The organism is Pseudomonas sp. (genome assembly GCF_017744435.1).
GTDB lineage: Bacteria > Pseudomonadota > Gammaproteobacteria > Pseudomonadales > Pseudomonadaceae > Aquipseudomonas.
Genome location: NZ_JAGIBG010000009.1, coordinates 56,097 through 113,300, shown reverse-complemented (window position 1 = coordinate 113,300; position 57,204 = coordinate 56,097). Strand labels below are relative to the sequence as shown.

Annotated in this window: 50 protein-coding genes and 1 riboswitch (2 of these 51 running past the window's edge); of the genes, 34 read left to right on the top strand and 16 right to left on the bottom strand. The window is 63.6% G+C overall.

Going from position 1 to position 57,204, the window contains the following annotated elements; translation table 11 throughout:
- Positions 1-2,362 carry the 5' portion of a trifunctional transcriptional regulator/proline dehydrogenase/L-glutamate gamma-semialdehyde dehydrogenase gene (gene putA / locus J7573_RS09170; protein ID WP_294333251.1) on the bottom strand. 1,592 nt of this gene lie to the left of the window's left edge, so the window shows 2,362 of its 3,954 coding nt (coding positions 1-2,362); the start codon lies at positions 2,360-2,362; its stop codon lies beyond the left edge, outside the window.
- Between the two features lie 358 nt (positions 2,363-2,720).
- Between putA and putP the strand changes: the two genes are divergently transcribed.
- A complete protein-coding gene (gene putP / locus J7573_RS09165; RefSeq protein WP_294333249.1) occupies positions 2,721-4,199 on the top strand; it encodes a sodium/proline symporter PutP in 1,479 nt (492 codons plus the stop codon).
- Positions 4,200-4,303: 104 nt separating this feature from the next.
- On the opposite strand, the gene J7573_RS09160 is transcribed toward putP, so the two are convergent.
- Positions 4,304-4,561 carry a hypothetical protein gene (locus J7573_RS09160; protein ID WP_294333246.1) on the bottom strand — a complete coding sequence of 86 codons (258 nt, stop codon included), beginning with the start codon at positions 4,559-4,561 and terminating at the stop codon, positions 4,304-4,306.
- A 177-nt stretch (positions 4,562-4,738) separates the two neighbouring features.
- Between J7573_RS09160 and rlmJ the strand changes: the two genes are divergently transcribed.
- The 7 genes from rlmJ (at position 4,739) to J7573_RS09125 (ending at position 13,302) form a co-directional block, all read left to right on the top strand.
- Positions 4,739-5,575 carry a 23S rRNA (adenine(2030)-N(6))-methyltransferase RlmJ gene (gene rlmJ / locus J7573_RS09155; protein ID WP_159412362.1) on the top strand — a complete coding sequence of 279 codons (837 nt, stop codon included), beginning with the start codon at positions 4,739-4,741 and terminating at the stop codon, positions 5,573-5,575.
- A 211-nt stretch (positions 5,576-5,786) separates the two neighbouring features.
- Entirely contained in the window at positions 5,787-7,544 is a 1,758-nt protein-coding gene (locus tag J7573_RS09150; RefSeq protein ID WP_028631880.1) for a carbamoyltransferase, read from the top strand.
- Positions 7,528-8,658, top strand: coding sequence for a glycosyltransferase (locus J7573_RS09145; RefSeq protein WP_294333233.1), 1,131 nt, complete (start codon positions 7,528-7,530; stop codon positions 8,656-8,658). Before J7573_RS09150 ends, J7573_RS09145 begins: the two co-directional genes overlap by 17 nt.
- Positions 8,658-9,554, top strand: a complete 897-nt coding sequence (locus J7573_RS09140; RefSeq protein ID WP_294333230.1) for an antimicrobial resistance protein Mig-14 — start codon at positions 8,658-8,660, stop codon at positions 9,552-9,554. Before J7573_RS09145 ends, J7573_RS09140 begins: the two co-directional genes overlap by 1 nt.
- The gene (locus J7573_RS09135) at positions 9,551-10,954 is read left to right on the top strand and encodes a PIG-L family deacetylase (protein WP_294333227.1); all 1,404 of its coding nucleotides are present in this window, start codon (positions 9,551-9,553) and stop codon (positions 10,952-10,954) included. Before J7573_RS09140 ends, J7573_RS09135 begins: the two co-directional genes overlap by 4 nt.
- Before the next feature lie 37 nt (positions 10,955-10,991).
- Positions 10,992-11,948 carry a glycosyltransferase gene (locus J7573_RS09130; protein ID WP_294333225.1) on the top strand — a complete coding sequence of 319 codons (957 nt, stop codon included), beginning with the start codon at positions 10,992-10,994 and terminating at the stop codon, positions 11,946-11,948.
- 262 nt (positions 11,949-12,210) lie between these two features.
- On the top strand, positions 12,211-13,302 hold the full coding sequence (locus J7573_RS09125; protein WP_294333223.1) for a glycosyltransferase: 1,092 nt from the start codon (positions 12,211-12,213) through the stop codon (positions 13,300-13,302).
- Positions 13,303-13,304: 2 nt separating this feature from the next.
- Here the strand turns inward: J7573_RS09125 and J7573_RS09120 are convergent, their stop codons facing one another.
- Entirely contained in the window at positions 13,305-13,910 is a 606-nt protein-coding gene (locus tag J7573_RS09120; RefSeq protein WP_294333276.1) for a toluene tolerance protein, read from the bottom strand.
- Between the two features lie 103 nt (positions 13,911-14,013).
- Here J7573_RS09120 and J7573_RS09115 point away from each other — a divergent pair, with 103 nt between their 5' ends.
- The 3 genes from J7573_RS09115 (at position 14,014) to hldE (ending at position 18,564) form a co-directional block, all read left to right on the top strand.
- Positions 14,014-15,189 (top strand): O-antigen ligase family protein, encoded by a 1,176-nt coding sequence (locus J7573_RS09115; RefSeq protein ID WP_294333273.1) that lies wholly within the window; start codon positions 14,014-14,016, stop codon positions 15,187-15,189.
- A gap of 15 nt (positions 15,190-15,204) precedes the next feature.
- Positions 15,205-17,013 carry a lipid A export permease/ATP-binding protein MsbA gene (gene msbA, locus J7573_RS09110; protein WP_294333221.1) on the top strand — a complete coding sequence of 603 codons (1,809 nt, stop codon included), beginning with the start codon at positions 15,205-15,207 and terminating at the stop codon, positions 17,011-17,013.
- Positions 17,014-17,142: 129 nt separating this feature from the next.
- Positions 17,143-18,564, top strand: coding sequence for a bifunctional D-glycero-beta-D-manno-heptose-7-phosphate kinase/D-glycero-beta-D-manno-heptose 1-phosphate adenylyltransferase HldE (gene hldE / locus J7573_RS09105; RefSeq protein WP_176509978.1), 1,422 nt, complete (start codon positions 17,143-17,145; stop codon positions 18,562-18,564).
- 118 nt (positions 18,565-18,682) lie between these two features.
- Here hldE and J7573_RS09100 read toward each other — a convergent pair whose 3' ends face one another.
- Genes J7573_RS09100 through J7573_RS09085 form a run of 4 tightly spaced genes read right to left on the bottom strand, consistent with a single transcriptional unit; the run spans position 18,683 to position 22,070 of the window.
- Entirely contained in the window at positions 18,683-19,651 is a 969-nt protein-coding gene (locus J7573_RS09100; RefSeq protein ID WP_085676736.1) for a metal ABC transporter ATPase, read from the bottom strand.
- Positions 19,652-19,706: 55 nt separating this feature from the next.
- Positions 19,707-20,519, bottom strand: a complete 813-nt coding sequence (locus J7573_RS09095) for an aldo/keto reductase (protein ID WP_294333209.1) — start codon at positions 20,517-20,519, stop codon at positions 19,707-19,709.
- On the bottom strand, positions 20,516-21,691 hold the full coding sequence (locus tag J7573_RS09090) for an FAD-dependent oxidoreductase (RefSeq protein ID WP_294333206.1): 1,176 nt from the start codon (positions 21,689-21,691) through the stop codon (positions 20,516-20,518). Before J7573_RS09090 ends, J7573_RS09095 begins: the two co-directional genes overlap by 4 nt.
- Positions 21,692-21,737: 46 nt before the next feature.
- Positions 21,738-22,070 (bottom strand): multidrug efflux SMR transporter, encoded by a 333-nt coding sequence (locus J7573_RS09085; RefSeq protein WP_054887895.1) that lies wholly within the window; start codon positions 22,068-22,070, stop codon positions 21,738-21,740.
- 87 nt (positions 22,071-22,157) lie between these two features.
- On the opposite strand from J7573_RS09085, the gene J7573_RS09080 reads away from it, so the two are divergent.
- Together J7573_RS09080 and waaA are read left to right on the top strand one after the other, a co-directional pair.
- A complete protein-coding gene (locus J7573_RS09080) occupies positions 22,158-23,048 on the top strand; it encodes a LysR family transcriptional regulator (RefSeq protein WP_294333203.1) in 891 nt (296 codons plus the stop codon).
- 11 nt (positions 23,049-23,059) lie between these two features.
- Entirely contained in the window at positions 23,060-24,331 is a 1,272-nt protein-coding gene (gene waaA / locus J7573_RS09075) for a lipid IV(A) 3-deoxy-D-manno-octulosonic acid transferase (RefSeq protein ID WP_294333200.1), read from the top strand.
- A 114-nt stretch (positions 24,332-24,445) separates the two neighbouring features.
- On the opposite strand, the gene J7573_RS09070 is transcribed toward waaA, so the two are convergent.
- Complete coding sequence (locus J7573_RS09070) at positions 24,446-25,882, bottom strand: TolC family outer membrane protein (protein WP_294333198.1); 1,437 nt, start codon at positions 25,880-25,882, stop codon at positions 24,446-24,448.
- A gap of 161 nt (positions 25,883-26,043) precedes the next feature.
- Positions 26,044-26,150, top strand: a riboswitch (TPP riboswitch).
- Positions 26,151-26,305: 155 nt separating this feature from the next.
- Here J7573_RS09070 and thiC point away from each other — a divergent pair.
- Positions 26,306-28,186 carry a phosphomethylpyrimidine synthase ThiC gene (gene thiC, locus J7573_RS09065; RefSeq protein ID WP_294333195.1) on the top strand — a complete coding sequence of 627 codons (1,881 nt, stop codon included), beginning with the start codon at positions 26,306-26,308 and terminating at the stop codon, positions 28,184-28,186.
- Positions 28,187-28,361: 175 nt separating this feature from the next.
- Positions 28,362-29,645, top strand: coding sequence for a putative hydroxymethylpyrimidine transporter CytX (gene cytX / locus J7573_RS09060; protein ID WP_294333193.1), 1,284 nt, complete (start codon positions 28,362-28,364; stop codon positions 29,643-29,645).
- Here the strand turns inward: cytX and J7573_RS09055 are convergent.
- Positions 29,614-30,360, bottom strand: coding sequence for an RsiV family protein (locus tag J7573_RS09055; RefSeq protein ID WP_294333191.1), 747 nt, complete (start codon positions 30,358-30,360; stop codon positions 29,614-29,616). The genes cytX and J7573_RS09055 overlap by 32 nt on opposite strands.
- 185 nt (positions 30,361-30,545) lie before the next feature.
- On the opposite strand from J7573_RS09055, the gene J7573_RS09050 reads away from it, so the two are divergent.
- The 9 genes from J7573_RS09050 to J7573_RS09010 all read left to right on the top strand — a co-directional run bounded on the left by J7573_RS09050 (position 30,546) and on the right by J7573_RS09010 (position 39,841).
- A complete protein-coding gene (locus tag J7573_RS09050) occupies positions 30,546-31,163 on the top strand; it encodes an NUDIX domain-containing protein (RefSeq protein ID WP_294333188.1) in 618 nt (205 codons plus the stop codon).
- The gene (locus J7573_RS09045) at positions 31,154-31,606 is read left to right on the top strand and encodes a DUF1249 domain-containing protein (protein ID WP_054887887.1); all 453 of its coding nucleotides are present in this window, start codon (positions 31,154-31,156) and stop codon (positions 31,604-31,606) included. The genes J7573_RS09050 and J7573_RS09045 overlap by 10 nt, the downstream gene beginning before the upstream one ends.
- 85 nt (positions 31,607-31,691) lie before the next feature.
- Positions 31,692-32,495 (top strand): 3',5'-cyclic-AMP phosphodiesterase, encoded by an 804-nt coding sequence (gene cpdA / locus J7573_RS09040; protein ID WP_294333183.1) that lies wholly within the window; start codon positions 31,692-31,694, stop codon positions 32,493-32,495.
- Between the two features lie 144 nt (positions 32,496-32,639).
- Positions 32,640-33,248 carry a YqiA/YcfP family alpha/beta fold hydrolase gene (locus tag J7573_RS09035; RefSeq protein WP_294333181.1) on the top strand — a complete coding sequence of 203 codons (609 nt, stop codon included), beginning with the start codon at positions 32,640-32,642 and terminating at the stop codon, positions 33,246-33,248.
- 35 nt (positions 33,249-33,283) lie between these two features.
- Positions 33,284-35,188 carry a DNA topoisomerase IV subunit B gene (parE, locus tag J7573_RS09030; RefSeq protein WP_294333176.1) on the top strand — a complete coding sequence of 635 codons (1,905 nt, stop codon included), beginning with the start codon at positions 33,284-33,286 and terminating at the stop codon, positions 35,186-35,188.
- Positions 35,185-36,171, top strand: a complete 987-nt coding sequence (locus J7573_RS09025; protein ID WP_294333174.1) for an esterase-like activity of phytase family protein — start codon at positions 35,185-35,187, stop codon at positions 36,169-36,171. The genes parE and J7573_RS09025 overlap by 4 nt, the downstream gene beginning before the upstream one ends.
- Positions 36,168-36,686, top strand: a complete 519-nt coding sequence (locus tag J7573_RS09020) for a TIGR02281 family clan AA aspartic protease (protein WP_294333171.1) — start codon at positions 36,168-36,170, stop codon at positions 36,684-36,686. Before J7573_RS09025 ends, J7573_RS09020 begins: the two co-directional genes overlap by 4 nt.
- A 10-nt stretch (positions 36,687-36,696) precedes the next feature.
- The gene (gene parC, locus J7573_RS09015; RefSeq protein ID WP_294333169.1) at positions 36,697-38,955 is read left to right on the top strand and encodes a DNA topoisomerase IV subunit A; all 2,259 of its coding nucleotides are present in this window, start codon (positions 36,697-36,699) and stop codon (positions 38,953-38,955) included.
- Positions 38,956-39,130: 175 nt separating this feature from the next.
- Complete coding sequence (locus tag J7573_RS09010; RefSeq protein WP_110633444.1) at positions 39,131-39,841, top strand: ABC-type transport auxiliary lipoprotein family protein; 711 nt, start codon at positions 39,131-39,133, stop codon at positions 39,839-39,841.
- 178 nt (positions 39,842-40,019) lie between these two features.
- Here J7573_RS09010 and J7573_RS09005 read toward each other — a convergent pair whose 3' ends face one another.
- Positions 40,020-41,483, bottom strand: coding sequence for an AhpA/YtjB family protein (locus J7573_RS09005; RefSeq protein WP_294333164.1), 1,464 nt, complete (start codon positions 41,481-41,483; stop codon positions 40,020-40,022).
- 135 nt (positions 41,484-41,618) lie between these two features.
- Here J7573_RS09005 and serB point away from each other — a divergent pair, with 135 nt between their 5' ends.
- A complete protein-coding gene (gene serB / locus J7573_RS09000; protein WP_294333161.1) occupies positions 41,619-42,833 on the top strand; it encodes a phosphoserine phosphatase SerB in 1,215 nt (404 codons plus the stop codon).
- 57 nt (positions 42,834-42,890) lie between these two features.
- Here serB and asd read toward each other — a convergent pair whose 3' ends face one another.
- The 3 genes from asd to J7573_RS08985 are packed head-to-tail and all read right to left on the bottom strand — an operon-like array spanning position 42,891 to position 46,158.
- On the bottom strand, positions 42,891-43,754 hold the full coding sequence (asd, locus tag J7573_RS08995) for an archaetidylserine decarboxylase (protein WP_103445908.1): 864 nt from the start codon (positions 43,752-43,754) through the stop codon (positions 42,891-42,893).
- 14 nt (positions 43,755-43,768) lie between these two features.
- Positions 43,769-44,578, bottom strand: coding sequence for a rhodanese-like domain-containing protein (locus tag J7573_RS08990; RefSeq protein ID WP_294333157.1), 810 nt, complete (start codon positions 44,576-44,578; stop codon positions 43,769-43,771).
- A 44-nt stretch (positions 44,579-44,622) separates the two neighbouring features.
- A complete protein-coding gene (locus J7573_RS08985) occupies positions 44,623-46,158 on the bottom strand; it encodes an HDOD domain-containing protein (RefSeq protein ID WP_294333154.1) in 1,536 nt (511 codons plus the stop codon).
- Between the two features lie 130 nt (positions 46,159-46,288).
- Between J7573_RS08985 and motA the strand changes: the two genes are divergently transcribed.
- Together motA and motB are read left to right on the top strand one after the other, a co-directional pair.
- Positions 46,289-47,140, top strand: coding sequence for a flagellar motor stator protein MotA (gene motA, locus J7573_RS08980; protein WP_103445905.1), 852 nt, complete (start codon positions 46,289-46,291; stop codon positions 47,138-47,140).
- A 3-nt stretch (positions 47,141-47,143) separates the two neighbouring features.
- Positions 47,144-48,178 carry a flagellar motor protein MotB gene (motB, locus tag J7573_RS08975; RefSeq protein ID WP_294333148.1) on the top strand — a complete coding sequence of 345 codons (1,035 nt, stop codon included), beginning with the start codon at positions 47,144-47,146 and terminating at the stop codon, positions 48,176-48,178.
- 33 nt (positions 48,179-48,211) lie between these two features.
- On the opposite strand, the gene J7573_RS08970 is transcribed toward motB, so the two are convergent.
- Together J7573_RS08970 and rsgA are read right to left on the bottom strand one after the other, a co-directional pair.
- Positions 48,212-48,784, bottom strand: coding sequence for a molecular chaperone Tir (locus J7573_RS08970; protein ID WP_363263471.1), 573 nt, complete (start codon positions 48,782-48,784; stop codon positions 48,212-48,214).
- Between the two features lie 21 nt (positions 48,785-48,805).
- Positions 48,806-49,837, bottom strand: a complete 1,032-nt coding sequence (gene rsgA, locus J7573_RS08965) for a small ribosomal subunit biogenesis GTPase RsgA (protein ID WP_294333146.1) — start codon at positions 49,835-49,837, stop codon at positions 48,806-48,808.
- Between the two features lie 141 nt (positions 49,838-49,978).
- Here rsgA and orn point away from each other — a divergent pair, with 141 nt between their 5' ends.
- Positions 49,979-50,521 carry an oligoribonuclease gene (gene orn / locus J7573_RS08960; RefSeq protein ID WP_054887871.1) on the top strand — a complete coding sequence of 181 codons (543 nt, stop codon included), beginning with the start codon at positions 49,979-49,981 and terminating at the stop codon, positions 50,519-50,521.
- 91 nt (positions 50,522-50,612) lie between these two features.
- Complete coding sequence (locus J7573_RS08955; RefSeq protein ID WP_103445901.1) at positions 50,613-51,224, top strand: trimeric intracellular cation channel family protein; 612 nt, start codon at positions 50,613-50,615, stop codon at positions 51,222-51,224.
- Positions 51,225-51,332: 108 nt separating this feature from the next.
- Here J7573_RS08955 and queG read toward each other — a convergent pair whose 3' ends face one another.
- On the bottom strand, positions 51,333-52,397 hold the full coding sequence (gene queG, locus J7573_RS08950) for a tRNA epoxyqueuosine(34) reductase QueG (RefSeq protein ID WP_294333138.1): 1,065 nt from the start codon (positions 52,395-52,397) through the stop codon (positions 51,333-51,335).
- A 64-nt stretch (positions 52,398-52,461) separates the two neighbouring features.
- Between queG and J7573_RS08945 the strand changes: the two genes are divergently transcribed.
- The 5 genes in view from J7573_RS08945 to miaA are tightly spaced (at most 11 nt apart) and all read left to right on the top strand, a layout consistent with a single transcriptional unit that may run on beyond the window.
- Positions 52,462-53,322 (top strand): NAD(P)H-hydrate dehydratase, encoded by an 861-nt coding sequence (locus tag J7573_RS08945; RefSeq protein ID WP_294333135.1) that lies wholly within the window; start codon positions 52,462-52,464, stop codon positions 53,320-53,322.
- Complete coding sequence (tsaE, locus tag J7573_RS08940) at positions 53,310-53,783, top strand: tRNA (adenosine(37)-N6)-threonylcarbamoyltransferase complex ATPase subunit type 1 TsaE (RefSeq protein WP_294333132.1); 474 nt, start codon at positions 53,310-53,312, stop codon at positions 53,781-53,783. Before J7573_RS08945 ends, tsaE begins: the two co-directional genes overlap by 13 nt.
- Before the next feature lie 11 nt (positions 53,784-53,794).
- Positions 53,795-55,225 (top strand): N-acetylmuramoyl-L-alanine amidase, encoded by a 1,431-nt coding sequence (locus tag J7573_RS08935; protein WP_294333130.1) that lies wholly within the window; start codon positions 53,795-53,797, stop codon positions 55,223-55,225.
- On the top strand, positions 55,222-57,111 hold the full coding sequence (gene mutL, locus J7573_RS08930) for a DNA mismatch repair endonuclease MutL (protein ID WP_294333128.1): 1,890 nt from the start codon (positions 55,222-55,224) through the stop codon (positions 57,109-57,111). Before J7573_RS08935 ends, mutL begins: the two co-directional genes overlap by 4 nt.
- Before the next feature lies 1 nt (position 57,112).
- On the top strand, positions 57,113-57,204 hold the start of the coding sequence (miaA, locus tag J7573_RS08925) for a tRNA (adenosine(37)-N6)-dimethylallyltransferase MiaA (protein ID WP_152958520.1). The gene runs 880 nt beyond the window's last position; the window shows 92 of its 972 coding nt (coding positions 1-92); the start codon lies at positions 57,113-57,115; its stop codon lies off the right edge, out of view.

The window sequence follows — 57,204 nt, the reverse complement described above, 5'->3', positions numbered from 1 at the left end:
CCACCTGGCCGGAGAAGATCGCCAGCGGGAAGTTCCACGGGCTGATGCACACCACCGGGCCCAGGGGGCGGTGGGCGTCGTTGCTGAAGTCGTTGCGTGCCTGCACCGCGTAGTAGCGCAGGAAGTCCACCGCTTCACGCACTTCGGCGATGGCGTTGGCGAAGGTCTTGCCAGCTTCGCGGATGAGCAGGCCCATCAGCGGCTGGATTTCGGCTTCCATCAGGTCGGCAGTGCGCTCAAGGATCGCGGCACGCTCGGCTGGCGGGGTGGCCTGCCAGATTGGCGCGGCGTTCAGTGCGCACTGGATGGCATTGTCGACGTCGGCGACAGAGGCTTCCTGCACGTGGCCGACCACGTCGCGGTGGTCCGCCGGGTTCAGTACCGGCACGGCTGCCGCTTCACTGGCGGCGCAGGCCAGCAGCGGGGTGGCTTTCCAGTCGTTGTTGGCCGTTGCCAGCATGGCGCAGGACAGCGACGCCAGGCGGTGTTCGTTGGCCATGTCGATACCGGCCGAGTTGGCCCGCTCGCTGCCATACAGGTCGCGAGGCAGTGGAATGCGTGGGTGTGGCAGGCCGATGCTGCCTTCCTGGGTGCCCATGCGCTCGATGCTGGAAACCGGGTCGGCGACCAGCTCCTGGATGGAAATCGAGTGGTCGGCGATGCGGTTGACGAACGAGGTGTTGGCGCCGTTTTCCAGCAGGCGGCGAACCAGGTAGGCCAGCAGGGTTTCGTGAGTGCCGACCGGCGCGTAAACGCGGCACGGACGGTTCAGCTTGCCTTCGGAAACCTTGCCCACCACTTGCTCGTACAGCGGCTCGCCCATGCCGTGCAGGCACTGGAATTCGTACTGGCCCGGGTAATAGTTCTGGCCGGCGATGTGGTAGATGGCCGACAAGGTGTGGGCGTTGTGGGTAGCGAACTGCGGGTAGATGGCTTCCGGCACGGCCAGCAGCTTGCGGGCACAGGCCACGTAGGACACGTCGGTGTACACCTTGCGGGTATACACCGGGTAGCCTTCCAGGCCTTCGACCTGGGCGCGCTTGATCTCGCTGTCCCAATAGGCGCCTTTCACCAGGCGGATCATCAGGCGGTGGCGGCTGCGCTTGGCCAGGTCGATGACGTAGTCGATCACGTAAGGGCAGCGCTTCTGGTAGGCCTGGATGACGAAGCCGATACCGTTCCAGCCCGCCAGGGCCGGCTCGAAGCACAGACGCTCGAGCAGGTCGAGGGACAGCTCCAGGCGGTCGGCCTCTTCGGCGTCGATGTTCAGGCCGATGTCATATTGCTTGGCCAGCAGGGTCAGCGACAGCAGGCGCGGGTACAGCTCCTCCATCACTCGCTCGTACTGGGCGCGGCTGTAGCGTGGGTGCAGGGCCGACAGCTTGATCGAGATGCCGGGGCCTTCATAGATGCCGCGGCCGTGGGAAGCCTTGCCGATCGAGTGGATCGCCTGCTCGTAGGAGGCGAGGTACTTCTGCGCGTCATGTTCGGTCAGTGCGGCTTCGCCGAGCATGTCGTAGGAATAACGGAAGCCTTTGGCTTCGAAGCGGCTGGCGTTGGCCAGTGCTTCGGCGATGGTTTCGCCGGTGACGAACTGCTCGCCCATCAGGCGCATGGCCATGTCGACGCCCTTGCGGATCATCGGCTCGCCACTCTTGCCGATGATGCGGGTGAGCGAGGAGGTGAGGCCGGCTTCGTTATGGGTGGAGACCAGCTTGCCGGTCAGCAGCAGGCCCCAGGTGGCGGCGTTGACGAACAGCGACGGGCTGTTGCCCAGGTGTGGCTGCCAATTGCCGTTGCTGATCTTGTCGCGGATCAGGGCGTCGCGGGTACCTTTGTCGGGGATGCGCAGCAGGGCTTCGGCCAGGCACATCAGTGCCACGCCTTCCTGGGACGACAGGGAAAACTCCTGCAGCAGGCCCTGGACGATGCCGGCACGGCCGCCAGCACTCTTCTGATTACGCAGTTTTTCGGCGATGCCAGCAGCCAGCTTGTTGGTGGCTTCGGCCAGTGGAGCGCTCAGGCGTGCCTGCTCCAGCAGCATCGGTACGACTTCCTGCTCGGGGCGGCGGTAGGCGGCGGTGATCGCCGAACGCAGTACCGACTGCGGCAGGATGCTCTCGGCAAATTCGAGGAAGCACTGGTGGGCGTGGTCTGGCTGGACTTCGCCAGCGTCGTCGGCCAGGTTGTTGGCGTGACCGTTGAGTTCGGTCAGGGTGGCGCCACCCTCGAGCTTCTCCAGGTAATTGAAGATCGCTTGCTTGATCAACCAGTGCGGCGTGCGGTCGATGGACTGCGCAGCTGCCTTGAGTCGCTCACGGGTCGGGTCGTCAAGTTTGACCCCAAGGGTGGTCGTCGCCAATTTCTTATCCTCATTATTGCCACGGTTGTGGCTTAAGCTGGCGCCAAGATTAGCTGTAGGTGATTTCGGGTGCAACCAGGTGCAACCCTAAATTTATGAAGAAAAGGTGCAACTCGTCTGGTGGCATTTCCTATAGCTCGAAAAGGAACTTTTACAGCGCGGTTTCTTATTAGAAACGAGGTTTTTGCTCCGAAATGAAGCAAAAAACAGGGTTTTTCTGAAAATGCACGTCTGGGTGCAACTGGCAAATGAAAAGTGGTTGCACCGACTTTGCGTTGTTGCATAGCATTCGCCGCCTGGGTGCAACCGTCGTGAAGAGGGTTGTGCATGAGATAAAAACAAACGCCAGGGCACACGCATGGGCAATCCACTAACGATCACCTTCGTGATCTACATCGCGGCAATGGTGCTGATCGGTTTCGCAGCCTATCGCTCCACCAAGAACCTTTCCGACTACATCCTCGGCGGTCGCAGCCTGGGTAGCGTGGTCACCGCACTCTCCGCCGGTGCTTCCGACATGAGCGGCTGGCTGCTGATGGGCCTGCCGGGTGCCATCTACTTCTCCGGCCTTTCCGAAGCCTGGATCGCCATCGGCCTGACCGTAGGCGCTTACCTGAACTGGCTGTTCGTCGCTGGCCGTCTGCGCGTGCAGACCGAGCACAACGGCGATGCGCTGACCCTGCCGGACTACTTCTCGAGCCGCTTCGAAGACCACAGCGGTTTGCTGCGGATCATCTCGGCGATCGTCATCCTGGTGTTCTTCACCATCTATTGCGCCTCTGGCATCGTCGCAGGTGCGCGCCTGTTCGAGAGCACCTTCGGCATGTCGTATGAAACCGCCCTGTGGGCCGGTGCTGCGGCAACCATCGCCTACACCTTCATCGGTGGTTTCCTGGCGGTCAGCTGGACTGACACCGTGCAGGCCTCGCTGATGATCTTCGCCCTGATCCTCACGCCGATCATCGTGCTGATCTCGACGGGTGGCTTCGACACCACCTTCCTGGCCATCGAGGCGCAGAACCCTGCGCACTTTGACATGTTCAAGGGTGCAACCTTCATCGGCATCATTTCGCTGATGGGCTGGGGGCTGGGATACTTCGGCCAGCCGCACATCCTGGCGCGCTTCATGGCCGCCGACTCGGTCAAGTCGATCGCCAAGGCGCGTCGCATCTCCATGACCTGGATGATCCTGTGCCTGGCCGGTACCTGCGCCGTGGGCTTCTTCGGTATCGCCTACTTCTCGGCGCACCCTGACCTGGCCGGCCCGGTCACCGAGAACCATGAGCGCGTGTTTATCGAACTGGCCAAGATCCTGTTCAACCCGTGGATCGCCGGTGTACTGCTGTCGGCCATCCTGGCGGCGGTGATGAGTACCCTGAGCTGCCAGCTGCTGGTCTGCTCCAGCGCTTTGACCGAAGACTTCTACAAGGCCTTCCTGCGCAAGAACGCTTCGCAGGGCGAGCTGGTGTGGGTCGGCCGCCTGATGGTGCTGGCCGTGGCCCTGATCGCCATTGCCATGGCGGCCAACCCGGAAAACCGTGTGCTGGGCCTGGTGGCCTACGCCTGGGCCGGTTTCGGTGCTGCGTTCGGCCCGGTGGTGCTGATTTCGGTGCTGTGGAAAGGCATGACCCGTAACGGCGCGCTGGCCGGTATCGTGGTGGGTGCGCTGACCGTGATCCTGTGGAAGAACTTCGACACCCTCGGCCTGTACGAAATCATCCCTGGCTTCCTGTTCGCCAGCATCGCCATCATTCTGGTGAGCAAGCTGGGCAGCCCGTCGCAGGTGATGGTGCAGCGTTTCGAGACTGCAGATGCGGCGTATCACGCTGACAAGTAACGCTTATGCCAGCAGCCGTGGTTGGCGCTGACATTGGCCCGTTAAACGCGAGCGGCCCGAACAATCTGATTGTTCGGGCCGCTTGCGTTTTTAGTGACGGCTGCTTACAGCGAGAACTTCAATCGGGTTGCTTCGAATGCGTTGGCTTCCCTTGGGCGGATCAGCGCCTCGTAAGCTCCGGGGGCATATTCGCCCAGCGTCATCGACCAGGTTGTGCCAGCCGAGCTTGGCACTGCCAGGTTGTCAACGCTGCCGTCGGGCTTCTTGATTTCAAGTATGGCGGTGTAGGGCGCATTGGCGATGCCGAGGTCGCCGTGCAGCAGGGGTGCCATGGTGTTGTCAAACTGGATGGAAGCTTTCATGTGAAGTGCTCCTTGGTGAGTGGAGGCACCATTGTTGGTTGTCGACCTGCGTGGAAGAACAAGGAATGGCTGCCTGTGAAGATGGCGGCTGCAATGGTTGGCTAGCCTTGAAAGTGACCGACATACCTGACTGCACCCGTCTTACGAGGTAAACTTGCCACCCCCGCAGGAGTTGCCATGAACTATCGTCACGCCTTCCATGCCGGCAACCACGCCGACGTCCTCAAACATATCGTGCTGACCCGCCTCATCGCCCTGATGTCGCGCAAGGAGCAGCCGTTCGCCTACATCGACACCCATGCCGGCCTCGGTCTGTACGACTTGCAAGGCGATCAGGCGACCCGCACCGGCGAGTACCTGGAAGGCGTCGCCCGCCTGTGGAACCGCGATGACCTGCCGGCGATGGCTGCGGACTACCTGCGCATCATCAAGCGCCTGAATGCCGATGGTGAGCTGCGCTACTACCCGGGTTCGCCCGAGCTGGCGCGTCGCCTGATGCGCCAGCAGGACCGTGCGCTGCTCAATGAGAAGCACCCGGAAGACGGTCCGCTGCTCAAAGAGAACATGAAGAAGGACCCGCGTGTGGTCGTGCACCTGGGCGAAGGCTGGCATGTGCCACGTGCCTTGCTGCCCGTGCAGGAAAAGCGCGCGATCATGCTGATCGACCCGCCGTTCGAGCAGGCTGACGAGCTCAAGCGCTGCACCAATTCGATGAAAGAGGCGATCGGCCGCATGCGCCAGACCGTCGCGGCCATCTGGTACCCGATCAAGGACCAGCGCTCGCTGACCCGCTTCTACCAGGACCTGACCAGCACCGGCGCGCCGAAACTGCTGCGGGTCGAGCTGTATGTGCATCATCAGGACAGCCCGCAGGGCCTCAATGGTTCGGGTTTGGCCATTGCCAACCCGCCGTGGGGGCTGGAAGAGGAGCTGCGCGAGCTGCTGCCGTGGCTGGCCAAGGAGCTGGCACAGACGGCTGGCAGCTTCCGCATGGACTGGCTGATCGCCGAGTAACCAGGCGCTACAAGTCCCTTGTGGGAGCGGGCTCGCCCGCGAACACCGGCAAAGCCGGTGCCATGTGCCGCGGCGCCTGCTTCGCGGGGTAGCCCGTTCCCACAGGTTAATGCAGTGTCTCCCTCATTGTTTGCGTTATAATCTCGCCCTTTAGCCGCCACCCGCCCATGAGGCCGCTGGCGCATCTCTACCGAATGAAGAGGCTAATCCCTTGGCATTGACGATTCTTGGCCTGTCCGGCGCCCTTAGCCATGACCCTTCCGCGGCCCTGTACATCGACGGCAAACTGATTGCCGCCGCCGAAGAAGAGCGCTTCGTGCGTGACAAGCATGCGAAGAACCGCATGCCCTACGAGTCGGCGAAATTCTGCCTGGAGCAAGCCGGCATCAAGCCGTCCGACGTTGACGTGGTGGCCATTCCGTTCGCCCCGATCAGCCTGTTCGGCAAGGCCCGCTGGCACTACGCCAAGCGTTACTGGTACGCCCCGGACCGCGCCCTCGACGCGATCCTGATGGGTAACCGTCGCTACAAGCGCTACCGCAAGAAGATCGTCTGGTGCCTGGAGCAGCTGGGCTTCGACCCGAAGAAGATCAAGATCGAACCGGTCGAGCATCACCTGGCCCACGCTTCCAGCGCCTACCACTGCTCGGGCTTCAAGGAAAAGACCGCGATCCTCGGCATCGACGGCAAGGGTGAGTACGCCACCACCTTCTTCGGTTATGGCGAAAACGGCAAGATCCACAAGATCAAGGAATTCTTCGATCCGGACTCGCTGGGTGGCCTGTACGGCGCGATCACCGAATTCCTCGGTTTCGAGATGCTCGACGGCGAGTTCAAGGTCATGGGCATGGCGCCGTACGGCGACGCCAGCAAATACGACTTCTCCCGCCTGGCCAGCTTCGAGAACGGCGAACTGGTGATCAACACCGAGTACGCCAACGTCATCGGCCTGCGTCGCCATAAAGAGAAGGGCAAGGGCTTCTACTTCTCACCGAAGCTGATCGAATGGCTGGGCCCCAAGCGCGAAGGCGACATCGCCGACGAGCCGTACATTCACTATGCGGCCAGCATGCAGGCGTTGTTCGAGAAGATCGCCCTGCAGATGATCGACCACTACCTGGGCGACACCCTGCGTGAAACCGGCAAGCTGGCCTTCGCTGGCGGCTGCGCGCTGAACGTCAAGCTCAACCAGAAGATCATCGCCCGTTCCGACGTCAAGGAACTGTTCGTCCAGCCGGCCTCCGGCGACGCCGGAACCGCTGTCGGTGCTGCGGCCTACGTTTCCCACGCCCGTGGCGTGCCGGTCGAGAAGATGGAACACGTCTACCTCGGCCCGTCGTACTCCAACGAAGACGTGATCGCCGCCTGCGCCCGTCACCCGAACGCGCCGAAGTGGCGCAAGCTCGACGACATGCCGCAGCGCATCGCCAAGATCATGGTCGAGGGCAACCCGGTGGCCTGGTTCCAGGGCCGCATGGAGTTTGGCCCGCGTGCCCTGGGTGGTCGTTCGATCATCGGCTGCCCGAGCGTGCCGGGCGTGGCCAACCGCATCAACGAGCAGATCAAGTTCCGCGAACGCTGGAGACCTTTCTGCCCGTCGATGCTCGACACGGTTGCTCCGCAGATGATCAAGGTCGACCACCCGGCACCGTTCATGACCTTCACCTTCGAAGTGGCTGAAGAGTGGAAGACCCGGGTGCCGGAAGTGGTCCACGAGGACGGTACCTCGCGTGCCCAGGTGCTCAAGCGCGAATACAACCCGCGCTACTACGACATGATGAAGGCGCTGGAAGACCTGACCGGCAACGGCGTGTCGCTGAACACCTCGCTGAACCGCCGTGGCGAGCCGATGATCTGCTCGCCGACCGATGCGCTGAACATGTTCTTCGGTTCGGACCTGCAGTACCTGATCATGGAAGACATCCTGGTCGTGAAGGACGGCGCAGCCGCCTATGACCAGCCGCTCTGAAACGCGGATCCTGCAGTTCTGCCATGGCTATGACGGGCCGTTCCTCGATTGTGCCCGTCAGTACGCCAGCCTGTTCCAGGGCAGCGGCTACAAGGTCACCACCGTGTTCCTCACCGGCGCCGCCGACCCGCAGGTTGCGGCAGGTTGCGCGTCGGACGAGGTGCTGTTTCTCGAATTCAGCTCCAAGGCCGTGCGTGGCCTGAAGCTCGGCGCAATTCGTGCCCTGCGGCGCATCGCGGCCGAACGCAATTTCAGCTTCTGCATCGCTCACCGTTTCAAGCCGATCTATGTCGCGCTGCTGGGTACCGGCTTGCCGGTGATCGGCGTGCACCATGCATTCGGCGACTATGAGCGCAAGGGCCGGCGTCTGTTCGCCAACCTGTTCAGCAAGCGCCTGAGCCTGCTGGGCGTGTCGGATGCGGTGCGTGACGACATGCGCCGCTGCCTGCCGCAGTGGCCGGCCGAGCGTATCCAGACGCTGTACAACCGTATCGATATCGACGCCCTGCAAGCTGCCCTGGTGCCCCGTGCCGAGGCCCGTGCGGCGTTGGGCCTGGATGCCCAGGCATGGCTGGTCGGCAATGTCGGTCGCCTGCACCCTGACAAGGATCAGGCAACCTTGCTGCGTGGCTTTGCCGAAGCGTTGCCCGGCCTGCCAGCCGGCGCACGCCTGGCAATCCTGGGCAAGGGCCGCCTGGAGGCGAAGCTCAAGGCTCAGGCTGCCGAGTTGGGCATTGCCGCGCAGGTGGACTTCCTTGGCCAGGTGCCGGATGCCCGTCGCTATTTTCAGGCCTTCGATGTGTTTGCCTTGAGCTCCGACCATGAGCCGTTCGGCATGGTCCTGCTCGAGGCCATGGTCGCCGGCGTGCCCGTGCTGGCCACGGCCTGCGGCGGTGCGCGTGAGGTGGTGGAGGGGGTTGGCGTGCTGTTCCCGCTGGCCGATGCCGGGCAACTGGCGCAAGGCCTCAAGCACATGGCCGCGCTGGATGAGCAGCAGCTTGAAGCCTGCGCCGCGCACATGCTGCGGCGGCTGCACGAGCGTTTCTCCGACCAGGCCGTGCGCGAGGCGTTCTGGCAGTTGCCACAGGTTCGTGCGCTGGTGGGGAAGGCTTGATGCTCAATCATATCCAGGCCTTCCGCGAGCGCGGTTGGCAGGCCATCGATGCGCCGACCTACGCGCAGGCGTGGGCACGTTTTGGCGGCAGCGTCGCGACGCACCCGTTGGTGGTCGAGCAACTGGCCGATCTGGCGCAGATTCCGGTGCGCTACCTGGGCTGGTACCAGGCGGGCGAACTCAAAGCCGCCATCCCGACCTGGGGGCGTCACCTGGCGTTGTCCAAGGACGTGCTCAAGCGTGCTGGCAAGAAGGCCCTGTTCGACCTTGGCAATGCCGAGCTCATCCTGCCGGCGGCGGCTGACGCCGGCGCACCATTGCGCCACGCCGCACGCTACCTGTCCGAGCTGAACCAGGGCCGTTTCAGCGGCCTCAAGGTACAGAAGGAGCAGCTGGCCATGGCCCGCACCCCCGAAGACCTGTCGAAGAAATTCCGCTACAACCAGCGCCGCGAATTGCGCCTGCTGGAAGAGGCGGGCGGGGTGGTGCGCCCGATCGGCGACTTCAGCGCGCAGCAGATTGCAGTCATGTACTGCGACCTGTTCCAGCGCCGCTGGGGCTTCCCGGCCACCGGTGCCGAGCGCATGGCCGATGTGCTGGAGCGCCTGCGCGAGCTGCTGATCGGCTCGGTGCTGATGCTCGACGACAAGCCCATCGCCATCCAGCTGGTGTATCGCGTCGAAGCGCCCGAGTGGATCAGCGTCGAATACATCAACGGCGGTGTCGACCCGGAAACCAAGGCCTTCAGCCCGGGTAGCGTGCTGAGCTTCCTCAATACCCAGGCGGCCTGGGAAGATGCCCGTGGCCGCAACAAGCCTCTGCGTTTCTCGTTCGGCCGTGCCGACCGTGAATACAAGGACCGCTGGTGCAACCCTGTGCCGGTGTTCCAGGCGTGAGTCGCAAGCAGCAGTTGCTCAAGCGCCATCGGCGCAACAAGCGCCTGGGCTTGCTCGCCAGCCTGGTCGTGCTGGTGGCGCTGGGTATCTTCACCTGGTGGTGGCTGCCGCTGTTGCTGCTGCCGCTGCTCTGGGCGGCTCACGAAGCCTGGTTCGCCGATCACCTGTTCTATGCGCCTGGCGAGGACTACGCCTACCGCTTCGGCGAGCTGAGCCATGAAGCGCCAGTTGTGCTGCGCGATGGGCTGCTCAAGGTGAACGCAGCATTGCAGGGTGATGAAACCCTGGTACTTGAAGTGCGGGTCAAAAGTGGTTGGCTGGGGCGCTTCTTCGATCCGCGGGTCGAGTTGCACGGTACCGAATGCACTGATCGGCAAACCTTCGAGCGCGGTGTTGATGGACTGCGTTTCCTCAACCTCACCGGGCTGGCTGAAGCTCTGCAGGCCGGCACGCTGCGCTTGCGGGGCAGGTATTGCCGATTGCTGGGTGAACCACGCCTGTGGATAACCCCTGGTGTCGAGCTTCAGCGCCGCCGCGTAATGGTTATCGCACCGCATGCCGATGATGCCGAGCTGGCGGCTTATGGCTTGTACAGCCAGGCCGACGAGACGTGGGTGGTGACCCTGACTGCAGGCGAGATCGAGGCCGAGCACTATCAGCAGATGGGCCTGGGCAAGTCGGAGGCCGCCCGCTTGAAGGGCCGCCTGCGCGCCTGGGACAGCATCGCCGTGCCACGTTGGGCTGGCGTACCTGAGTCGCGCTGCGTGCAGTTGGGGTATTTCTGCCTGCAACTGCCTGCCATGCAGGCCGCCCCTGATCAGCCTGCTGCGTCCCGCGAAGCGGACATGGCCGATATCCGCCCGTTCAGGCAGTTCAACCCGTTCCCGCTGCCGGCCGACCGCGATGGTGCACCAACCTGGCACAACCTGCTGGCCGACCTGCAGGCACTGCTGGAAATGGCCAGGCCTGAAGTGCTGGTCATGCCGCATCCGCAACTTGACCCGCACCCCGACCATGTCTGCGCCCAGGCGGCTGTCATGGAGGCCCTGCAGGGCTTGGCCTGGCAGCCGCAGACGCTGCTGTGCTACGCCAACCATCTGCATGACAACGACCGCTGGCCAATGGGCGACAGCGGCGATGGTGTGGCCTTGCCGCCGCAGCTGAGCGCCGACCAGGCCTGGGCGCCGTGCACGTTGCTGCTGGATGTTGCAACCCAGCGTGACAAGGCCATGGCCTTGGGCATGATGCACGACCTGCAGCCGGCGGCACCGTTCAAGCGCCGCCTGCGTCGCTGGCTGCAGCGCTGGCTGGCGGGGCGCCGCCCGTCGCCTTACGGGGAGAACGAGTTCTTCCGCAAGGCCGTGCGCCGGCATGAGTTGTTCTGGCGGCGTGAGCTGTAAACCCGACCGCGATGGCGCAGAGCGCCCAAGGAAAGCAATGAAAGTCCTATTTCTGGTACAGAAGGAACAGCGCGCGATCCTCGATCGCCTGTACGACGGCGTCGCGGCCAATTGCGAATGCGACCTGCGCTGGCTGACCAGCGAAGACCAGCGCAACCTGCGCCGTTACTTCAAGCGTGAAGTGCAGGTCGAGCGCTATGACCGCATCGTCTTCTTCCTGCGCTTCAAGCAAGAGATCCGCCAGGCGGCCTTCATCCGCACGGTGCCGAACCTGGTCATTCTCGAGCACGACGCCTACCAGAACTACATCCCTTGCAAGTACACCGGCAAGTTCAGCGCGCATTACCGCAAGCTGCCGTGGGCGCGCGTGATCAGCTCGGGCTACATGGTCAGCGAACGCCTGCGCCAGGAGGGCTTCGACGCGGTCTTCGTGCCCAAAGGCTACGATGAACAACTGCTGGCCGACCAGGGCCGTGAGCGCGATATCGAACTGGCCTTCGTCGGCAGCACCAACAGTGTCGCCTACAGCGGGCGCAAGGCGCTGCTGGACGAACTGGGGCAGGTCGAAAACCTGGTGGTGACCCGCACCAAGTCGGGCGAGGATTACTGCAATACGCTGAACCGTATTCAGTTTTTTGTCAGCGCCGACGTTGGCATGGGCGAGTACATGATCAAGAACTTCGAAGCCATGGCCTGTGGCTGTGTGCTGCTGGCTTACGATCAGGGCGAAGCCGAGAATCGCGCGCTGGGGCTGCAGGACATGGTCAACGTCGTGTTCTATGACAACATTCCGACGCTGCAGGCGAAGTTGCGCACCTTGCGCGAAAACCCTGCGCTGGCGCAGCAGATTGCTGAAAATGGTCGCGAACTGGCAGTGTCGCGTTTCAGTTTCGCTGCAGTGGGACGGAGCATCGTCGAGCATATGCGCCCGGCTCTCAGGCCTCAGCCGCCGCTGTCTGCATGGCAGCGCCTGCGCCTGAAGCTCGGCTTCTGATCATCATCTCCGATGACCGCGTTCGCTGAGGGTTTCATGGTGACTCCAGGCACTCACCCGTCTTGCCAGGGGCGTCCAAGGGGCAGCGGTACTGCCCAGCATTTCCAGCCTATGCTGGAGAGAGGGCGCCTTCCCGACGCCATGTCGGGTGAGGCTGGCAATGAGGCTGGTTATGGGCGCCCTTACCTGCATGGGAAATCCGACTCTTGTTAATTGAAGCTGCAGTCCCACCTGGCTTGCGCGGGAGAGGGGCGCTATCCCCATGAATATTGTCAACATGATGTGGGCAGGCGGTTCGCCGTACATGTCCATCCACAAGGTCCACCAACAGGTGCTGGCGCAGGCGGGGGCCGATGCCTCTATTAGTAACTGGTTGTTGCTAGGCGGTGAGTTGTGTCATGGCCGGGGTCCTACCCGCGTATGGCACATGTCGCCGCGTGTGTTGAAGGGCAGAAGCCTCTGGCGTCTATTGCTGCCCTGGCAGCGCCTGCGTCTGCGAAAAGCGCTGCAACAAGCCCGGGCTGATGTAATCCTGCTTGACGGCATCGGGGTTGCACGTCTGGTATTGCCGGTGTTGCAGCTAATCCCGGGAGTGCGGGTAAAAGTGCTGTTCCATGGCAGTACCCGGCTGAATGCCAGGGATGTGCATTTGTTGAGCCGGTTGCCTCCCGAGCGACTGAGCATCGCCGCAGTCTCGCAGACCTTGGCACGCTCGCTTGAGCAGGATATTGGCCGTCCTGTGCAGGCGCTGCGCATGGCATTCGACCCGCAGGCTTTCGCCAGGCCGCTGCTCATTCGTGAGCAGGCTCGCCAGGCGCTGGCATTGCCCCAAGCCTCTGGTCAGGTGCTTGGAGCAGTAGGGCGGCTGGTAGAAAGCAAAGGTTTCGAGATGCTCATCGAGGCATTCGCCAAGGGGGCAGTCAGCCGGCCGGACATGCGCCTGGCGATTGTCGGTGAAGGCCCTCTGCGCGCCAACTTGCAGGCGCGAATTGATGCCCTGGGGTTGGCTGGACGAGTGATGTTGTGCGGCCACCACGATGACTTGCAGGAACTCTACCGGGCGTTTGACTGGCTGCTGGTGCCGTCGCGGGCCGAGGGCCTGGGCCTTGTGGTGCAGGAAGCCGTGATGGCGGATCTGCCGGTGATCTGCAGCGACCTGCCCGTGTTTCATGAGCAGTTGCGAGAGGCGGGTTGCTACCTGCCGGTTGGCGACGTCGAAGCCTGGGCCCAGGCAATCGAACGCTGCGATGCCCCCGGCGCTCAGGCCATGGCCGCCCGTCAGCGCCAGGCGCTGGCACCCGAGGCGGCATGGCAGGCGTTCTGCGATGGGTCGCAGAAACTGCTGCGTGGCTGACGTCAGCGCGCCAGCAGAGCGGCCTCGAAGTCGGCGAGCGGGAATTGGTCACCCAGGTTTTCCCGCTCGATGTAACGCACCATGTGCTGAACATTGCGCCTGATCATCCGTGCAGACAGTGGCGGGCGCAGGAAGCGCATGTCTGCCACATCGATCAGTCCAAGGTGTCGATCAGGTGTTTCGACTACATTTCCCAGGTGCAGTGAGCGGAAGTACACGCCATTGCGATGCAGTCGGCGGATCAGTTCGATCAGCCGTGGCAGGTAGGTGGTCCAACTGAACCCGTCGTCGCGTGATAACTGCAGCAGTGTACGCCCTGGCAGCGGGCGGTATAGCACTGCTGTTCTGCCTGGCACATCCAGTTTGTGCTGGCTGATCACTTCGAGCGTGGGAATCCCGAGTTGCTGCAAGCGCGCGGCGTTGTCGACGAAGCGTTGCGAGTACGGTCGAAGCAACGCAGATGAAATTAGACGCTTCCTACGAAATACCTTGAGGAAATTTCCATCCCCAAGCAGGTAAACTTTGGCGCCATGGCTATCTGCCTCTAGCACCTGGGCTCCAAGTGTCAGCTGATCGAAGTCGACCTGGGAGAGGCGGGAGCACTGCATGTATAGGGCCTTGTCGTCTGGCAAGCAAAATGACTGGCAATAATGCCGAAAATAAAGCTGTTGCACCATGTCTGGTGTCATTTCGCGTTACCGGGGAGAATGGATGTTGTATCAGAAGAACTGGGCCAAGGCCTGGTTGGCCTTTGGATTGATCTGGTTCCTGGCGGCCATTGCCTTGGCTCCAAGCAACAAGCTGTATCAGCAAGGCATGATCTTGTTCATGTGGCTGCCTACTTTGGCAATGGCATGGTCGGCGAGACGAATTCTGCTTGATGCCTGGCGGCGTCAGCCCGCGCTTTGGGGGGCGTTGGCGTTGTTTTTGGCCTGGAGTGCGCTGAGTATGGCCTGGTCAAACAACGAAGAATATGCGCGTGAAGGCAAGCGGCTGCTTTACATTCTGGTGTTCTTGCTGGCGTTCCCAATTTTAGGGCAATTGGGGACGGCCCGTATTCGCCAGTTGTTACGGATAGGGTCTGCATTGCTGGCGGTTGCCGCACTGATCTCGATTGTCAGGTTCTATGGCCTCCAGGCCATACCGCTGGTTGCACGTCTGGAAGGTATCGGCGAGATCTCGCACCCGATTCTTGGCGCCTATGTGGTCGGCATAGCGGCTTTGCTGCTGCTGTACGATCTGCCGCGACAGCATGTCTTGCGCCTGGGGTGGTTGTTGGCACTGGCCTGCCTGGCCGCTTTTGTTGCCTTGAGCCAGAGCCGTGGCGCGGCGCTGGCACTGGTCATCCCCGTGATACTGGCACCCCTGTGGTTCCGTAACCGGCACAGCCAGCTCTTCGCGCTCCTCGCAATGGTGAGCACAGGGCTGGCCCTTTACGCCGTGTATGATCTGATCGCCGAACGCGGCTCGTCCTTCCGTCCTGAAATTTTCCGCTCGACGTTGCATATGATCAGTGAGCACCCATGGGGCGGGCTGGGGCTGGGCGCCTACTACAAGGTAGAGGCCGCCGGCCAGCTGTTTGATCACACCCACAACATGTTCACGCATGTTGCGGTAGAGCTCGGGTTGCCCGGGATGCTGCTGTGGATTGCCGTGTGGCTGTTCACCCTGGGGGAGATCGTTCGTGCCCGTCACACTGTCTTTGGCAAGATTCTGCTCTGCCTCTGGATCTACTCGACCCTGGCCATGCAGTTCGATGCTGCCAGTCTCACGGCGACGCCGCGGGCGGAATGGTTCGTCAGCTGGCTGCCAGTAGGCCTGGTCATGTTGTTGCCATGGATGCGTGCCGAAAATGATGCCTGTGGTAAAATTTCCGGTTCAACCTGAACAGCGAGCTCGATGATGGCCGAAACACCGCTACCGGCGGAGCACACCTCCAGCCTGAAGATCTACTTCCGGTTGCTGAGCTATGTGAAACCCTATGTCGGCATTTTCCTGCTGAGTATTGTCGGTTTCGTGATCTTTGCTTCGACCCAGCCCATGCTGGCCGGGATACTCAAGTATTTCGTCGATGGGCTGAGCAACCCGGAAGCGGTGTTGTTCCCCAATGTCCCCTACCTGCGCGACCTGCAGTTGCTGCAGGCGGTGCCGCTGCTGATCATCCTGATCGCGGCGTGGCAAGGCCTGGGTTCGTTCCTGGGCAACTACTTCCTGGCCAAGGTTTCCCTGTGCCTGGTGCATGACCTGCGCGTGGAGCTGTTCAACAAGCTGCTGGTGCTGCCCAATCGCTACTTCGACAACCACAACTCGGGCCACCTGATTTCGCGGATCACCTTCAACGTGACCATGGTCACCGGTGCCGCCACCGATGCGATCAAGGTCGTCATCCGTGAAGGCCTGACGGTGGTATTCCTGTTCGGCTACCTGCTGTGGATGAACTGGCACCTGACCCTGGTGATGGTCGCCATCCTGCCGGTGATCGCGGTGATGGTCAGCATTGCCAGCAAGAAATTCCGCAAGCAGAGCAAGAAAATCCAGTCCGCCATGGGCGACGTGACGCATGTCGCGTCCGAGACCATCCAGGGTTACCGGGTGGTCCGCAGCTTCGGCGGTGAAGCCTACGAGCAGCAGCGCTTCGGCAATGCCAGCCAGAGCAACACCGACAAGCAGCTGCACATGACCAAGACCGGTTCGCTGTACACGCCGCTGCTGCAGTTGGTGATCTACACCGCCATGGCGGCGTTGATGTTCCTGGTACTGTTCCTGCGCGGTGAGTCCACCGCCGGTGACCTGGTGGCCTACATCACGGCGGCGGGCCTGTTGCCCAAGCCGATCCGCCAGCTGTCGGAAGTCAGCTCGACCATCCAGAAGGGCCTGGCCGGTGCCGAGAGCATCTTCGAACAGTTGGACGAAGAGCCTGAGATCGATACCGGCACCGTCGAGAAGGACCGTGTTCAAGGCCGCCTCGAAGTGCGTAACCTGAGCTTCACCTACCCCGGTACCGAGCGCGAAGTGCTGAGCGATATCAGCTTCGTCGCCGAGCCTGGGCAGATGATTGCACTGGTCGGGCGCTCAGGCAGCGGCAAGTCGACCTTGGCGGCCCTGATCCCGCGCTTCTACCACCACGACCAGGGAGAGATCCTGCTCGATGGTGTGGAGATCGAGAACTATCGACTGCGCAACCTGCGCCGCCATGTTTCCCAGGTGACCCAGCATGTCACCCTGTTCAACGACACCGTCGCCAACAACATCGCCTATGGCGACCTGGCAGGCGCCCCGCGTGCCGATATCGAAGCGGCAGCCGCAGATGCCTATGCCAAGGAATTTGTCGACCGCCTGCCAAAAGGCTTCGATACCGAAGTCGGCGAGAACGGCGTGCTGCTCTCCGGTGGCCAGCGCCAGCGACTGGCGATTGCCCGGGCATTGCTGAAGAATGCGCCGCTGCTGATCCTCGACGAAGCCACTTCGGCGCTGGATACCGAGTCCGAGCGGCACATCCAGGCGGCACTGGATCACGTCATGCAAGGCCGCACCACGCTGGTGATCGCCCACCGCCTGTCGACCATCGAGAAGGCCGACCTGATTCTGGTGATGGATCAGGGCCGCCTGGTTGAGCGCGGTACGCATGCCGAACTGCTCGCGGCTAATGGCCATTATGCCCGCCTGCATGCCATGGGCCTGGATGAGCCGGCCAAGGCCGATATCACCTGACCCGCCTTGATCGGGGCCTTATCGGCCCCGATTGTCACGGGAATTTTCCAGGGTGTATCTGGCCGTAAAGCCATCGCCTACCCTGTGCTAATATCCTGCCCCTGTTCATTATTTCCATATGGGTTGCCCATGAAGTTGTCCATGCCGCGTTTCGATCAAGCCCCGGTACTGGTGGTCGGCGATGTCATGCTCGACCGCTACTGGCATGGCGGTACTTCGCGTATTTCGCCTGAAGCGCCAGTGCCGGTGGTCAAGGTCGATCAGATCGAGGATCGCCCCGGCGGCGCGGCCAACGTTGCCTTGAACATCGCCGCCCTTGGCGCGCCAGCCTCGCTGATCGGTGTCACCGGCCAGGACGAGGCCGCCGACAGCCTGGCCAACAGCCTGCAGGCCGCTGGTGTGCGTTCGGTGTTCCAGCGCATCGCGCACCAGCCGACCATCGTCAAGCTGCGGGTCATGAGCCGTCACCAGCAACTGCTGCGCATCGATTTCGAAGAGCCGTTCGCCACCGACCCGCTGTCACTGGGGGCGGAAGTCGACACATTGCTCGAAGGCGTCAAGGTCCTGGTCCTGTCCGACTACGGCAAGGGCGCGTTGAAGAACCACCAGAGCCTGATCCAGGCCGCTCGTGCCAAGGGCATCCCAGTGCTGGCCGATCCCAAGGGCAAGGATTTCTCCATCTACCGTGGCGCCAGCCTGATCACCCCGAACCTCAGCGAGTTCGAGACCATCGTCGGCCGCTGCGCCGATGAGGCCGAGCTGGTCGCCAAAGGTCTGCAATTGCTGCAGGACCTGGACCTTGGCGCACTGCTGGTGACCCGTGGCGAGCACGGCATGACCCTGCTGCGCATCGGCCAGCCGGCGCTGCACCTGCCAGCCCGGGCGCGCGAAGTGTTCGATGTGACCGGTGCCGGCGATACCGTGATCTCGACCCTGGCGGCTGCCATCGCCGCAGGCGAAGACCTGCCGCACGCCGTGGCCCTGGCCAACCTGGCTGCGGGCATCGTGGTCGGCAAGTTGGGTACCGCGGCCATCAGTGCCCCGGAACTGCGCCGGGCGATCCAGCGTGAGGAAGGCTCCGAGCGTGGCGTGCTGGGCCTGGAGCAACTGCTGCTGGCCATCGACGATGCGCGGGCGCACAAAGAAAAGATCGTCTTCACCAACGGCTGCTTCGATATCCTGCATGCCGGGCATGTCACCTACCTGGAGCAGGCGCGGGCACAGGGTGATCGCCTGATCGTCGCAGTCAACGATGACGCGTCGGTCAGCCGCCTGAAGGGGCCGGGCCGTCCGATCAACAGCGTTGACCGGCGCATGGCCGTGCTGGCCGGCCTGGGCGCGGTGGACTGGGTGATCAGCTTCCCTGAAGGCACCCCGGAAAACCTGCTGAGCCAGGTCAAGCCGGACGTGCTGGTGAAGGGCGGGGACTATGGTATCGACCAGGTCGTAGGTGCCGATATCGTCAAAGGCTATGGCGGCACCGTGAAGGTGCTGGGGCTGGTCGAAAACAGCTCGACCACAGCCATCGTCGAGAAGATCCGCAAGAACTGATCGATTGCTGGGGCTGCTTTGCAGCCCTTTCGCGACACAAGGCCGCTCCTACAGAGGTACGCGATTCCCTGTAGGAGCGGCCTTGTGTCGCGAAAGGGCCGCAACGCGGCCCCAAATGCTACTTATGAAGTGAAGTCCGGGCCCGTTCCAGCAGCGCTCGTGCCTTGTCGCCAAAGCGCTGCAGATGCGAGGCTGGCGCCACCTTACGCTCCACCAGCCCCTGCTGTTTCACCCAGTCCTTCCAGCGAATCCGCTCATCGGCCACTACCCAGCCTTCCTGCCGGGCAAAGCTCTCGGCCAGGTACAGCCCGCGGGTACTCGCCGGCACCAGCTCATCCTTCTTCAGCGTGTACAGCTCGGCCAACGGCTGCCCATCCTGTACCGGCATCAGGTACAGATCCGGTCGCTTGCGGTTGAGCCGCGCCACCAGTTGGTCGCCTTCAAGGCGCTCATCGACATGGAACAGGCTGAGCTTCTTGGCCTCCCTCGGCACCTGCAGGCGCATGTCGTAGATCAGCTGCAGCGAAGCCGTCGGCAAGTGCACATAGGCCCGTGGCCGTTCCAGCAACATCAGGTTGCCGCAGTGCACCGGGCGGGCAGCCCCCGACTCCGGCGTCAGCACGAAAGGCAAGGCTTCGCGGTAATGCAGTGCGGCGGCATAGGGGGCTGGCAGCCAGGTGTCGTTAAAGCGCCCGCTCAGCCAGCCTTCCGGGGTCTCCAGCAGGCATTCTTCAGCCACCTCCTGGACGGCGGTGTGCAGCGGCAGGTTGAGCTCCTGGGCGGGGACATAGCCGGAAATCAGTTTCAGGACCACGTCGCCGCGGTCCTGGCGGCGCTGCCTCACCAGCACCCAGTAGTCACGGTGCTGCCAATGCAAGGTCAGGCGCACGGAAACACCCAGGTTGGCCAGTTCGACCACGAAGCGCTGCTTGTCGGCCAGCTGGATCGCGCGCCGGCGCTGCTGGGTCTGAGCGAAGTTCAGGGGCATGCCGATGCTCTGGTAGACCAGGCCCTCGGCGGTGGCTTCGACATGCAGCGGCAGTGTCTTGAAGTTGCTCGGGTTCTTGCGGATCAGCGTACGCGCCACGAGGCTCCTCCTTGCGTCGGGTCAGTCTCCAGGCCCATCTTGGCTGGGTGACAACTCAATGCTGGCCCAGGATGCGGGCGACGGTGGCCACGTTGTGGGCCAGGTGCAATGGATTGATGGTGCCGACAATAGCACTGCTCACTCCCGGGTGGGCGAACAGCAACTCGAAGCTGGCTTGCACCGGATCGACCCCAGGGGCAAGGCAGATATGCCCGCTGGCCAATGCCTTCTTCACCAGAATGGCCTTGCCGTGTTCGGCAGCGTAGTCCAGCACCGGGCGTTCTGCCTGCTCATTGAGGTTGTAGGTGACCATGGCGCAATCGCCTTGCTCCAACGCTTTCAAGCCACCGGCGACGGTCTTGCCGGAAAGGCCATAGCCGAGAATCTTGCCCTCCTGCTTGAGGGCGGCCAGGGTCTGGTAGACCTCTTCCTGTTCGAGGATTGCCAGGTCATTGCCATCGGAATGCACCAGCACCAGTTCGATGCGGTCAGTTTCCAGGCGGCGCAGGCTGCGCTCCACCGAGCGGCGGGTGTGGGCGGCGCTGAAGTCGAAGCTGGACTGGCCGTCTTCGAATTCCTCACCCACCTTGCTGACAATCACCCATTCATTACGCTGGCCGCGCAGCAGCGGCCCCAGGCGCTCTTCGCTGCGGCCGTAGGCCGGGGCGGTGTCGATCAGGTTGATACCCAGTTCGCGGGCCTGGGTCAGCAGCAGGCGAGCTTCGTCATCGCCGGGGATGGTGAAGCCATTGGGGTATTTGACACCCTGGTCGCGGCCGAGTTTGACCGTGCCCAGGCCCAGCGGCGAGACCTTGAAACCGGTGCTGCCCAGCGGGCGGTGCAAGCCATGCAAGGTGGGCAAGGTCATGGCAGCAGTTGCTCCCAGGCCGGTACACCCAGGGCCGGGCGCGGCAGGCCGGAAAGGTCGGCCTGCGCGGTAGGGCGCACGCCATCGCGGTCGAGGCTGGCCAGTACCCGGTCACTGAAGTCCGGTGCCAGTGCCAGTTTGGTTGGCCAGCCCACCAGCAGGCGCTGCTGTTCGGCGAGGAAGGCGTTGTCGGGGCGGACCAGGCCGGACTGTGCGGGCTCGGCGCGATCGACGCGCAGGGTCGCCCAACGCACCTGGCTTTGATCGACCCATGGCAGCAGGCTGGCGATTTCCTTCTGCGCTGCGGCAATCTGCGCGGCAGGCTCGCGGGCCACGCCGTCGGCTTCGGCAATATCGCCGCCGAGGTACCAGACCCACTGGCCATCGGCCGCCGGGTGGGTGGTGACGGTCACGCGCGGTTTCGGCCCGGCGCCCAGGCAGTGCGCATAAAGCGGCTTGAGGTTTGGCCCTTTGGCCAGGACCATGTGCAACGGGCGGGTCTGCATGGCAGGTTGCTTGAGGCCCAAGGCATGCAGCAGGTCTTCGGTGCCAGCGCCGGCGCTGAGCACGATGCGCTGGGCGCGGATTTCGCGGCCGTCGACGCGCAGGCCGACCAGTTCGTCGCCCTCGCGCAGCGGTTCGATCTGTTCGCCGGCGAGCAGGCTGTCACCGGCCAGTTCGGCCAGGTTGGCCAGCAGGCTGGGTACATCGATCACCAGTTCCGCCAGGCGGTAGACCTTGCCCTTGAAGCCACGGTCTTGCAGGGCCGGTGGCAAGTGCTCGCCCTTTACCTGATCGACCCGGCCACGCACGGCCTTGCTGGCGAAGAAGCTGGTCAGGTTGCCGGCCAGGGTACCTGGTGACCACAGGTAGTGGGCATCGGAAAGCAGGCGGGTGCGGGTCAGGTCCAGTTCGCCGCTGCCATCGATCGCTTCGCGCCAGCGGCGCGGCATGTCGGCGATGGCTTCCGAGGCGCCGGTCAGGGCGCCGTGCAGGGCGTATTTGGTTCCACCATGGATGATGCCCTGGGACTTGATGGTCTGCTCGCCACCGAGGCTGGCGCGCTCCACCAGCACTGTCGAATAGCCCAGGCGACGCAGGCGGGCATTGAGCCAGAGACCTGCGACCCCGGCGCCGACGATCAGTACGTCAGTGGAAATGGCGGTTGGCATGGCGGTACCTCGAAGACTGGGACAGCTGGCAAGTATACAGGCTGCCTCAGTGCCCGGCAGTTTTGGAAAACAGCTGAATCACAACCACGCCACCCACGATCATGGCCATGCCCAGCATCGCCGGTACATCCAGCTTCTGCCCATAGACCACCAGCGCCGCCACGCTGATCAGCACGATGCCAAGGCCCGACCAGATCGCATAGGCGATGCCTACCGGAATGCTGCGCACCACCAGGGTCAGCATCCAGAACGCGATCCCGTAGCCGACCACCATCAGCAGCAACGGCAACGGCGTGCTCAGCCCCTTTACCGCCTTCATGGAGGCAGTGGCGATGACTTCGGCGCAGATGGCGATGGCGAGATAGGTATAGGCATTCATGACGGGATCCTCCGGTAACTGGCTCGGCATTCTAGCGATTGCCTGGATGCGGTAAAGTCATTACCTATCCGAGCTGGAGATAGGTTGATGGCCGAGCAATGGAACCTTGAACAACTGCGTACTTTCCTGCGGGTCGCCGAATTGCGCTCGTTTTCTGCCGTGGCCCGCGAACAGCGCAAGGCACAGTCGGCCATCAGCAATGCCATCGCCCTGCTTGAAACCGACCTCGGTGTCACGCTGTTCGAGCGCAGCAGCGGACGCCAGCCGAAACTGACTGAAAACGGTACGGCGTTGCTCGAAGATGCCCGTGAGCTCTTACGCCAGTGCGAACGCCTGGATGGTCGTGCCCTGGCCTTGATGCGCGGCCAGGAAGCCTTGTTGCGAGTGGCTCAGGACGAGGCGATGCCTTATCAGCCAGTGATCGACAGCCTCGACGAACTGGCTAGCCGTTACCCTTACCTGGAGGTGCAACTGGCCAGTGGCGCCCAGGGGGATGTGGCGCGCAAGCTGGCCGAGCGACGCGCCGACCTGGGCTTGTTCTTCCACCACGAAAGCATCCCGTCATCATTGGAGCGCCGAGCGTTGGGCAGTGTGGAAATGGTGACGGTCTGTGCAGTTGATCATCCGCTTGCACATGAAGGGCGGGTCACTCGCCAGCAGCTGGCCCGCCACCGGCAATTGCTGATCACCCCCCAGCAGAGCGGCTACCCAGGTGGCGAAGCGATCAGTCCGCAGGTCTGGCGTGCCGACAGCTTCTACGCCATGGCCGAACTGCTGATGCGCGGCCTGGGCTGGGCCTGGCTGCCGCGGCATGTGGTGCAATACCCGACCTATCAGGCGCACATGGTCGAGCTCGACAGCGAATGGCGACCGCCCGCGCTGGTGGCCGAACTGGCCTGGCGCCGCGATGAACCGCTGGGCCCGGCTGCGCAATGGCTGGCCGAGCGCTTTGCGGTGCACCTGCGCGCGATCGGGTAAACTCCGCGGCCATGAACAGAACACTCTATACCTTGCTGTTTCACCTGGGCCTGCCGCTGGTTGCGCTGCGCCTGTACCTGCGCGCGCGCAAGGCACCGGCCTACGGCCAGCGCATCGGCGAGCGCTTTGCCCGCAACCTGCCGGCCATGCGCCAGGGCGGGATCTGGGTGCATGCGGTGTCGGTCGGTGAAAGCATTGCCGCCGCACCGATGGTGCGTGCGCTGCTCAAGGCCTACCCGGACCTGCCGATCACAATCACCTGCATGACCCCGACCGGCTCCGAACGCATTCGCGCGATGTTCGCCGATGAGCCGCGCATTCAGCATTGCTATCTGCCCTACGACCTGCCATGGGCGGCCGGACGCTTCCTCGACCATGTGCGCCCGCGCCTGGGCATCATCATGGAAACCGAATTGTGGCCCAACCATATCCACCAATGCGCCAGGCGCGGCATTCCGGTGGCCCTGGCCAATGCCCGGCTGTCCGAGCGCTCGGCCCGTGGCTACGGGCGCTTTGCCAAGCTGACCCGGCCGATGCTGGGTGAAATGAGCCTGATCGCGGTGCAGACCGAAACCGAGGCTCGGCGCTTCCGTGACCTGGGTGCCCGCCCCGAGTGTGTAGAGGTGACCGGCTCGATCAAGTTCGACCTGAAGATCGATGAGCACTTGCAGCCCCGTGCCAAGGCATTGCGCGAACAGTGGGGCGCCGACCAGCGTCCGGTGTGGATCGCTGCCAGCACTCATGAGGGTGAGGATGCCTTGATCCTGCAGGCGCACCGGCAGCTGCTGCAGGTGCATGGTGATGCGCTGCTGATCCTGGTGCCGCGTCACCCTGAGCGGTTTGATGCCGTGCATGCTTTGTGTGCCGAGCAGTTCGCCACGGTGCGCCGTTCTGCCGGCACGCCGGTGGATGCGCGGACGCAGGTGCTGCTGGGCGACACCATGGGTGAGTTGCTGTTCCTCTATGCCCTGGCCGACATCGCCTTTGTCGGCGGCAGCCTGGTGGCCACGGGCGGTCATAACCCGCTGGAACCAGCGGCATTGGCATTGCCGGTGGTCATGGGGCCACATGTGTTCAACTTCCTTGAAATCAGCGCGATGTTGCGCGAAGCGGGGGCGTTGCAGCAGGTCGATGATACCGACGGGCTGGCCGAGGCGGTGCGTCGGTTGATCGAGTTGCCCCAGGATGCGCAGCGCATGGGCAAGGCGGGCAGGGCGGTGATGCAGGCCAACCAGGGCGCCTTGCAGCGCTTGCTGGATGGGCTGGGCAAGCTTCTCAGCTGACTTTTGTGTTGGCTTCTTCGCGGGTAAACCCACTCCCACAGGTACGGCGCAGATCCCAAACCCTGCACCATTCCTGTGGGAGCGGGTTTACCCGCGAAGCAGCCAACACCGGTCTCAAGGCCTGCGCTCGAAGTTCTTGGCAGCCGCTGCAGCCAGGTCCGGTGGCAGGAAGTCCTTGTCCGGGTTGTAGTCCGGCTTCAGGTACTGCTTGAGGTCCTGCAGGTCCTGCGGGCTCAAGGTCCCGGCCGCCTGCTTCAGGCTCAGGTTGTCGAGAATGTAGTCATAGCGGCTGTTGTTGTAGTCGCGCACCGAGGTGTACAGCTGGCGCTGGGCGTCGAGCACGTCGACGATGTTGCGGGTACCGACCTGGTAGCCGATCTCGGTGGCTTCCAGGGCACTCTGGTTGGAGATGATCGACTGCTTGCGCGCCTGTACCTGCTCCACATCGGTGTTTACCGCGCGGTGCAGGTTGCGGGTGTTCTCCACCACCTGGCGGCGCAGGCTTTCGCGTTGCTGTTCGCTTTGGCTCAGGCGCTGGTAGGCCTCGCGCACCTGCGAGCTGGTCAGGCCACCGCTGTAGATCGGGATGTTCAGCTGCAGGCCGACGGTGGTCTGCTCCACGTCACCGCTGTAATGCACATTGGGCAGTGCAGCCGAGTTGCTGAACCCAAGGTTGTCGTTGTCGCCTTTCTGGTACTGGGCCACCGCATCGAGGGTCGGGGCGTGGCCGGCCTTGCGCTGGCGCAGGGTTTCTTCGGCGGCGGCAACGGCGTGGTTGGTGGCCAGCAGGTTGAGGTTCTGGCGACCAGCGGTTTCCACCCAGGCCTTGGCGTCATTGGGGGTCGGCACCTTGACCGGCAGTGTGTGGACCACGCCCTGGATCGAGCTGTATTCGCGGTTGGTCAGGGTGATCAGGGCCTCGAAGGCATCCTGCACCTGGCGCTCGGCGACGATCCGGTTGGCCCGGGCGGTGTCGTAGCTGGCCTGGGACTGCAGCACGTCGGTCTTGTCGGAGAGGCCGACGTCGAAACGTTCGTTAGACTGGTCCAGCTGGCGCTTGAACGCCGCTTCCTCGGCTTTGGTCGCCGCCAGGTTGTCCTGGGCCCGCAGCACGGTGAAGTAATCCTGCGCAGTCTGCAGGATCAGATTCTGCTCGGTAGCCGACAGTTGCAGCGCTGCCTGCTCGTTGACTGCTTCGGCAGCCTGTAGCTGGAACCAGCGATCGGCGCGGAAGATCGGTTGCGAAAGGGTCGCGCTCCAGCTGTTGCCGCTGCGGTTGAAGGTCGTCGAAGGCTGGTCGAGCTTGGTGCGGGTATTCTGCATCTCGGCACCGGCCGAGAGGTTTGGCAGCAGGCCGGCGCGGGCCTGCGGCACCACTTCTTTCTGGGCGCCATAATCGGCACGGGCGGCAGCAAGATCGGCGTTGTTGTCGACCGCTTCCTGGTAAACACTGACCAGATCGGTCTTTACCGTCGTGGGCATGTCCGCTGCCCAGACCACTCCGTTGGACGCACAAGACACGGCTATCGCCAGTGAAAGTTTGCGCAGCATAGAGGCAATCCTTGTACGAAATTTAATTACTGAACTGTTGAGTATCGAGCGACGGGCCAGTGTAGTGCCATGCGCACCCGCCAACAATCACAGGTTGCGCCTTTCATCTCCCCTGCGTTTTACCCGCTTGGCTTTGCCGACCACTCCAGTCTAGACTGCGCATGTTCTTGTCGGGGTGCCTTGAAGCAAAGGCTGAGATCGCAGAGGTGCGGATCCCGTTGAACCTGATCAGGTTAGCGCCTGCGTAGGGAACAAGATTGCTCGCCTTCCCGGGGAGCCTCTTGTGCCAGGTCCGGGAATGTCGCAGCTGCATGCAGCTTCAGGCACCCCCATATCCGGCACTGCACCCGTCAACGGGTGCGTCCACGCCATTCAGGTTCACCCCGACATTCCACTGCTAGGAAGCCGTCTGGAGAGCCTGTGATGACCAAACAAGAAAAAACGATCAACCTCAGCGAATCGGCGCAAGTCGATCAGCAGTCCGTGCAACCGTTCCCGCGTTCGCGCAAGGTCTATGTCGAAGGCTCGCGCCCGGACATCCGCGTGCCCATGCGCGAAATCAGCCTGGACGACACCCCGACCGACTTCGGCGGCGAAAGCAATGCGCCGGTACTGGTCTACGACACCTCTGGCCCGTACACCGACCCCAACGTCATCATCGATGTGCGCAAGGGCCTGGCCGATGTCCGTTCGGCCTGGATCGACGCGCGCGGTGACACCGAGCGCCTGGACGGCCTGAGCTCCGACTTCGGCCAGCAGCGCCTGAACGATGCCGAACTGGCCAAGCTGCGCTTCGCCCACGTGCGCAACCCGCGCCGGGCCAAGGCTGGCGCCAACGTCTCGCAGATGCATTACGCCCGCCAGGGCATCATCACCGCCGAGATGGAATACGTGGCCATCCGCGAGAACATGAAGCTGCAGGAAGCACGCGCCGCGGGTCTGCTCGACGAGCAGCATGCCGGCCACAGCTTCGGTGCCAACATCCCGAAAGAAATCACCCCGGAATTCGTTCGCCAGGAAATCGCCCGTGGCCGCGCGATCATCCCGGCCAACATCAACCACCCGGAAGTGGAGCCGATGATCATCGGCCGCAACTTCCTGGTGAAGATCAACGGCAACATCGGCAACAGCGCCCTGGGCTCCTCGATCGAGGAAGAAGTGGCCAAGCTGACCTGGGGCATCCGCTGGGGCTCGGACACCGTGATGGACCTGTCCACCGGCAAGCACATCCACGAAACCCGCGAGTGGATCATCCGCAACTCGCCCGTGCCGATCGGTACCGTGCCGATTTACCAGGCACTGGAAAAGGTCAACGGCGTGGCCGAGGACCTGACCTGGGAGCTGTTCCGCGACACCTTGATCGAACAGGCCGAGCAGGGCGTCGACTACTTCACCATCCACGCCGGCGTGCTGCTGCGCTACGTGCCGCTGACCGCCAAGCGGGTCACCGGCATCGTCAGCCGCGGTGGCTCGATCATGGCCAAGTGGTGCCTGGCGCACCACAAAGAGAACTTCCTGTACACGCACTTCGACGAGATCTGCGAAATCATGAAGGCCTACGACGTCAGCTTCTCGCTGGGCGACGGCCTGCGCCCAGGCTCGATTGCCGACGCCAACGACGCCGCCCAGTTCGGTGAGCTGGAAACCCTCGGCGAGCTGACCAAGATCGCCTGGAAGCATGATGTGCAGTGCATGATCGAAGGCCCTGGCCACGTGCCGATGCAACTGATCAAGGAGAACATGGACAAGCAGCTGGAATGCTGCGACGAGGCGCCGTTCTACACCCTCGGCCCGCTGACCACCGACATCGCGCCGGGTTACGACCACATCACCTCCGGTATCGGTGCGGCGATGATCGGCTGGTTCGGTTGCGCCATGCTCTGCTACGTCACGCCCAAGGAGCACCTGGGCCTGCCGAACAAGGATGACGTCAAGACCGGCATCATCACCTACAAGATCGCCGCCCATGCTGCCGACCTTGCCAAGGGCCATCCGGGCGCACAGATCCGTGACAATGCCTTGTCCAAGGCACGCTTCGAATTCCGCTGGGAAGACCAGTTCAACCTGGGCCTGGACCCAGACACTGCGCGTGCCTACCACGACGAGACCCTGCCGAAGGAATCGGCCAAGGTCGCGCACTTCTGCTCGATGTGCGGGCCGAAGTTCTGCTCGATGAAGATCACCCAGGAAGTGCGTGAATACGCGGCCAAGATCGAGGCCGTGGACGTGACGGTCGAGCAAGGCATGCGCGAGCAGGCCGAACGGTTCCGCCAGGAAGGCAGCCAGCTGTACCACAAAGTCTGACTTTAAGGCTGATCCCTTGTAGGAGCGGCCTTGTGTCGCGAAAGGGCTGCGATGCGGCCCCAGATATCAGCTTCGCCGCTGAGTACGCTGGGGCCGCCTTGCGGCCCTTTCGCGACACAAGGCCACTCCTACAACGACCGTGTCCAATCAAGAATATTGCCGAGTGCCAACAAGCATGACCACCCCCAGCCCATTCTCCCCCGACCACCCGGTCCCCACCCACCAGCGCATCTTCGGCGCCCGCGACCTGTTCTCGCTGTGGTTCTCCCTCGGCATCGGCCTGATGGTCCTGCAGGTCGGCGCCATGCTGGCCCCTGGCCTTGGCCTGGCCGGCGCGGTCCTGGCCATCGCCCTTGGCACCGGTGTCGGTGTGCTGCTGCTCGGCGCTGCCGGAGTCATTGGCAGTGACACCGGTCTGTCGGCCATGGGCACCCTGAAGCTGAGCCTGGGTAGCCATGGCGCGCGCTTGCCGGCACTGCTCAACCTGCTGCAACTGGTAGGCTGGGGCGCATTCGAGATCATCGTCATGCGCGATGCTGCCAGCTTGTTGGGGGCACGGGCGTTCGGCGAAGACAGTGCCTGGAACAGCCCGATGCTCTGGACGCTGTGCTTCGGTGGCCTGGCCACCCTGCTGGCGGTGAGCGGGCCGTTGGCGTTCGTGCGCAAGGTGCTGCGTGCCTGGGGTATCTGGCTGCTGCTGGGTGCGTGCCTGTGGCTGACCTGGAACCTGTTCGCCAAGGCCGATCTGGCCGGGCTGTGGAACCGCGCCGGGGATGGTTCGATGTCGCTGGCCGTGGGCTTCGACATCGCCATCGCCATGCCGTTGTCATGGTTGCCGTTGATCGCCGACTACTCGCGTTTCGCCCGTAACGGCAAGCATGTATTCGGCGGAACCGTGCTGGGCTACTTCATTGGCAACACCTGGCTGATGAGCCTGGGCGTGGCGTACACCCTGGCCTTTGCCGCCAGCGGCGAGGTCAATGCGCTGCTGCTGGCCCTCGCGGGCGCTGGCATGGGCATCCCACTGCTGTTGATCCTGCTGGACGAGTCGGAAAAGGCCTTTGCCGATATTCACTCGGCCGCCGTTTCCACCGGCGTACTGCTGCCGCTGAAGGTCGAGCATCTGGCGCTGGTCATCGGCGTGCTGTGCACCCTGATCGCGCTGCTGGCTCCGCTGGCCCAGTACGAAAACTTCCTGCTATTGATCGGCTCGGTGTTCGCCCCGCTGTTCGGCGTGGTGCTGATGGACCACTACGTGATCCGTCGCCGTCGTCTGCCGACCCAGGTCGGTGGTTTGCACTGGCAGGCGCTGCTGGCCTGGGTGGTGGGGGTCGCGGCCTATCATGTGATCGCCGCCAAGGCGCCGGAGTTGGGGGCTACCCTGCCAGCACTGCTGCTGGCAGGTGGGCTGCATGGCCTGCTGAGTTTCAGCCGCGGCCGGGAAACAGCTCAGGCTTGAGCACGCCGTTCAGGCGTGGGTAAGGGATCTTCAGTTCAACGTGGCCCATGGAGTAGGGCGCGATGGCGTAGACCTCGTACTTCACCACCAGCGCGCCGTACGTCAGGGCGATGTGCGGCGAGCGCTTGAAGGGCCAGGTCTTGACGAACTCGGCGTCCTTGTCCATGCCCACGCTGATCAACCAGGCCTGGTGCGACGCTTCCACGGTCTTCCAGAAGGTCTCTTCCTGGCCTGGAACCAGCATGTCCTGCAGGGTCAGCACCTTGTCCAGCTTGCGCGAGTAGTTGATGAAGGCGCGCCCAGGCATGCCGTGGGCACCGCCGCTGTCGAGGTAACTGGACAGCTCGATGATCACCAGCCCGTCATGCTGCTCGCGTACCTTGGCTTGCAGGTAGCTGCTGTTGCGTTTGTCGGCACTGGCCAGGTATTGCTGCTCGTAGGCCTGCAGGGTGCTTGGCGCGGTGCCATGCTGATTGTCTTCGGTCAGCTGCAGCAGGCGCTTTTCGACGATGGCGTCGAGCTTGGGCTGGGCCGGGAAGTGGACGGTGTCGATGTTCACCAGCGGGCAGTCACTGGCGCTGCAGCCGGGTTTGACGTGCTCCCAGGCATCACGCTTGACCTCGAGCGGGGTCCGGTAATTGGGTGCGAACAGGCTCTGGCAGGCGCCCAGAGCGAGTGCCAGCACGGCCACGGAAGTCAGTTTGACAAGTGTCATGATGATCCTTGCAGAACAGGGAAAAGTCGGCCTTTGACCGTCTGCGCGGCCTTCAGTTCGCCACTAAGCTAACAGAGTGAAGGCGTGCTGTCCCGAGTGCGCGAACGGTTGCCGGAAAGGGGTGAAACGGGCAACCGTGCAGAGTAGGATGGCGCGATGCGGTAAATGAGGTCATGAGGATTTCCATGTCAGACACGTTGAATTCGGTGCCCAGGGCGGTCGAGATCGTCAAGCGGGCCAACTGCTTCAAGGGCTTCTACAAGCTCGACAAGGTGCAGCTGCGCCATGAACTGTTCGCGGGTGGCATGAGCCGTGAGATCAGTCGTGAGCTGTTCGTGCGTCACGATGCGGTCTGCGTGCTGCCTTACGACCCGCTGCGCGATGAGGTGGTGTTGATCGAGCAGTTCCGTGTCGGCGCCTTGGGCAAGGTCGAAAACCCCTGGCTGATCGAGATGGTCGCCGGGCTGATCGACAGGGAAGAAGAGCTGGAAAACGTCGCGCATCGTGAAGCCGAGGAAGAAGCCGGGCTGGCAATAGGCGCCTTGTGGCCAATTACCCGCTACTTCCCTTCGCCCGGTGGCAGCGATGAGTACGTGCACCTGTACCTGGGCCGCTGCACCAGTGAAGGCGCGGGTGGCCTGCATGGCCTGGAAGAAGAAAGCGAGGACATCCGTGTACGCGTGTGGTCGTTCGACGATGCAATGCAGGCAGTACGCGATGGTCAAATCTGCAACGCGGCAACCATCATCAGCCTGCAGTGGCTGGCGCTGAATAAAGATGAAGTTCGAGGTATGTGGAAGTGAACCTCTTGCGTGAGCGTTATCGGGTTGATCTGGCCGGGCTGCAAGCAGCCTGCGAGGCCAACTATGCCCGGCTCATGCGCCTGCTGCCCGATATGCGTACCACCCAGAGTTCGCGACGCATCGGCATGACCCAGGGCGACCAGATGCTCGGTGTGCTGGTGCTCGATGTGCTGCTGGCCTGCCCGTACACCACCACCTTGCGGGTGCGCCAGGAGCACAGCCTGCCCTGGCTGCCGGTGCCTCACCTGGAGGTGCAGGTGTATCACGATGCGCGCATGGCCGAAGTGATCAGCGCCGAGCATACCCGCCGCCTGCGCAGCATCTACCCGTACCCCAACGAGGCCATGCACCAGCCGGACGAGAAGGCACAGCTCAACCTGTTCCTCGGCGAATGGCTCAGCCATTGCCTGGCCTGCGGCCACGAACTGGCAAGTGTGCGCTGAAATGTGACCTGGGTCGGTTTCGAGTGTTTGCTCACAACCGTTCCAGCGCCATAATTCGTGCAGAATCCGTTCGAGGAGACGGCCGTTGCCGCACCCAGCCCCTTTCCCTGCGCCCGTGCATGTGGTGCAACTGACCGACGCCCATCTGTTCGCCAACCCGGCGGGCACCTTGCTGGGCCTCAATACCCGCGACAGCCTGCGCCATGTGGTGGCCCAGGTGCGTCGCGAGCAGCCGCGTGTCGACTTGCTGTTGTGCACCGGTGATCTGTCCCAGGATGGCAGTGTCGCTTCGTATGAAGCGTTTCGTGAGCTGACCGGCGAATGTGCCGTACCGACTCGCTGGTTGCCGGGCAACCATGATGAAGCCAAGCTCATGGCCGAGGTCGCGCCGGACCTGGTGCAGTCGGTGACCGACATCGGCAGCTGGCGCGTGGTCATGCTGAACACGGCGGTGCCGGGCGCTACCCATGGGCTGCTCGAACCGGACCAGTTGTCGATTCTCGATGATGCCTTGGCCTCGGCCGGCGAGCGCCATTGCCTGGTGTGCTGTCACCATCAGCCGGTGGATATCGGTTGCGCCTGGATCGCCCCGATCGGTCTGCGCAATGCCGATGAGCTGCTGCAGCGGTTGCGCGGTTATCCACAGGTGAAGGCGTTGCTCTGGGGGCACATTCACCAGGAGTGGGACGAGCTGCGCGATGGCTTGCGCCTGCTGGCCACGCCGTCGACCTGCATCCAGTTCGCGGCAGGCAGCGAGGACTTCAAGGTCAGCGAAGAGCTGCCGGGGTATCGCTGGTTGCGCCTGCATGCCGATGGGCAGCTGCAGACTGGGGTAGAGCGGGCCACTGATTTTGAAGTGAAGCTCGACTTCAATAGCGCGGGATATTGAAGAGCCTGGGTCGCGCAGCGGCCCCAGCTCTTGAAGAATTTGTTGCTAAATCCCTGCCGCGGCGCCAAATCCCGGCGAACGCGCTACACTGCGCGTCCCTGCGCCCGCTCGATTGGGCGCGAAGCCACAGATTCCGGGGGCAGCATGTCGGGTTCCATCCTCTATATCCATGGCTTCAACAGCTCGCCGTTTTCCACCAAGGCGCGCCAGCTCGAGGCTGTCATGCAGCAATTGGGCCTGTCGCAGCAGCTGCGCGTCCCGGACTTGCACCACCATCCACGCCAGGCCATGGCCCAGCTCGAAGCCGCCATCGCCGAGCTCGGGGCGCCCCTGCTGGTCGGCAGTTCGCTCGGCGGCTACTATGCCACCCATCTGGCCGAGCGCCATGGGCTGAAAGCCTTGCTGGTCAACCCGGCAGTCACCCCTCACAAGCGCTTCGACGGTTATCTGGGGGCCCAGCGCAACCACTACACTGGCGAGACTTGGGAGCTGACCCTGGACCATGTGCAGGCCCTGGCCGAACTGGAAGTGCCGGCGCCGGCCGACCCAGGCCGCTATCAAGTGTGGCTGCAGACCGCCGATGAAACCCTGGACTATCGCCACGCCGAGCAGTATTACCGAGGTTGCGCCCTGCGCATCCAGGCCGGTGGCGACCACAGCTTCCAGGGCTTTGCCGAGCAGCTGCCAGGCCTGCTGGCCTTCGCCGGCATTGCCCGGCAGCAGTATGCGGCGCTCGATTTTTCTGTACTTTGATCTTTTTGCATTCACCAGACTGACGACGAGAACCCATGGCCAATCCCAGCGCTAGCGCCTATAACGCAGACGCCATCGAAGTCCTCTCCGGCCTCGACCCGGTGCGTAAACGCCCGGGCATGTACACCGATACCAGCCGGCCTAACCACCTGGCTCAGGAAGTCATCGACAACAGTGTCGACGAAGCCCTGGCCGGCCACGCCCGCTCGGTGCAGGTCATCCTCCACGCCGACCACTCGCTGGAAGTCAGCGACGATGGCCGTGGCATGCCGGTGGATATCCATCCCGAAGAGGGCGTGTCGGGCGTCGAACTGATCCTCACCAAGCTGCACGCCGGCGGCAAGTTCTCCAACAAGAACTACCAGTTCTCCGGCGGCCTGCACGGCGTGGGCATTTCGGTGGTCAACGCCCTGTCGACCCAGGTGCGCGTACGCGTCAAGCGCGACGGCAACGAGTACCAGATGACCTTCGCCGATGGCTTCAAGGCCAGCGAGCTGGAGGTGGTCGGCACGGTCGGCAAGCGCAACACCGGTACCAGCGTGTACTTCAGCCCGGACCCGAAGTATTTCGATTCGCCGAAGTTTTCCATCAGCCGCCTCAAGCACGTGCTCAAGGCCAAGGCCGTACTGTGCCCGGGCCTGTTGGTCAGTTTCGAGGACAAGGCCAGCGGCGAGAAGGTCGAATGGCACTACGAAGATGGCCTGCGTTCCTACCTGGTTGACTCGGTAAGCGAGTTCCAGCGCCTGCCCGACGAACCGTTCTGCGGCAGCCTGGCGGGTAACAAGGAGGCTGTCGACTGGGCCCTGCTGTGGCTGCCCGAAGGCGGTGACAGCGTTCAGGAAAGCTACGTCAACCTGATCCCCACCGCCCAGGGCGGTACCCACGTCAACGGCCTGCGCCAGGGCCTGCTCGATGCCATGCGCGAATTCTGCGAGTTCCGCAACCTGTTGCCGCGCGGCGTCAAGCTGGCGCCGGAAGACGTCTGGGAACGCATCACTTTCGTCCTTTCGATGAAGATGCAAGAACCCCAGTTCTCCGGCCAGACCAAGGAGCGCCTGTCGTCCCGCGAGGCCGCCGCGTTCGTTTCCGGTGTGGTCAAGGACGCCTTCAGCCTGTGGCTCAACGCCCACCCCGAGCTGGGCATGCAGCTGGCGGAACTGGCCATCAGCAACGCTGGTCGTCGCCTCAAGGCGAGCAAGAAGGTCGAGCGCAAGCGCATTACCCAGGGCCCGGCGTTGCCAGGCAAACTGGCTGATTGCGCCGGGCAGGACCCAATGCGCGCCGAACTGTTCCTGGTCGAGGGTGACTCCGCCGGTGGTTCGGCCAAGCAGGCCCGCGACAAGGAATTCCAGGCCATCCTGCCGCTGCGCGGCAAGATCCTCAACACCTGGGAAGTGGACGGCGGCGAAGTCCTGGCCAGCCAGGAAGTGCACAACATCGCCGTGGCCATCGGTGTCGACCCGGGCGCGGCCGACCTGTCGCAGCTGCGCTACGGCAAGATCTGCATCCTCGCCGACGCCGACTCCGACGGTTTGCACATTGCCACGTTGCTCTGCGCACTGTTCGTCCAGCACTTCCGACCGCTGGTCGAGGCCGGCCATGTCTACGTTGCCATGCCGCCGCTGTACCGCATCGACCTGGGCAAGGAAATCTACTACGCCCTCGACGAAGCCGAGCGTGACGGTATCCTCGACCGGCTGGTGGCCGAGAAGAAGCGTGGCAAACCGCAGGTCACCCGATTCAAGGGCCTGGGCGAGATGAACCCACCGCAACTGCGCGAAACCACCATGGACCCGAACACCCGGCGCCTGGTCCAGCTGACCCTGGACGACGTGCAGGGCACCACCGAGATCATGGACATGCTGCTGGCCAAGAAGCGCGCCGGCGACCGCAAGAACTGGCTGGAAACCAAAGGCAACCTGGCTGAGGTACTGGTTTGATTCGTCTGCTGGTCGCGGCCTGCCTGGCGCTGATTGCCCTGCCGAGCCTGGCCGGCAACTGGCCAGAACTGAAGCTGGCCTCCGAGCACCCGATCGAGGGCATGCGCGGCGGCAACCTGTCCGGCTTGGTCGAGTGCCGGGGCGGGCTCTGGGGTGTTTCCGATCGTGATGACGACCGCATTTACCGCTTCGACCAGCAGGACGCCGTCTGGCGCGCCCAGCCGCTGACCTTCACGCCACCCCCCGTGCCTGAGAGCGGCCTGCCGTGGGGGTTGAAGTCGCGTAACTGGGCGGCCTCCTACGTGCGCGGTGGCGAGCTGGATTACGAAGGCATCACCTGCGACAAGGCAGGCAATCTCTACCTGGTCAGCGAGGCCCATGCGGCGGTGCTGCAGTTGCCTGCCGGGGGTGAGCCGGAGTGGCTGAAGATTGACCCGGCGATGGTGCGTCAGGCCCGTGCCAGTGGCATGCTGCTCAACTTCAATGCCTTGTTCGAAGGCCTGGCCATCAACCCGGAAGGTGATCGCCTGTGGCTGGCAGCCGAGCGCGAGCGGCGCGGCCTGGTGGCCATCGAGCGCCAGCAGTCGGTGTGGACCTGCGGGCGCAGCTGCGTGTTGCTGAGCGAAGCCGGGGTCGAGATGCAGCCACCACAGATGCCCAACCCCCGGGCGCTGTCGCGCGACTTTGCCGACCTCGCCTGGTTCGAGGGCAAGCTGTTCACCCTCGAACGCAACGCCTACCGCGTGTGCCGGCGTGATGCCACCAGTGGCAAGGTCGAGCAGTGCTGGTCGTTCGCCGCCGAGGCACTGGTGCCGGAGCGCCGCTACGACCAGCCGTACGGCCTGGCCGAAGCGCTGGTGATCGATGCCAAGGGCGCCTGGATCGGCCTGGACAACAACAACGGTGATCGCGCCGATGGCGAAAGCCGGCCGATCGTCTGGCGCTTCGAAGCGCCGCAGGGCGGCTGGAGCGCTACGCCATGAGCCAGCCACCGGGCAAGCGCGCCGGCAAGGTCCTGATGATCGTCGCCTGGGTGGCGGGTCTGTTCCTGGCCACGCGTTACTTCGGGCACTGGGAAGACCACGAGCGCAACCCGAACACCCAGGTGCAATCGTCCCATGGTGACGGTTTCATCGAAGTGCGCCTGCTGAGCAATGGCCAGGGGCACTTCGTGCTGGACGGCGCGATCAACGGCCAGGTGGTGCATTTCATGCTCGACACCGGCGCCACCGATGTGGCGATCCCGGAGTCACTGGCCAAGGACCTGAACCTGCAGCGCGGCATCCCGGTGATGCTGAGCACCGCCAACGGCCGCACCGAAGGCTACCGCACCCGGTTGGATACCCTGCAGTTGGGTGATATCCACCTGCAGAATGTGCGCGCCCTGGTGGTGCCGGGCCTGGACGGGCAGACCGTGCTGCTGGGCATGAGCGCCCTGAAACAACTTGAATTTACCCAGCGCGGCGGCACCATGCTGCTGCGCCAGAACCTGAAATGACGAGGCCCGCATGAGCGACTCACTGGAACTCAGCCTGGACGGCGTCGAACGCCGCTCGCTGGCTGACTTCACCGAACAGGCCTACCTCAACTATTCCATGTACGTGATCATGGACCGGGCCTTGCCGCACATCGGCGACGGCCTGAAGCCGGTGCAGCGACGCATCGTCTACGCCATGAGCGAGTTGGGGCTCGATGCCGACGCCAAGCACAAGAAGTCCGCCCGTACCGTCGGCGACGTGCTCGGCAAGTTCCACCCCCACGGCGATTCGGCCTGCTATGAAGCCATGGTGCTGATGGCGCAGCCGTTCAGCTACCGCTATACCCTGGTCGACGGCCAGGGCAACTGGGGTGCGCCAGACGATCCGAAGTCGTTCGCCGCGATGCGTTACACCGAGGCACGTCTGTCGCGCTATTCGGAAGTGCTGCTCAGCGAAGTGGGCCAGGGCACCGTCGACTGGGTGCCGAACTTCGACGGCACGCTGGAGGAGCCAGCGGTACTGCCGGCGCGTCTGCCGAACATCCTGCTCAACGGCACCACCGGTATCGCCGTGGGCATGGCCACCGACGTGCCGCCACACAACCTGCGTGAAGTGGCCAGCGCCTGCGTGCGCCTGCTCGACGAGCCCAAGGCCACCATCGAGCAACTGTGCGAGCACATCCAGGGCCCGGACTACCCGACCGAAGCTGAAATCGTCACCCCGCGTGCCGAAATCCAGAAGATCTACGAAAGCGGCCGCGGTTCGATCCGCATGCGCGCCGTGTACCGCGTCGAGGACGGCGACATCGTCGTCACCGCGCTGCCGCACCAGGTCTCCGGGGCCAAGGTGCTGGAGCAGATCGCCGCCCAGATGCAGGCCAAGAAGCTGCCGATGGTCGCCGACCTGCGTGACGAGTCGGACCACGAGAACCCGTGCCGCATCGTCATCATCCCGCGCTCCAACCGCGTGGATGCCGACGAACTGATGCAGCACCTGTTCGCCACTACCGACCTTGAAAGCAGCTACCGGGTCAACGTCAACATCATCGGCCTCGACGGCCGCCCGCAGCTGAAGAACCTGCGTGCGCTGCTGCTGGAGTGGCTGGAGTTCCGCACCAACACCGTTCGCCGCCGCCTGCAGCACCGCCTGGACAAGGTCGAGAAGCGCCTGCACCTGTTGGAAGGCTTGCTCACCGCGTTCCTCAACCTGGATGAAGTGATCCACATCATCCGTACTGAAGAGCACCCCAAGCAGGCCCTGATCGAGCGCTTCCAGCTCACCGAGATCCAGGCCGACTACATCCTCGAGACCCGCCTGCGTCAGCTGGCGCGCCTGGAAGAGATGAAGATCCGTGGCGAGCAGGACGAACTGCTCAAGGAGCAGGCCAAGCTGCAGGCCCTGCTGGGCAGCGACGCCAAGCTGCGCAAGCTGGTGCGCAGCGAGCTGATCAAGGACGCGGAAACCTATGGCGACGACCGCCGCTCGCCAATCGTCGAGCGCGCCGAAGCCAAGGCCCTGTCGGAAAACGAACTGATGCCGACCGAGCCGGTCACCGTGGTGTTGTCGGAAAAGGGCTGGGTGCGCTGCGCCAAGGGCCACGACATCGACGCCACCGGCCTGTCCTACAAGGCCGGCGATGGCTTCAAGGCCGCTGCTGCAGGCCGTTCCAACCAGTTTGCCGTGTTGATCGACTCCACCGGGCGCAGTTATTCGGTGGCCGCACATACCCTGCCATCGGCGCGGGGCCAGGGCGAACCGCTGACCGGCCGCCTGACGCCACCGCCAGGGGCGACCTTCGAGTGCGTGCTGCTGCCAGACGATGATGCACTGTACGTGGTGGCCTCGGACGCCGGTTACGGCTTCGTGGTCAAGGGCGAGGACCTGCAGGCCAAGAACAAGGCCGGCAAAGGCCTGCTCAGCTTGCCAAACGGTGCCAAGGTCATGACCCCGCGGCCGGTGGCCGACCGCGAGCAGGACTGGCTGGCGGCGGTGACCACCGAAGGCCGCCTGCTGGTGTTCAAGGTTTCCGACCTGCCACAGCTGGGTAAAGGCAAGGGCAACAAGATCATCGGTGTGCCCGGTGATCGGGTCGCCAGTCGTGAAGAATTTGTCACCGATCTGGCGGTGGTTGCCGAGGGTGCAACCCTTGTATTGCAAGCCGGCAAGCGTACCCTGTCTCTTAAGCCAGACGACTTGGAGCACTACAAGGGCGAACGTGGCCGACGTGGCAGCAAGCTGCCACGCGGCTTCCAGCGCGTCGACGGGTTGCAGGTAGAACTGCCGGCATAATCCGACGAAATGTCTGGAACGGCAATTTCAGCGCCGTTCCAGGCAGAAATGCTGGAGTCGGGCCGATATTTCGCGGATGATAGTGCCCCTGCGGTGCCGGCGTGGCCGTGTGCCCGATTGAATCTCTATCAGTATCACTGCGGTTTGCCTGGTGGCGACCGCCTGGATGGGTTGAATGAAATTCCTGCGCCTTCCATTTGCGCTGTTGATGACGGGTTTGCTGGGACTGAGCGGATGCAGCATGCATCAGCCGGTTGCCCTGTACCAACTCGACAGCGGTGATCCTGGCCAGCCTTCACAGAGTGCGGGCATGGCCGTGGTGCTCGGCCCGGTGTCGGTAGCCGATTACCTGCAGCGTGAAACCTTCTTGCAGCGTCAAGCCGATGGTAGCCTGAGTTCGGCGACCGACGGTCGTTGGGCCGGCAGCCTGTCAGCGGATATCGATCAGTTGCTGGTGCGCCAGCTGGCCTGGCGCCTGGATAGCCAGCGCGTGGTGCTGGCCCCGGCCAGCACTGGCTTCACTCCGGACGTGCAGGTGCTGCTGTCGATCACGCGCCTGGACTCGGGCAAGAACCAGCCAGCGATTCTCGATGCGCAATGGCGCCTGCTCGACCGTCGTGGTCATGTACGTGACAACCGTATCGTTCACCTCGAGCAGCCGCACGAGGGCAGCGAGTCGTCCCAGGTTCAGGCCCAGGGCCAGTTGCTGCAGAAGCTCGCCGAACAGTTGAGCACGGCGGTCAAGCCGCTGGCCAATCAGCCTGCGGTTGCCGAAGAAGCACCGAAGAAGCAGGCAGCGCCGGTACAGGTCAAGAAAGAACCCGGGAAGTCGAAGATCCCGATGGCTTCGCCGATTCGCACCGATATGGAAGTCTATCGGTTCTGATCGAACCGCCAGCCACAAAAAAGCCCGCATGCTCGCGGGCTTTTTTGTGGGTGTGCGTATTGTGCTGTTTGTGCCGGCCTCTTCGCGGGCTTGCCCGCTCCCACAGGTATTTCACAGGCTTTGAGGTCGGTGAAGAACCTGTGGGAGCGGGCGAGCCCGCGAAGAAGCCGGCCCGGTATCAGGCCCGGCGCTCGTGCATCCGCGCCAACTGACGCTCCAGCATCGACGGGTAAGGCTCCATCAACCGCTCTACGCAGCAAGCCCCTTCAGGGCTGGCAATCGGGCGGATACGTGCGCGTTTGCGGATCAGCTCGTCATCACTGATCTGCCGCTCCACCAACAGCAGGTTGCGGCTGTGTTGCGACAGTGCCAGCGCGTCCTGGGCCTTTTCGGCCATCAGCAGGTCGACCTGTTCCAGCCCTTGCAGGTCATCACCCAGGGCCAGGCCCAGCTGCAATTGCAGGGTGATGCCACTGTCGGCCACTTCGATCTGCAGGGCATGGCCCAGCGCACGCAGCAGCTCGCCACAGCAGATGGCGTTGGTCAGGTAATCCTCACCGCAGTCGCGGCTGTGGAACAGCACCAGCGTGCTGCCATCGTTGAGCGTGTGGATGTCGCCTTCATACAGCGAGGCCGCCTGCTCCAGGCAGCCACGATAGCGCTCCAGCAGCTCGGTCAGGCGCGTGCGCGGCAGGCGACGCAGTTGCTCCTGGGAACCCAGTTGAACGGCCAGCACGGCGGTGTTCTGCGGCTCGTCGGGCTCGACCACGGCAGGCTTGGCCGCCGGTTGTTCCTCCTCGTCCAGCAACCCGGCGAAAGCCGCGTCGTCATCCTCGTCCGCCTGGACCACGGCCTTGGCGCGCTGAGCGGGCTTGGCCGGGACTTCGTCGTGCAGGTCGTCGAACTCGTCTTCGTCCTCTTCTTCCTCCGGTTCCGGCTCGGGCGGAGGTGGCGGCGCCAGGCGCGCATGAAGCTGGCGAGCGATGTCGCCGATCTCGTCCTGGCGGTCGATGGCCGGGGTGTAAGGGTGCGGGTCACGCAGCCACACTCGCAGCTGCAGCAGCGGCAGGGTGATGTGGCGACCTTGGCGCAGGCTCAGGCTCAGCGCCAGGGCCAGCAGAATGGCGGCGAGGATGCCCATGCTCTGCAGGCTGATCAGCATCGGCTGCTGGAACTGGCTCATGTCCAGGCTGATGCGCAGCTGACCGGCGGTCACGTCCTGGAACGTGATCTTGGTCTGGTACAGGCCTTCGGCTTCACCCAGCAGGCTGTTGCGCGGGCGCTGGCCAGCCTCGGCGAGGATGCGGTTATCCACGCTGTAGATGGCCGCATGGGCCACCAGCGGGTTCTTCACCAGGTTGCCCAGCAGCACGTTGAGGCTGAGGATGTCGTTGGACACCAGCAGCTCGGTCGCCGAGGTGGCGGTCTGGGTGGTCAGGCTCTGGCCGAGGGCGTCGGCCTGCTCGTGCATGGCCTGCTTGAACTGCAGGCCCATCACGCAGGCATAGATCACCAGCGCCAGCGCCACCAGGAAAATGTTGGTGGTGGCGATGCGTAGTGCTAGGGGCACGCGACGTTGGCGCAGGGCTCGGAAGATCATGATGAAGAAGTTGTCGGTTTTGACGGGCATGGGCCGGTTCACAGAGCGCGGCTCTTAATGGCATAAAAGTGTTGGGCAGTATAGCGAGCAGTGTTTTGTCGGCAAAGTAGAGTTGGCGCCCGATGGTCATGGAAAATCGGTAGAATGCGCATTTTTCATCGAAGTCGGAGCCAGGTTGTGCGCGAAATCGTTCTGATCAACATCACCGGTGAGGACCGTCCGGGTCTCACCGCCGCCATTACCGGCGTCCTGCTCCAGGGCGGTGTGAACATCCTCGACATCGGCCTGGCGGTCATGCACGGCACCCTGTCGTTCGGCATTCTGGTCGATATCCCAGATAACGAAGTGGCTACCGGCCTGCTGCAGAGCGTGCAGTCCAAGGCCCACGAGCTGAACCTGCAAGCGCGTTACACGCCGATCTCCGAAGCCGACTACCAGCATTGGGCCGATGCCCAGGGCGAAGCGCGACATATCGCGACCCTGCTCAGCCGCAAGATCACCCCCGAGCAGCTGCAACGCGTCAGCGCCGTCATCAGCCAGTATGGCCTGACCATCGAGCGTATCGAACGCCTGTCGGCGCGGGTTACCCTGGGCGCCCCGAGCGAGAAGGGCAAGGCGGCACTGGAAATTTCCGTGCGTGGCGTGCCGAGTGACGCCCAGGGATTGCGTGCTGATTTCTTCGCGTTGTCCGAAGAACTGAACATCGACATCGCGTTCCAGAAGGACGACCTGTTCCGTCGCAATCGCCGCCTGGCGGTCTTCGATATGGACTCGACGCTGATCGAGGCTGAAGTCATCGATGAACTGGCCAAGGCCGCCGGCGTGGGTGAGCAGGTTGCCGCAATCACCGAGCGGGCCATGCGTGGCGAGCTGGACTTCCGCGCCAGCTTCAAGGAGCGCATGGCGCTGCTCAAGGGCCTGGATGTTGGCGTACTCGACGAGATCGGTGCTTCCCTGCGTCTGACCGAGGGTGCCGAAAACCTGTTCGCCGAGCTCAAGCGTCTGGGCTACAAGACGGCGATCCTGTCTGGTGGTTTTTCGTACTTCGCCAAGCAGGTGCAGGCGCGCCTGGGCATCGATTACGTGTTCGCCAACGAGCTGGAAGTGGTCGATGGCAAGGTGACCGGCGTGGCCGTGGAGCCGATCGTCGATGCCCAGCGCAAGGCTGACCTGCTGCAGCAGCTGGCCAGTGAAGAAGGCCTGCAGCTGGAACAGACCATCGCCGTGGGCGATGGCGCCAACGACCTGCCGATGCTGTCACTGGCCGGCCTGGGCGTGGCCTTCCGCGCCAAGCCGCTGGTGCGCCAGTCGGCCAAGCAGGCGATTTCCACCCTGGGGCTGGATGGCGTGCTGTACCTGCTGGGCCTGCGCGACCGCGACGCCCGCGGCTGATCCACCGTTAAAAAAAAGGCCCTGCATGCGCATGCAGGGCCTTTTTTATTGCCAGGATCAAGCCTGGGCAGGGGTCGCCAGCAGTTCACCCATGCGCACAGCCGAAGCTGCACCCAGGGTCTGGGCCCATTTCACTTGCTCCGGCCCGAACAGCACGATGGCGGTCGAGCCCAGCTTGAAGCGACCCAGTTCGGCGCCTTTTTCCAGGTGGATCGGCGCACGGCTTTCTTCGTCGTAGCGGAAGGTCTTCAGCTCACGCTTTGGCGGAGTGACCAGGCCTGCCCACACGGTCTCGATCGAAGCGACGATCATGGCGCCGACCAGCACAACGGCCATTGGCCCGCGCTCGGTATCGAACAGGCACACCACGCGCTCGTTGCGTGCGAACAGCTCTGGAACGTTCTCGGCAGTGGTCTGGTTGACCGAGAACAGGCGGCCCGGCACGTAGACCATCTCGCGCAGGGTGCCGGCCAGCGGCATGTGCACGCGGTGGTAATCCTTCGGCGACAGGTAGATGGTGGCGAACTCACCGCCCATGAACGGCGCGGCCAGTGCCGGATCACCGCCGAGCAGCTCAAGCGCGCTGAAGCTGTGGCCCTTGGCCTGGAAGATGCGACCGTGTTCGATCGGGCCCAGCTGGCTGACGGCACCGTCGGCCGGGCAGAGGATTGCGCCCGGGGTTTCGTCCAGCGGGCGTGCACCGGGTTTCAGGGCACGGGTGAAGAAGGCGTTGAAATGCTCGTAGGCGGTGAGGTCTTCGACCAGCGCTTCGCTCATGTTCACCTGGTAGCGCTTGGCAAACCAGGCGGTGAAGGCGTTCTTGAACCAGCGCGCACGGCACTCGGCGACGCAGCCAGCCAGGCGCGACAGCAAGTGGTGCGGCAGCAGGTACTGGCTGAGGATGAACAGACGGGATTTCATTGTGTTGAATGTCCTTAAACTTCGACAGGCGTGTCCGGGTGGTTGCCCCATTCGCTCCACGAACCGGCATAGGCCTTGATGCGTGGGTAGCCGAGGGACTTGGCCACCAGGTAGGTGAAACCGGAGCGGCGGTGGGTCTGGCAGTGGGTGATCACTTCCTTGTCCGGGGTGATGCCCAGTTGCTGCAGCACTTCAGCGATGTCCGCACGGATGCGCAGGTGATCGTTGAGGTCCATGCCAGCAGTCCATTCGAAATTGACGGCGCCGGGGATGTGCCCAGCCTTGGCAGCCAGGACTTTTTCGCCGTTGAATTCCTGCGGGCCGCGGGCGTCCCAGACCACCAGGTCGTCGGCGCCCAAGCGGCTCTGCAGGTATTCGCGCGTGGCAGTCGGTTCGCCGTGCAGTTGCAGGTGCACGGGGGCATTGCCCGGCGTTGGCACATCGGTGGAGAGCTTGTCCGCCGGCCAGGCCTGAATGCCGCCATTGAGGTAGTGGTAGCGCGCATGGCCGATGACATCGAGCAGCCAGATGAAGCGCCCGGCCCAGCCGCCACCTTCGTCGTCGTATACCACGTAGACGGCATCGTCACGGTGGCCCAGCTCGCTGAACAGCTTTTCCAGATCGGCCTGGGCCGGCAGCAGGCCGGGCGCCGGAGGCTGGCCGAGCTGGGTGCGCTTGCCCTCGACGAAGCGGGCGCCGGGGATGTGCCCGCTGACATAGCGGTTGGCGCTGCTCAGGTCGACCAGGATCAGCTGGGGTGAATCCAGGCGCGGCAGCAGGTCTGCGGCTTCGATCACCAAAGGCAGGCCGGAAAAGTCAGTCATCCACGTTCTCCAGTGTGGAAAGAGGGGCGATTGTAGCGCAAGGCTCAGGCACCGCGGTTGGCAAACACCGCCAGCGCACGTTCGATACATTGCGAAGTCTTGCCGAAGGCCTGCACGCTGACATCGGCCAGTGGCTTGCCGCCCTGGTCGGCCACCGCCAGCATCAACACCTGGTCACCGACGGCCAGCGAGCGCAGCAACAGGTGTTCGCTATGGAAAAGCGCACGCAGCGGAGCTGGTAGCAGCGCCGAGAACTGGGCGTGGTTCTCGGGCGTCAGGCGCAGTTGGCCGACCTTGCTCATGAGCTTTTGCAGCAGCTTGTTCTGCTCGATGTCCAGGGCGATGCCCCCGGCTTCCTTGGGCAGGCCGGCGATCTGCTGCACGCGCAGGTAATCGGCGGTCTTGTCCAGGCTCAGCAGCATGATGCGCTGCATCCCGCAGGCTTCCAGCGCCTCGCGTGCATGGGTGGCCAGGTGCACGGAATTGGTGAATGGGCTGGGTTGGGTCAGCAGTTCCTGGCACAGCTTGCGCCAGCGGCCGAGCGCCTCACTGGACGGTGGTGGCGGGGTGAGCATGTCCGGGTGCGGGCGACGTTGGTCCCAGGGCCAGATCAACGCCTCGGCGGGGTGGAACAGGGCGTGGCGGGCGTGGCGCCGGGCGCTGGCTGCTGCTTGTTGGTGAACCTGCTGTTGCACGTCTTCCAGCGAGGTCTGCAGGTACAGCGCGGTCAGCAGTTGCCAGCGCAGCAGATGCGGGTTGTCCCAGCCCACCTGCGCTGCCAGCGCCAGGTTGTTGGCCAGCAGCACGGTATTGGCCGGTTCGTTGAACCAGCGGCGCAAGCCGGGTGCTTCGTCCAGGCGATGCTGCTGGCTGAGCAGGTCTTCTTCGCGGGCAATGCTCAGGACCAGGGCCAGTTGGTCGCGCTCTTCGAGCAGCAGGCGATAGCCTTGGGTGACCCATTTGGGCAGGCGCCAGTGTTCGGCCATGGCCTGGCACAGTGCGAAGATGCGCACGCCGAACAGTTCCTGCTCCACGTCGGCCGCCGTTTCACCCTTGTGGATAACCCGAAGTTCCCAGGCGTCCAGCAGCTTGGGCTGGGCCAGGGCCAACGGCCACAGGGGGGCCAGGAACAGCAGGCTGCCCCAGTGGATCTCCTGCCACAGGCGCGCCAGGCGGCTGGCAAAAAGACCGTTGGCCTGTTGCGCGGCGTGCTGGCTGATCAACAGGAATTGGCGCAGCACCGGCGGGATGTCGTCTTCCGGCAGGGCAGGCAGGCGCATCAGCAGTTCCCTGCTGCGTGCCAGGCCCAGGCGGTTCAGGGCAATTTCCAGGCTCTCAGCCGGTTCGGCCTGGCTGGCGTTGGCGGGGTGGTTGGCCTCGCGCATCACCGACAGCACCAGGGCGGGGCTGTCCTGCATCAGTTCAGCGATGTCGCGCAACGAGCGGCGATTGTCGTTGATCGCGCTCATGACCCGGTCGTAACTCTGCTTCGGGACCGGTACACGAACACCGTCGAGCAGCTTGACCCAGGCTTCTACAGTACGCGGATTCTGAGTGGGCACCTTGGATTCCATTGGCATTTTGACATCAGTCCGAACTGGCTTTTCGCTTTTAGTGGCTATAGTCTGGCGCAGTTCTGCCGATAAGTAGAAGAAGAGTTTTAAAGCTCCCGTCCCTCACCCTGACCACGACAGCAAGTGCTTTGAACCTATGGCTAAAATTATCGGCATCATCGTCGTATTCGCGAGCGTGCTCGGCGGATATGTGCTCTCCCACGGCAAGATCGCGGCGCTGATCCAGCCGTTCGAAGTGCTGATCATCGGCGGTGCAGCCTTTGGCGCCTTCATGCAGGCCAACCCTGGTTACATGACTATGCATGTAATCAAGAAGTCGATGAAGATGTTCGGCTCACGCTTTTCCCATACGTTCTATCTGGAAGTGCTGGGCCTGGTATACGAGATCCTCAACAAGAGCCGTCGCGAAGGCATGATGGCGATCGAGAGCGATATCGAAGACGCCGCCGCCAGCCCGATCTTCGCCAAGTACCCGGCAGTGCTGGGCGACGAGCGCATGACCGCGTTCATCTGCGACTACCTGCGCATCATGTCCACCGGCAACATGGCACCCCATGAACTCGAAGGCCTGTTCGACATGGAGCTGCTGAGCATGAAGGAAGAGCTCGAGCACCCGTCGCATGCGGTCACCGGCATCGCCGACGGTATGCCTGGCTTCGGTATCGTTGCGGCGGTGCTGGGTATCGTGGTGACCATGGCGTCGCTCGGCGATGGCGACCAGAAGGCCATCGGCATGCACGTCGGTGCGGCACTGGTCGGTACCTTCTTCGGTATTCTCGCGGCCTATGGCTTCTTCGGCCCGCTGGCCAAGTGCCTTGAGCATGATGCCAAGGAAGAGCTCAACCTCTACGAATCGATCAAGGCCTCTCTGGTGGCCTCGGCCTCTGGCATGCCGCCTTCGCTGGCTGTCGAGTTCGGGCGCAAGGTGCTGTATCCGAAGCACCGTCCAAGCTTCGCCGAGCTGGAACAAGCGGTTCGCGGTCGCTGAGTCATGGAGAACAATCAGCCGATAATCATCAAGCGCGTCAAGCGCTTCGGTGGCGGGCACCATGGCGGCGCCTGGAAGATCGCCTTCGCCGACTTCGCCACGGCGATGATGGCGTTCTTCCTGGTGCTGTGGCTGTTATCCACGGCTACGCCTGAACAGAAGATCGCCATTGCCGGCTACTTCAAGGACCCGATCGGTTTTTCCGAGAGTGGTACGCCTTACATCATCGACCTGGGTGGTTCGCCGCAGCTGGCGCCGGAAAAGACCATCAACCCGGAGCAGAAGTCCGAGCCCACGCCTGACACCAGCATCCAGCTGGACAAGGACCAGGTCGAGACCATGGCCGAACAGGTCGAGCGCGAGCGCCTCGAGTTGCTGCTGCAGGAGCTGCAGAACAAGGTTGAGGAGAACCCGCAGCTGCAGAAATTCAAGGACCAGATCCTGTTCGAAATTACCCAGGACGGCCTGCGCATTCAGATCATGGATGCCGAGAACCGGCCGATGTTCGATATCGGCAGTGCGCGTCTGCAGCCGTACTTCGAAGACATCCTGCTGGCCATGGCCGACACCATCAAGGCGGTGCCGAACAAGATCAGTATCAGTGGGCACACCGATGCCAAGCCGTACTCCGGTACTGGCGACTTCGGTAACTGGGAGCTCTCGGCCAACCGTGCCAACGCTGCCCGTCGCGCCCTGGTTGCCGGTGGTTACCCGGATGGCCAGGTGGCGCGGGTGGTGGGTTATGCCTCTTCGTCGCTGTTCGATCGCAAGGACCCGTTCAACCCGGTCAACCGGCGTATCGACATCATCGTCCTGACCAAGAAGGCGCAGCGCAATATCGAGGGTGAGCAGGGTGCCCCTGAGGCGCCAGCCCAGCCGGCTCCGCCTGCAGGTGCAGCGCCTGGCGCCACTGCCCCGGCAGCACCGGCGGCAGGGGATGCAGCTGACCAGGCGCCGATGCAGCCGCGTGAGTTGCGCCAGAAGCTGAACATCTTCGAGGATGGGACCTTGAAGATGGATGAACAAAAAAACCAGTAATGGCTGACAGGGGCCGCAAAGCGGCCCCAAGACTCAGAACCCCCGCCTGATCTTGGCCTTGAGATCGGCATGAAAGAAATCCGCATTGTCCCGGTCGACACTCGCCCTATGCCCCGCTGGCAGAATCATCGCCCGTTGAAACGTGCACTCATCGTGATACGCCCGCACGAACAGGTCGATATGCGCCCGTTCGCGCATCACTGGCCACCTGTCAAGCTGCTCGAGCAGTTCGCAGTCCCCGCTGCGATAGAAACTCACCCGTCGATTGGCTGTTACCGCAGCCTCCAGCAGCCTGGCAGTCCACCAGTCATCGGCGGCTTCTGCGGGTAGCAGGCCGATCCAGTGGGTTGCATCGTTCAACTGTTGGCAGGCGCTGCCATGAGCGTCTTCGCGGGTGTGCCCGTCGGCACCGAACTCCACCAACTGCGCGGTGATGCCTTCGAGCAGCAGGCGTTCGTTGAGGATGAAGGCGTGAAGCCGCTCTTCATGGCGGTAACTGATAAAAAACCGGCATCGCCGATGCCCTCCCTGATAGAAGTCATGACCTTCAGGGAAAGCGACAGGTAGGGCAATAGATGGCAGGAAAACCGGAGGCGTCCTACGCACTCCGGTAATAATTCCTACAAATCAGTAACTGTCTTCCGGCAAGCTGGCGATGATCGAACGGTAGCTGTTCATCCGCTGCGGCTTGATGCGGCCGTCTTCGAGGGCCTTGAGCAGTGCGCATCCCGGTTCGCGATCATGCTTGCAGTCGCGGAAGCGGCAAGTGCCGAACAAATCGCGGAATTCGATGAAGCCGTCCTCGACGTCGTCGCGGCTGACATGGCCGAGGCCGAATTCGCGGATGCCCGGCGAATCGATCAGATCGCCGCCGTTGGGGAAGTGATACAGGCGCGCCGTGGTGGTGGTGTGCTGGCCTTGGCCAGACCATTCGGACAGGTCGCCGACGCGGGTGCCGGCCTCAGGCAGCAGGCTGTTGACCAGCGACGACTTGCCCACGCCCGACTGGCCGACGAACACGCTGATGTGCCCGTCGAGCATCTGCTGCAGGCGCAGCATGCCGTCGCCGTGGTGCGCAGAGACTTCCAGCAGCGGGTAGCCCAGGTCGCGGTAGACCTCGAGCAGTGCGTGCAGGCCCGGGCCGTTTTCTTCGTCGATCAGGTCGGCCTTGTTCAGCAACAACAGCGGGCGAATGCCGGCGTGCTCGGCGGCCACCAGGTAACGGTCGATCAGGTTCGGGTGTGGCTCCGGTGCCGGGGCGAAGACGATCACGATCAGGTCGACGTTGGCCGCGACCGGCTTGAGCTGACCGTGGTTGTTCGGCCGGCACAACTCGGTGCTTCGCGGCATCTGCGCGACGATCACGCCGATGCCCTGGTTGCCGGCCCGCCAAACCACTCGGTCGCCCGTGACCAGCGCCGGCAGGTTGGCCCGCAGGTGGCAGCGGAATACCTGGCCGGCGGCTTCGCCGTCCTGGGCTTCCACCTCGACCTGCACGCCGAAGTGGGCAATCACCAGGCCCAACTGTTCCGGCCCCAGGTCGCCGCCCTCCAGCTCCTGCAGCACGTGCTGTTCGCGTTTGGCGGCGCGAGCGGCGCGTTCGTTCTGGATTTTTTCGATACGCCAGTTCTGGCGACGATTGAGCTGGCGTTTGGCCATGGACCTTCCAAGGTGGGGCAAGTTGAAAACGGCAGGCAGTTTAGCACGCCAGCTCACTGACCATTCTGGTTACCTTTGCGCCGCGCATGCGCAGGCCGGCGTCGCTAGGCTAATATGACGGCCTATACGAGGAGCCCCTTCATGCAGAACCCACAGAACCTGATCTGGATCGATCTGGAAATGACCGGCCTGGATCCGGACCACGACGTCATCATCGAGATGGCCACCATCGTCACCGACAGCGAGCTCAACACCCTGGCCGAAGGCCCGGTGATCGCCATCCACCACAGTGACGAAGTGCTGGCGCGCATGGACGAGTGGAACACCCGCACCCACGGCGCCTCGGGCCTGACCCAGCGCGTGCGTGACAGCAAGATCAGCATGGCCGAAGCCGAAGCGCAGACCATCGCCTTCCTCGAGCAGTGGGTGCCAAAAGGCAAGTCGCCGATCTGCGGCAACAGCATCTGCCAGGATCGTCGCTTCCTCTATCGGCACATGCGCGGCCTGGAAAACTACTTCCACTATCGCAACCTCGATGTCTCCACCCTGAAAGAGCTGGCGGCACGCTGGGCGCCGGATGTGCGTGACAGCTTCAAGAAGGGCAGCACCCACCTGGCGCTGGACGATATCCGCGAGTCGATCGCCGAACTGCGTCACTACCGCGAGCATTTCATCAAGGTGTGAGCCGAAAGGGCGCAGATATTGTGCTCGCGCCCTCTTTTGGTGCCTCAGGCAACTGGTTAGACTGCGCGCCTTTCCCGCACGGACCCGCGCCATGTTGTTGATGCTCTACCTGATCGCCATTACTGCCGAAGCCATGACCGGCGCCCTGTCTGCCGGCCGCCGCGGCATGGACTGGTTTGGCGTGGTGCTGATCGCCTGTGTGACCGCCCTGGGTGGCGGCTCGGTGCGCGACGTGCTGCTTGGGCATTACCCGCTGACTTGGGTGAAGCACCCGGAATACCTGGTATTGACCAGCTGCGCCGCGCTCCTGACGATTTTCATCGCGCCGATGATGCGCCGTTTGCGTTCGCTGTTCCTGGTGCTGGATGCCCTGGGCCTGGTGGCCTTTACCTTGATTGGCTGCATGACTGCGCTGGAGATGGGGCAGGGCATGCTGGTGGCATCGATCAGCGGGGTGATCACCGGGGTGTTTGGCGGGATCCTGCGGGATATCTTCTGCAACGACATCCCGCTGGTGTTCCGTCGCGAGCTGTATGCCAGCGTGTCGTTCGCGGCGGCCTGGTTCTATCTGGGCTGCGTGTACTTCAAGCTACCAGCGGAGCAGGCGATGCTGCTGACCTTGTTCGGTGGCTTCCTGGTGCGCTTGCTGGCGATCCGTTTCCATTGGGAAATGCCCAAGTTCCACTACAACGACCAGCAATAATCCCTGTATCCAGGCGCTCCGCATTCTCTGTGGGAGCGGGCTTGCCCGCGAACACCGGCAGAGCCGGTGCCATACACCGCGCTGTCTTCTTCGCGGGCAAGCCCGCTCCTATAGGACGCCGTGCCGGGCCAGCGCCCACTCCACGTGCTCGCGTACCAGTTCCGACTCATCTTCCCGCCGGGCCTTCAATGCCTCGATCACCGGGATCGTCGAAGGCGCATTACCCAGCCCCACGGCCAGGTTGCGCAAGAACCGCTCATACCCCGCCCGCCGCAACGGCCCACCCTCGGTCTTGCGCAGGAAGGTGCGCTCGTCCCACAGGAACATTTCAGCCAGCTCGGCATTTTCCAACCCATGCCGTGGCTGGAAGTCCTGCTCCTTGCTGTGATTGGCAAAGCGGTTCCAGGGGCAGACGATCTGACAGTCATCGCAGCCAAACACGCGATTGCCCATCATTGAACGCAATTCGACCGGAATAGGCCCGCGTAACTCGATGGTCAGGTAGGAGATGCAACGCCGCGCATCCAGTACATACGGCCCGACGAACGCCTGGGTCGGGCAGATGTCCAGGCACGCCTGGCAGCGCCCGCAGTGTTCGCTGGTATGCGCCTCGTCCACCGGCAGCGGCAGGTCGACGAACAGTTCGGCCAGGAAGAAGTAGCTGCCGGCCTTGCGGTTGAGCAGCAGGGTATTCTTGCCGATCCAGCCCAGCCCGGCTTGCTCGGCAAGGGCCTTCTCCAGCACCGGGGCGCTGTCGACGAAGGCGCGGTAGCCGAACGGGCCGATCGCTTCCTGGATGCGGTCCGCCAGGAACTGCACGCGCTTGCGCACCAGCTTGTGGTAGTCGCGGCCCAGGGCGTAGCGCGACACGTAGGCTTTTTCCGGCTGGGCCAGGCGTTGCGCCATCTGCGTGTCGCCGGGCAGGTAGTCCATGCGCAGCGAGACCACGCGCACCGTGCCGGGAATCAACTGGTCGGGGTGGGCGCGTTTGCTGCCATGGGCGCCGAGGTACTCCATTTCACCCTGGTAGCCGGCCTCAAGCCAGCGTTGCAGGTGCTGTTCGTGTTCGCCAAGGTCGACACCGGCGATGCCGACGTGGGCAAAACCGAGTTCTTGGCCCCAGATCTTGATGGATTGGGCCAGTTGGGTGAGGTCAGGCGTACAGGCGGACATGGATGGGCAGGCAATACGGGCTCAGGTGCGTATAATTCTGCCAGACATTGGAGCCTTTGACCCCATGCCGCAGACCAAACATCCCAGCAATGCCCCGCAACTGCTCAGCAGCGTGACCGTCGCACGCCTGCCGGCGCGTCATGCGCATGCCCATAAAGGCGACTTCGGCCATGTGCTGGTCGTCGGTGGCGACCTGGGCACTGGCGGCGCCGTGCTGCTCAGTGCCGAGGCTGCGCTGCGCTGCGGTGCCGGGCAGGTCAGCGTGGCGACGCGCCCGGAGCACGTAGTGGCCGGGCTGGCGCGCATGCCGGAAACCATGTGCCTGGGGGTCGAGTCGGCCAATCAGTTGATTGGTGTGCTGGAGCGTGCCTCGGTGCTGGTGGTGGGCCCCGGCCTGGGGCAAGCCGCCTGGGGCCGTAGCCTGCTGTCAGCGGTGGCCAACGCCGAGCGGCCGCAGGTGTGGGATGCCGACGCCCTGAACCTGCTGGCCCGCACGCCACTGGCGCTACCCAGTGGCAGCATCCTCACCCCGCATCCGGGGGAGGCGGCGCGGCTGTTGGGCATATCCACCGAGGCCGTGCAGGCCGATCGCCCAGGGGCGGCGCGCAAGCTGGCACGCCGCTATGCCAGCGTCTGCGTGCTCAAGGGCGCCGGCACCCTGGTGGCAGACCCCACCGGCCGGCTGGCGCTGTGCGAGCGGGGGCACCCGGCGATGGCCGGTGCAGGGCTGGGCGACGTGCTGACCGGCGTGCTGGCGGCGTTGCTGGCCCAGGGGCTGGATGCCTGGAGCGCGGCTGGCCTGGGCGTATGGCTGCACGCCTGTGCAGGGGAGCGCCTGGGCGTCAAAGGTAGAGGCCTGGCAGCCAGTGATCTGGCGCCGGTCATTCGTGAGTTGTTGGAGGAGCATTCTGCGTGTCTGGCTTAACCCTGTTTCTGGCCGATGAAGCGGCCACGGTCGATTTCGGCGCAAAACTGGCCGAGGTGACTGGCGGTCGTGGCGTGATTTTTCTGGAAGGCGACCTGGGGGCGGGCAAGACCACGCTCTCGCGTGGCTTGATCCGTGGGCTGGGCCATACTGGTGCAGTGAAAAGTCCGACTTTTACCGTGGTAGAACCCTACGAAATCGGTGAAATACGCGCCTTCCATTTCGACCTGTATCGTCTGGTCGACCCGGAAGAGCTGGAGTTCATGGGCATTCGTGACTATTTCGAGGGCGATCCGCTGTGCCTGTTCGAATGGCCACAAAAGGGTGCGGGCGTTTTGCCAAAGCCCGACCTGACCATTACCATAAGCCCCCAAGCGAGCGGCCGCTCGCTTGACCTTACGCCGCAGGGGGCTCGCGGCGAGGCCTGGTGCACTGCACTGGCCGAACACTATAAACAGTAAGTGGGGTAGGTATGCGCATACGCGCACTGGTCGCTGTCGTTGGATTGCTGCTGACAGCGGTGACCGTTGACGCTCTGGCCGTCACTCAAGTCAAGAGCGTGCGCTTGTGGCGCGCGCCGGACAACACGCGGTTGGTCTTCGATCTGTCTGGCCCCGTGCAGCATAGCGTCTTCACCCTCAGTGCACCCGATCGCCTGGTGATCGACATCAATGGCGCGACCTTGGCCGCGCCGCTGAACGTGTCGACCGCGAATACGCCGATCAGCAGTGTGCGTTCGGCCCAACGTACGCCTACCGACTTGCGTGTGGTGGTCGACCTGAAGAAGTCGGTCACGCCCAAGAGCTTCACCCTGGCACCCAATGCCCAGTACGGCAACCGCCTGGTGGTCGATCTGTACGACCAGGAGGCCGACGCCGTCGCTGCCACGGCGCCGACCCCGCCGCCGACGCCAGTGCAGACGCCTGCAACCACGCCAGCCGTACCGGTGACCCCGGCCCAGCCTGCAATCAAGCTGCCGCCCGTGCCGAGTGGCAAGCGCGACATCGTGGTCGCCATCGATGCCGGTCATGGCGGTGAAGACCCGGGCGCATCCGGCTCGCGCGGCCAGCACGAGAAAGACATCGTGCTGCAGATCGCCAAGGAATTGCAGCGCCAGATCAACACCGAGAAGGGCTATCGCGCCGAGCTGACCCGCACCGGTGACTACTTCATCCCGCTGCGCAAGCGCACCGAGATCGCCCGTAAGAAGGGTGCCGACCTGTTCATCTCGATCCACGCCGACGCCGCACCGTCGCGCGCCGCCTTTGGCGCCTCGGTGTTCGCCCTGTCCGACCGTGGCGCCACGTCCGAGACCGCACGCTGGCTGGCCGACACGGAAAACCGTTCCGACCTGATCGGTGGTGCCGGCAACGTCAGCCTCGACGACAAGGACCGCATGCTCGCGGGCGTGCTGCTCGACCTGTCGATGACCGCCACGCTGAGTTCCAGCCTGAACGTCGGGCAAAAGGTGCTCGGCAACATGGGGCGCGTCACCTCGCTGCACAAGCAGCGGGTGGAACAAGCAGGCTTCATGGTGCTGAAATCGCCGGATATCCCGTCGATCCTCGTTGAAACCGGGTTCATCTCGAACAACAACGAAGCGGCCAAGCTGGCCACCGCCAGCCATCAGCAGGCATTGGCGCGTTCGATTCATACCGGCGTGCGCCAGTACTTCCAGCAGAATCCGCCGCCTGGGACCTACATTGCCTGGCTGCGTGACAGCGGCAAGATTGCCCAGGGGCCGCGTGAGCATACCGTGCGTCCGGGCGAAACCCTGGCGATGCTCGCCGTGCGCTACCAGGTCAGCGTGGCCAGCCTGCGCAGCACCAACAGCCTCAAGACCGATGAGCTGAAGGTCGGCCAGCACCTCGATATCCCCGCTACCACACTGGCTTCGCAATGAGTGGCGGGTCGCGCATCCAGCTGCTCAGCCCGCGGCTGGCTAACCAGATTGCCGCCGGCGAGGTGGTTGAGCGCCCGGCGTCGGTGGCCAAGGAACTGTTGGAAAACAGCCTGGACTCTGGTGCCCGGCGCATCGATGTGGAAGTCGAGCAGGGTGGTGTGAAACTGCTGCGGGTACGTGACGATGGCAGCGGCATTTCTGCCGACGATCTGCCGCTGGCCCTGGCCCGTCACGCCACCAGCAAGATTCGCGAACTGGAAGACCTTGAAGGCGTTCTGAGCCTGGGCTTCCGGGGTGAGGCGCTGGCATCGATCAGCTCGGTGGCGCGCCTGACCCTGACTTCGCGTACTGCCAGCGCTGGCGAAGCCTGGCAGGTAGAGACCGAAGGCCGTGACATGACCCCGCGCGTGCAACCCGCCGCGCATCCGGTCGGCACCTCGGTGGAAGTGCGCGACCTGTTCTTCAATACCCCGGCCCGACGCAAGTTCCTCAAGGCCGAAAAAACCGAATTCGATCACCTGCAGGAAGTCATTCGCCGCCTGGCCCTGGCCCGCTTCGATGTCGGCTTCCACCTGCGCCACAACGGCAAGAGCATCCTCAGCCTGCATGAGGCGCATGACGAAACTGCCCGTGCGCGGCGGGTCGGCGCCATCTGCGGCCCAGGCTTCATGGAGCAGGCGCTGCCGATCGACGTCGAGCGCAATGGCCTGAGGCTGTGGGGCTGGGTCGGGCTGCCGACGTTCTCGCGCAGCCAGGCCGATCTGCAGTACTTCTTCGTCAACGGCCGTGCGGTGCGCGACAAGCTGGTCGCCCATGCCGTGCGCCAAGCCTATCGCGACGTGCTGTTCAACGGCCGGCACCCGACCTTCGTGCTGTTCCTCGAACTCGAGCCGAATGGCGTCGACGTCAACGTGCACCCGACCAAGCACGAAGTGCGCTTCCGCGAAGGTCGCTCGGTGCATGACTTCCTCTATGGCACGCTGCACCGTGCCCTGGCTGACGTGCGCCCGGAGGATCAACTGGCTGCGCCTGCCGCCGTACCTGAAGTGGTTCGCCCGACAGGCCAGCAGGTCGGTGAGTTCGGCCCCCAGGGTGAGATGCGCCTGGCCTCGCCAGTGCTCGAACAGCCACCGCATTCCATTTCCAATGGTGGCAGTGGCGCCGGCTACCAGTACCAGTACACGCCGCGCCCGTCGCAGCCGTTGCCGGCTGCCGAGTCCCAGGCGGTCTACCGCGAGTTCTACAAGCCACTGAACGAGGGCGCGCCAGCGCCTTCGGCACTGCCGGAAAGCCAGGGTGACATCCCGCCGCTGGGCTATGCCCTGGCGCAACTGAAGGGTATCTACATCCTTGCCGAGAACGCCGTTGGCCTGGTGCTGGTGGACATGCACGCGGCCCATGAGCGCATCATGTACGAGCGGCTCAAGGTAGCCATGGCCAGCGAAGGCCTCAGCGGCCAACCGCTGCTGGTGCCAGAAACCCTGGCGCTGAGCCAGCGCGAGGCCGATTGTGCCGAGGAACATGGCCAGTGGTTCCAACGCCTGGGCTTCGAGCTGCAGCGCCTGGGCCCCGAGACGCTGGCGATTCGCCAGATTCCGGCGCTGCTCAAGCAGGCCGAGGCCAATCGCCTGGTCCAGGACGTGCTCGCCGACCTGATGGAATATGGCACCAGCGACCGCATCCAGGCGCACCTCAACGAACTGCTCGGCACCATGGCCTGCCACGGCGCCGTGCGCGCCAACCGGCGCCTGGCCATCCCCGAGATGAACGCCCTGCTGCGCGACATGGAAAACACCGAGCGCAGCGGCCAGTGCAACCACGGTCGTCCGACCTGGACCCAGATGGGCCTGGACGACCTGGACAAACTATTCCTGCGCGGTCGATGACATGAGCGGCAAACCCCCAGCAATATTCCTCATGGGCCCGACGGCGGCCGGCAAGACCGACCTCGCCATCGAACTGACCAAGGTCCTGCCCTG

Bases quoted from the DNA above. Each gene is read 5' to 3' on its own strand.
- putP (WP_294333249.1), top strand. From the start codon at position 2,721: ATGGGCAATCCACTAACGATCACCTTCGTGATCTACATCGCGGCAATG.
- J7573_RS09160 (WP_294333246.1), bottom strand. From the start codon at position 4,561: ATGAAAGCTTCCATCCAGTTTGACAACACCATGGCACCCCTGCTGCAC.
- rlmJ (WP_159412362.1), top strand. From the start codon at position 4,739: ATGAACTATCGTCACGCCTTCCATGCCGGCAACCACGCCGACGTCCTC.
- J7573_RS09145 (WP_294333233.1), top strand. From the start codon at position 7,528: ATGACCAGCCGCTCTGAAACGCGGATCCTGCAGTTCTGCCATGGCTAT.
- J7573_RS09140 (WP_294333230.1), top strand. From the start codon at position 8,658: ATGCTCAATCATATCCAGGCCTTCCGCGAGCGCGGTTGGCAGGCCATC.
- J7573_RS09130 (WP_294333225.1), top strand. From the start codon at position 10,992: ATGAAAGTCCTATTTCTGGTACAGAAGGAACAGCGCGCGATCCTCGAT.
- J7573_RS09125 (WP_294333223.1), top strand. From the start codon at position 12,211: ATGAATATTGTCAACATGATGTGGGCAGGCGGTTCGCCGTACATGTCC.
- J7573_RS09120 (WP_294333276.1), bottom strand. From the start codon at position 13,910: ATGCAGTGCTCCCGCCTCTCCCAGGTCGACTTCGATCAGCTGACACTT.
- J7573_RS09115 (WP_294333273.1), top strand. From the start codon at position 14,014: ATGTTGTATCAGAAGAACTGGGCCAAGGCCTGGTTGGCCTTTGGATTG.
- msbA (WP_294333221.1), top strand. From the start codon at position 15,205: ATGGCCGAAACACCGCTACCGGCGGAGCACACCTCCAGCCTGAAGATC.
- hldE (WP_176509978.1), top strand. From the start codon at position 17,143: ATGAAGTTGTCCATGCCGCGTTTCGATCAAGCCCCGGTACTGGTGGTC.
- J7573_RS09095 (WP_294333209.1), bottom strand. From the start codon at position 20,519: ATGACCTTGCCCACCTTGCATGGCTTGCACCGCCCGCTGGGCAGCACC.
- J7573_RS09090 (WP_294333206.1), bottom strand. From the start codon at position 21,691: ATGCCAACCGCCATTTCCACTGACGTACTGATCGTCGGCGCCGGGGTC.
- J7573_RS09085 (WP_054887895.1), bottom strand. From the start codon at position 22,070: ATGAATGCCTATACCTATCTCGCCATCGCCATCTGCGCCGAAGTCATC.
- J7573_RS09080 (WP_294333203.1), top strand. From the start codon at position 22,158: ATGGCCGAGCAATGGAACCTTGAACAACTGCGTACTTTCCTGCGGGTC.
- waaA (WP_294333200.1), top strand. From the start codon at position 23,060: ATGAACAGAACACTCTATACCTTGCTGTTTCACCTGGGCCTGCCGCTG.
- J7573_RS09070 (WP_294333198.1), bottom strand. From the start codon at position 25,882: ATGCTGCGCAAACTTTCACTGGCGATAGCCGTGTCTTGTGCGTCCAAC.
- thiC (WP_294333195.1), top strand. From the start codon at position 26,306: ATGACCAAACAAGAAAAAACGATCAACCTCAGCGAATCGGCGCAAGTC.
- cytX (WP_294333193.1), top strand. From the start codon at position 28,362: ATGACCACCCCCAGCCCATTCTCCCCCGACCACCCGGTCCCCACCCAC.
- J7573_RS09055 (WP_294333191.1), bottom strand. From the start codon at position 30,360: ATGACACTTGTCAAACTGACTTCCGTGGCCGTGCTGGCACTCGCTCTG.
- J7573_RS09050 (WP_294333188.1), top strand. From the start codon at position 30,546: ATGTCAGACACGTTGAATTCGGTGCCCAGGGCGGTCGAGATCGTCAAG.
- J7573_RS09035 (WP_294333181.1), top strand. From the start codon at position 32,640: ATGTCGGGTTCCATCCTCTATATCCATGGCTTCAACAGCTCGCCGTTT.
- parE (WP_294333176.1), top strand. From the start codon at position 33,284: ATGGCCAATCCCAGCGCTAGCGCCTATAACGCAGACGCCATCGAAGTC.
- J7573_RS09020 (WP_294333171.1), top strand. From the start codon at position 36,168: ATGAGCCAGCCACCGGGCAAGCGCGCCGGCAAGGTCCTGATGATCGTC.
- parC (WP_294333169.1), top strand. From the start codon at position 36,697: ATGAGCGACTCACTGGAACTCAGCCTGGACGGCGTCGAACGCCGCTCG.
- J7573_RS09010 (WP_110633444.1), top strand. From the start codon at position 39,131: ATGAAATTCCTGCGCCTTCCATTTGCGCTGTTGATGACGGGTTTGCTG.
- asd (WP_103445908.1), bottom strand. From the start codon at position 43,754: ATGAAATCCCGTCTGTTCATCCTCAGCCAGTACCTGCTGCCGCACCAC.
- J7573_RS08990 (WP_294333157.1), bottom strand. From the start codon at position 44,578: ATGACTGACTTTTCCGGCCTGCCTTTGGTGATCGAAGCCGCAGACCTG.
- J7573_RS08985 (WP_294333154.1), bottom strand. From the start codon at position 46,158: ATGCCAATGGAATCCAAGGTGCCCACTCAGAATCCGCGTACTGTAGAA.
- motA (WP_103445905.1), top strand. From the start codon at position 46,289: ATGGCTAAAATTATCGGCATCATCGTCGTATTCGCGAGCGTGCTCGGC.
- motB (WP_294333148.1), top strand. From the start codon at position 47,144: ATGGAGAACAATCAGCCGATAATCATCAAGCGCGTCAAGCGCTTCGGT.
- rsgA (WP_294333146.1), bottom strand. From the start codon at position 49,837: ATGGCCAAACGCCAGCTCAATCGTCGCCAGAACTGGCGTATCGAAAAA.
- orn (WP_054887871.1), top strand. From the start codon at position 49,979: ATGCAGAACCCACAGAACCTGATCTGGATCGATCTGGAAATGACCGGC.
- J7573_RS08955 (WP_103445901.1), top strand. From the start codon at position 50,613: ATGTTGTTGATGCTCTACCTGATCGCCATTACTGCCGAAGCCATGACC.
- queG (WP_294333138.1), bottom strand. From the start codon at position 52,397: ATGTCCGCCTGTACGCCTGACCTCACCCAACTGGCCCAATCCATCAAG.
- J7573_RS08945 (WP_294333135.1), top strand. From the start codon at position 52,462: ATGCCGCAGACCAAACATCCCAGCAATGCCCCGCAACTGCTCAGCAGC.
- J7573_RS08935 (WP_294333130.1), top strand. From the start codon at position 53,795: ATGCGCATACGCGCACTGGTCGCTGTCGTTGGATTGCTGCTGACAGCG.
- mutL (WP_294333128.1), top strand. From the start codon at position 55,222: ATGAGTGGCGGGTCGCGCATCCAGCTGCTCAGCCCGCGGCTGGCTAAC.